This window comes from Sulfuriferula multivorans, from assembly GCF_003851125.1.
Lineage (GTDB): Bacteria > Pseudomonadota > Gammaproteobacteria > Burkholderiales > Sulfuriferulaceae > Sulfuriferula > Sulfuriferula multivorans.
The window spans coordinates 57,672-105,040 of record NZ_BGOW01000036.1 but is presented as its reverse complement, the minus strand read 5'-3'; the positions used below and the strand labels follow the sequence as shown (position 1 = coordinate 105,040).

Below are 47,369 nucleotides of genomic sequence, written 5' to 3'. Positions count from 1 at the left end.
ATCCGCGTGGTGGAAACCATTCCCGGCAAAACCACCATGGCGCTGGAAATTCCCAACCCCAAACGCGAGATCGTGCGCCTGTCGGAAATCCTGTCCGCCAAGGTGTATCACGACATGGCGAGCCCGCTGGCGATGGCGATGGGCAAGGACATTGCCGGCAACCCGGTGGTCGCCGATCTGGCCAAAATGCCGCACGTACTGGTGGCCGGCACGACCGGTTCGGGCAAGTCGGTGGCGATCAACGCGATGATTCTGAGCCTGCTGTACAAGGCCGACCCCAGCCAGGTACGGCTCATCCTGGTCGACCCGAAAATGCTCGAGCTGTCGGTGTACGAGGGCATTCCGCACCTGCTCGCGCCGGTGGTCACCGACATGCGCCAGGCCGCCGCCGCGCTCAACTGGTGCGTGGCCGAGATGGAACGCCGCTACAAACTGATGTCCACACTCGGCGTACGCAACCTGGCCGGTTACAACCAGAAAGTGCGCGACGCGAAAAAATCCGGCACCCCGCTCACCCACCCGTTCAGCCTGACCCCGGATAATCCCGAGCCGCTGGAAGAGCAGCCGATGATCGTGGTGGTGATCGACGAGCTGGCCGACATGATGATGGTGGTGGGCAAGGCCGTGGAACAGCTCATTGCGCGGCTGGCGCAAAAAGCCCGTGCCGCCGGGGTACACCTGATCCTGGCGACGCAGCGCCCGTCTGTGGACGTGATTACCGGCCTGATCAAGGCCAATATTCCCACCCGCGTCGCATTCCAGGTATCCAGCAAAATCGACTCGCGCACCATCCTCGACCAGATGGGCGCAGAAGCCCTGCTCGGCCAGGGCGACATGCTCTACCTGCCGCCCGGTACCGGCTATCCGCAGCGCGTGCACGGCGCTTTTGTTGCCGACGAAGAAGTGCACAAGGTGGTGGAATACCTGAAACAGCTGGGCGAGCCGGATTACATTGAAGGCATTCTCGACACTCCTGAGGACAATGAAGGCGGTGGCGAAACTGCCGTCGGCGGCGGCGATGCAGAGAGCGACCCGCTGTATGACGAAGCCGTCGCCCTGGTGTTGAAAACCAAGCGCCCATCGATCTCTGCCGTGCAGCGCCATCTGCGTATCGGTTACAACCGTGCCGCGCGGCTGATCGAAGCCATGGAACAGGCCGGGCTGGTAACGCCGATGCAGAGTAATGGCAACCGTGAAGTGCTGGCCCAGAATCGGGAATGAAGATCATGCGATGGAACAATACTAGTCGGAGCAACGTGATGACGGGTAATCGGCACTCCCCATCAACTCATTGTCCGTCCAGACTTTTACTCCATATTAATCGTGATGCCAGCCCCCGACGTAAACCATTTACCGGAAAACCTGTCCATCCTGTTTATCCTGAACAATAGCCTTGAAATCTCAATGAAAAAACTCAGCCTCCTTATCGCACTCCTGATTTTCTCTGCCAGCGCAGCGGCTTCCAGCATCAATGCACTCAAGGCCTTCGTCGCAGATACTCAAACGGCGCGCGCCACGTTCACGCAGACCGTGCTGGACAAGAATGGCCATACGCGCCAGCAGTCATCCGGCACCATGGCTTTCGCGCGTCCCGGCAAGTTTCGCTGGGTGTATGAGAAGCCCTACGAACAGGTGATTGTGGGCGACGGCAAAAAAATCTGGCTGTACGATGCCGATCTGCAACAGGTCACCATCAAGAAGCTGGGGCAGGCATTGGGCAGCAGCCCGGCGGCACTGCTGGCGGGCAGCAAGGACATCGACAAGTTTTACACGATCAGCGATGCCGGCACCCGCGATGGCCTGGAATGGCTGGACGCGCGCCCCAAGGACAAGGAAAGCACGTTTGAAAACGTGCGCATGGGGTTCAGCAAAAACACGCTGGTAAGCATGGAAATCAAGGACAATTTCGGCGAGACCACGGTGCTGAAATTCGCCGGGCTTCAACGTAATCCGGTGCTTCCCGCCAGCGATTTCCATTTCACCCCGCCCCAGGGCGTGGACGTCATCTCCGACGGCAAGTGAGTCACGCCGACCTGTTCGATCGTCCGCTGGACGGCGCACCGCTGGCCGAACGGTTGCGGCCGCGCAATCTGGATGAAGTGATCGGCCAGGCCCATCTGCTCGGCCCCGGCAAACCGCTGCGCGTCGCGTTTGAATCCGGCAAGCCGCACTCGATGATCCTGTGGGGGCCGCCGGGCGTGGGCAAGACCACGCTGGCGCGGCTGATGAGCGATGGTTTCGACATGGAATTCATCGCATTGTCCGCCGTGCTCTCCGGGGTCAAGGAAATCCGCGATGCGGTGGCGCGCGCCGAAATGATGCAAGGCCAGGGACGGCGCACCCTGCTGTTTGTGGACGAGGTGCATCGTTTCAACAAATCCCAGCAGGACGCTTTCCTGCCGTTCGTTGAAGCCGGGCTGCTCACCTTTATCGGCGCCACTACCGAGAACCCTTCGTTCGAGGTCAACAGCGCGCTGCTGTCGCGCGCCCAGGTGTATGTGTTGAAACCCCTCGAGGAGGCCGATCTCGCTGCGCTGCTGGAACGTGCACGGTGCAATGTCTACCCGGACATTGCCATCACCGAAGCTGCGCGCGCCCAACTCACCGGTTACGCCGATGGCGATGCACGGCGTTTGTTAAATCTGCTGGAACAAGCTGCCAATGCTGCACTCGATGCCGCCCGCCATGAGATCGACGAGGAGTTCATCCACACCACGCTGGCCCGCGGCGCGCGTCGCTTCGACAAGGGCGGCGACAACTTCTACGACCAGATTTCCGCACTGCACAAGTCAGTGCGCGGCTCCAATCCCGATGCCGCGCTTTACTGGATGGTGCGCATGCTCGACGGCGGCGCCGATCCGCTGTACGTCAGCCGCCGCCTGATCCGCATGGCCAGCGAGGACATCGGCCTGGCCGACCCCCGCGCGCTGCGCCTGACCCTGGACGCGGTGGAAACCTACGAGCGCCTGGGCAGCCCGGAAGGCGAACTGGCACTGGCGCAAGCGGTGATCTACCTTGCCTGCGCGCCCAAGAGCAACGCCGTGTATGTGGCGTACAATAACGCCCGCAGCTTTATCGCGGCGGACAAATCGCGCGAAGTGCCGGTGCATCTCAGAAACGCCCCGACCAAGCTGATGAAGCAACTGGGTTACGGCCACGCCTACCGCTACGCGCACGACGAGCCGGACGCCTACGCCGCCGGGGAAGAATACTTGCCGGAAGGCGTCAACGCGCACTTTTACACCCCGACCCCGCGCGGGCTGGAAGGAAAAATAGCCGATCGGCTCGCATATTTGCGCGGGCTGGACGAGGCGGCGAAAAAAAACTGACTGCCACAGAGATCACAGAGAACTCAGAGAAAAGCGTGACAGATGAGATGACTGAATCAGTTTTAGACGCGATTAAGCTGATTCATTGATTTTGTCCACATACGCTGGATTAATGCATTGCTCGGTGGCCTCTGTGTTCTCTTTGGCTAAGCGTTTTAAGCGGTGTAAAAAACTGACTGCCATAGAGAACTCAGGGAAAAACGTGACAGACGAGCTGACTGAAGCAATTATTGGCGCGGCAATTGAGGTCCACCGTCTACTGGGGCCTGGGTTGCTGGAATCAATTTACGAACAGGCACTGTGCCATGAATTGGGCTTACGCAACCTCGGTTATGTCCGTCAAATGGCAGTCGATGTGCAATATAAGGATTTGGTCATTCATGGACAGCGTTTGGACTTGTTAGTAGAGAGCTTGGTAATCGTAGAGTTAAAATCGCTCAGAACCTTGCCAGAATCAGCACTTGCGCAGACACTTTCCTACCTCAAAGCAACCGGTCTCAGACAAGCGCTGCTTATTAATTTTGGCCACAAGCGCCTGATTGACGGCATTAAACGCATTTCTCTGTGAACTCTGTGTTCTCTGTGGCTAACGATTTTTAAAGGTAAACATGCTAGACATTCAACTACTCCGCAACGACCTCGACGGTGTCGCGCAACGCCTCGCCGCGCGCGGCTATACGCTCGACACGACCGAATTCCAGCGCCTGGAAGCCGAGCGCAAGCAGCTGCAGACCCGTACCCAGGAGCTGCAGGCCAAACGCAACGCCAGCTCCAAACAGATCGGCATGGCCAAGGCCAAGGGCGAGGATGTTTCCGCCATCATGGCCGAAGTGGCCAATCTCGGCACTGAACTTAAGTCCGCGGAATCCGCGCTGGAAGCGCTGCAGGCGCCGCTCAATACGCTGTTGATGACCATTCCCAATCTGCCGCATGAATCCGTGCCGGCCGGGAAATCCGACACCGACAATGTGGAAGTGAGCCGTTTCGGCACGCCGCGCGTGTTTGATTTTGAGGTGAAAGATCACGTGGATGTGGGTGAAACTCTCAAGTTGCTTGATTTTGCCACGGCCACCAAGATCAGCAGCGCACGGTTTTCCCTCATGAAGGGAGGATTGGCACGCCTGCACCGGGCACTAGCGCAGTTCATGCTGGATACTCACACGACGCAACATGGCTATACCGAAGTGTATGTGCCGTATCTGGTCAACGCTGACAGCATGCGTGGAACCGGACAATTTCCGAAATTTGCCGAGGACCAGTTTGGGATCGAACGCGATGGCTTATATTTGATTCCTACAGCCGAAGTGCCGCTGACCAACATGGTGCGCGACGAAATAGTGGCCCAGGATAGCCTGCCTCTGAAATTTGTCGCCCATACTCCGTGCTTCCGCCGCGAAGCCGGCTCCTACGGCCGCGACACGCGCGGCATGATCCGCCAGCACCAATTCGACAAGGTGGAGCTGGTGCAACTGGTCGAACCGGAGCAGTCTTACGCCGCGCTGGAGGCGCTCACCGGTCATGCCGAGGCCATCCTGCAGGCGCTCGGTTTGCCTTACCGGAAAATGGCGCTGTGCGGCGGCGACATGGGCTTTTCTGCCGCCAAGACCTACGATCTGGAAGTGTGGCTGCCTGCGCAAAACACTTATCGCGAGATTTCCTCGTGCAGCAATTTCGAGGCATTCCAGACGCGCCGCATGCAGGCGCGTTTCCGCGGTGAAAAAGGCAAGCCGGAACTGTTGCACAGCGTGAACGGCTCCGGGCTGGCGGTAGGACGCACCCTGGTAGCCATTCTGGAAAATTATCAGCAGGCGGATGGCTCGGTGACGATACCCGCAGTACTGTGGCCGTATATGGGCGGCGTGCAAGCGCTGTAACCCGGAGCTCTGCAGCGTACACACCATGCTGAGTTACCGTCACGCCTTCCATGCAGGCAATCACGCCGATGTGTTGAAGCACCTTGTGCTGATGCAGCTGCTGGATTATTTCAATCAAAAAGACAAACCCTACTGGGCCATCGACACCCACGCCGGTGCCGGTTTGTATGCGCTGGATACCGGCTACGCCCAGCAAAATGCCGAATATCATAGCGGCATTACGCGCCTGCTGGCACGCGACGACCTGCCCACCGCTGTGGCCGCTTATGTCAGCCTGGTACGGCAGTTGAATCCTGCGGCGGCGTTAAGTGTCTACCCCGGCTCGCCATGGATTGCGCAGCAACTGCTACGCGAGCATGATCGACTGCGACTGTTCGAGCTGCACCCCACCGATAGCCAGCTCCTTGGCGCCAATTTTGCCGAGGCGGGCAGGCGCGTCAAGGTGCAGAACATCGACGGCTTTGCCGGGCTGAAAGCGGCCTTGCCGCCTGCGCCACGGCGCGGCTTGGTGCTGATCGATCCTTCGTATGAAGAAAAACAGGACTACCAGCGCGTGCCCGCCGCGTTGAAAGATGCGCTCAAACGCTTTGCCACCGGTACTTACGCGGTGTGGTACCCGCTGTTGCAGCGCCACGAAGCGAAGAATTTTCCTGCCGCACTCAAAAACATCCCGGCAAATAGCTGGTTGAACGTGAACCTGACGGTACGCACGCCCAAAGTCGACGGCTTCGGCATGCATGGCAGCGGCATGTTCGTGATCAATCCACCGTGGACGCTGCGTGCGGGTTTGCAGGGGATCATGCCTTATCTGACGAAAGTGCTGGGACAGGATGGGAGTGCGCGCTTTGTGCTGGAAGGGAGCGAGGGGCGTTGACACTGATCATCGTGGAGAAAAATAATCTCTTCAAATCGGCGCACACTTCGTAGCCTATATGCTCTCCGTGGCTGCAACAGTTTTTCCAGGCTGAAAACTATATTCCGGCTTCGCTTTTGGACAACAACAGCGGTTTATAGGGCCGCTGGTATTTGACCAGAATATCGTAGTAGGTGCGGATGTTTTCCACAAAAACCACCGCCTCGCCGCCGCGGCAGTAACCGTGCTTCACCTGGCTGTTGTATTCGGAGCGCGCCAGCAACGGCAGCGTCTGCTTGACGTCACTCCAGGACAGCGGACTGAGCTTGTGCCGCTGCGCCAGGATCCGTGCATCCTCCAGATGACCCTGGCCCTGATTGTAGGCCGCCAGCGCCATCCAGGTCCGGTCTGGCTCTTCCACCCTGTCCGGCATCGCATCTACCAGCAACGCCAGATACTTCGCGCCGGCAATAATGCTCTGGTGCGGATCGAGGCGGTCCGTCACGCCCATCCTGTCGGCCGTATCTCCGGTCATCATCATCAGCCCGCGCACCCCGGTGGGTGACGTAGCGTAAGGGTTCCAGTGCGATTCCTGATAGCCAATGGCGGCAATCAGACGCCAGTCAATACCGGTCAACTCCTCCGCCTCGTGAAAATAAGGCAGGTACTTGGGCAGCGTATCTTTCATGCGCGCCAGTATGCCCGCTACGTCCGCGTTTTCCAGGCGATCGGCGTGGCCATAGTAGCGTTCCGTCAAACGCTTGAGCGTGCCGTCTTTCTGGATACGCTTGAAAAACGCCTGCACCTGAGCGTACAAAGCCGGATCGACGTTCTTGGGAAAAGCCCACGCCAGTTGATCCGGGTGTTTAACCTCGAATGCGACATCCAGATTGGCGTACAGATTTTGGGCGATATCAAACTGGTTGGAATTCACGATAACGGCATCCAGTTCCCCTTTGGACAAACGGTCAAGCAACTCATCCCCCCCTCCGGTCCCGACCTCGGTCCAATGCAGGCCGGGGATGCGCTGACGCATGTCCAGCATGGTTTCAGCCCCGCTGCTGCCGGCGACCACCGCCACGCGCGCGTCTACCAGGTCGGCAAAATCGCGCGGCTTGACGGCATCGGTATTGTAGATCACCTGCTGCGTCACCTTGAAATAAGGCGGTCCAAACCGCATGCGTTTGTTGAGTGCATCGGTTTGCGTGATACCGGCAGCCGCAAAGTGCGCCTGATGTTGCGCCAGCTTTTGAAACAAGCTGTCCATATTATCTTCAACCAGGAATTTCACCCGATAGCCCGCTTCCCTGGCAAACAACGTGACCAGGTCGTACTCAAACCCGGTGGGTTCACCATTCGGGCTTTCATAATAAGTAGTGGGGCCATTGTGGGTCAGCACGACCAGTTCCCCAGTCTTGGAAACCGGGGCTACGGGCTGTGGAGGTTTGGGCAATGTCACATCACAGGACACCAACAACAGGCTGAAACTCAACGCCAGCAATTTACGCATGGGGCAAGTCTCGCTGAGAATCTCTGGCTTGTCTACCCAGAGGCATTAGCCAGGCCTTCCGTTTCGCGGCTTCTATTTAACGGAGCTTGCGGGTACAATTGCGCCTCTCTTGGAGAGGTGGCAGAGTGGTCGAATGCGCCGGACTCGAAATCCGGTATGGCGGTTTCCGTCATCGTGGGTTCAAATCCCACCCTCTCCGCCATATATAACACAACATATTGATAATAAATAATTATTTGTTTTGATGTAGTGTCAGTTCCTACCGCTATTTTTACCCAGTGACAGCGCTCGATCTGGTTTTAGCGCCAGCCTTCCACCATGCTGGCATCATGCAAACCCAGCGGTTAAACTCCTTATGCCGCCACTTGCAGCGGTGAAACCTCCTTGTCGATCCGCTCCCCCAGTTCCAGTTCCGCGGTTTCCAGATCGTACTGAGCCTGGAGATTCATCCAGGTTTGCGCATCCATGCCAAACAGTTTTGCCAGCCGTAAGGCAGTATCTGCCGTGATTGCGCGGTTACCGGCACAAATCTCGTCGACGCGCCGCTGCTGCACATTGATCAGCTTGGCAACCTTGTAACGGGTGATGCCCATGGGCTCAATAAAATCATTCATCAGCACATCTCCAGGATGTACCGGCGCGAGCCGCTTTCCGGTAGCCACGGCGCGAAAGTCCATTTTGTCTAAATCTTTGCGATCAATACTCATTTTGTTACCTCGTCAGTGATAATCGACAATCTCGGCGTCGAACGCATGACCATCGCGCCATGTGAAACAGATACACCACTGGTCATTGATGCGAATGCTCCATTGTCCTGTACGGTTACCCTTGAGTTGTTCCAGACGGTTCCCGGGTGGCATGCGCAGGCTTTCCAGCATTGCCGCCGAGTCAATCAGTTTCAACTTTCTCCGGGCTGTAGCCTGGATGGTCTTGGGCAGCTTCCGCACCTCAAGGCCATGGAAGATTGCGGCAGTCTGCTTGTCAGCAAAAGTCTGAATCATGGTTTATAATATTGCACAGCGTTAGTATTGTAAAGCGTTATTATTGGTTGAGCTATTGTTTCCGCATCAAGCAGCGCTTACCAGTCTTACCACGTTACCAGCGCCAGCACACGCGTCCGCATGTGGCCATAAGCTCGGTGCCATCAGATACTGACCGGCACATCTGCTCGGTCTTATCGCGTACCTCCGCCAACGTGTGGGTATGTGTCGCGCTCATGCCGATCTCGCGTACCTTGTCTGCCTGCTTGTATCGGAAAACCCACGATCTGACGTCGCCCTTCGCTTTCAAGTAAAGATTGCCGCCGTCTGCTTGAGTGTCAACCTGACGCGCAGATAAAAGATGCCATGTCGACGATGCTCCCAGCAAACCCGGCTCACCAACGATTGGCGCCGATCTACGATCAGAAGCTGTAACCCAGTCCCATCAATATCACGTCCGTATCACGATTGTAGGTGCTGGCAATGCGATTCCAGGATGTGCGCAGATAGGCGTGCGGACTCAAGCGTATGGCTGCTGTGGCTGTCACAATGGCGGAAACCGTAATATTGCTTGCTTCGCCCGGCTGCGGCGCGCGATAGCGGTCAATACTGAAGTACGGTCCCAGACCTGCACCCAGCGTAAATCGATTATCAAAGAATCCATGCACCAGCCACGCCTGCGCGATTACACCATCGCGTCGAATCAGGCGCGCATCGCCTTCGTTCAACCAACTGGCGGACCATTCGAAATGGGGCGATACGCCGTGTCTAAACTCAATGGCTCGCGCTGTGTCATGTTGGGATGCGAAACTGTTGACGATAGTCTGGCCTAGAAAAAACGTAACCTGATTCGTGGTCGGCTTCTCGGTCTGAGGTGGGGTACTTGCGGAAGATTCCGTACCCAATGGAGGCTCCAGTTGATAGCCAATGCCAAACAACATGGAGGTGGTATTGATGCTGGTGCTGGCAATCACACGGTTAGCCCGCGCCTCGTAAATCCATCCGCTTTTCGTGTAATAGGTGGCGGCCAGACTGGATATGGTTCCCCAACCGTGCTTATCCATATATCCCGCGCCAGCACCGGTCGTATCGTAATAAAAATATGGCCCCACACCTGCGGCAAGCGATAAATGCCGATCCAGCAGATTAGTGCGTGCCCAGATTTGGGCACTCTGACCATCGCGGTGATGATGGAGAACATGGCCTTCATTTAGCCAGGAGAGGGTAAATGCCAGGTTTTCGTTCAGTCCCTGACGGTAATCCAGTTCCCAGGCGTATGAAGTATCGGGGATACCGGAAGCTCGCATCCCCCCCGCCAGCAGGCTTAAATCCTGCGCCCCGCAAGATGAGTAAACAAACATCAACAAACCGGAGACAGCCATTTTCCGTATCAGCATTTTTCCTCCTTCCAGCGTTATTGATTGTGGATCAACGGGAAGCTATTTTCGGCTAACACTAGCCATCTCCCGCCATGCCCGATCAAGTTCAAGCCCGAGTTTCTCCGAACCTCCTGGATCGGGAAACAGTCAATATGTTACAGACCCATTTCCAAACTGATTGTTCGCTACCGTACACATATCTGGATTACCTTCCCTATTGCTACCCCTGCAAGTTAGGGCGCTATTTTCTTCGATACGCCCCAGTTCGGTCCGGCATTTCAAATGCCTATTAAAACCCGGAGTGCATCGAATACCCATATCCTTGCCGTCACGAAATCTTCACAAATATCGCGACGCCATCATGCTAGATTGCCGCCTCATTGTTTTTTCCAGAGGTTTCCCACAATGCATTTCAAATCTGTTGCCAGCGTCGTGATTCTGGCTGCGGCCGTCATCGGTTTTTTCGTGACCCAGTCTCCTCAGGCCAACGCGGGCGAGATCACTGTCTACACATCCTTGGAGGAACCTGAGATTGCTGACTACCTGGCCGCTGCCAGGAAGGACATGCCCGACCTCAAGGTCAATGTGCTGCGCATGTCCACCGGCGATCTGGGCGCGCGTATTCTGAGCGAAGCCAGCCACCCACGTTATGACGTCATTTGGGGTTGGGCCTTGACCAACATGATGGACCCGCGCATCCAGGCACTGCTGGTGCCTTATCAGCCTAAAGGGCTACAGCGTATGCCGGCCCAGTTCAGGGACGCGGGCGGCAAATGGTTTGCTCCCACCGGTTACATGGCCGCTCTATGCGTCAATACGGATCGCCTGAAACGCAAAGGCCTGCCCATGCCTACCGGCTGGTCGGACCTGTTGAACCCAGCCTACAAGGGTGAAGTAGTCATGCCCAATCCGGCCTCCTCCGGCACCGGCTATCTCCAGGTAGTGTCGATCCTTCAGGGCATGGGCGGTGAAAAGGGTTGGGATTTTCTCAAACATCTGAACGTCAACGTGGCGCAGTATGCCAAGTCCGGTTCGCGTCCCTGCAACATGGCCAGTACGGGCGAGTATGCCGTCGGCGCTTCGTCGGCCATTGTGGCGATGGAGGCTGTCAAGCAAGGCTATCCGGTGAAAATGGTGATTCCCAAAGAAGGCGCCGGCTATGAGCTGGAGGCCAACGCCCTGGTGGCGGCCTCCACCCACAAGCACGACGCGGAGCGTTTTTTGGATTGGACCATCTCCGATTCCGCCGTGAAGCTGTATGGCAAGTACAAGGAGATCGTGGGCATCGCAGGCGTGCGGCACAGCGCGGACGAGACCGCCGTCGGCCTGCCTGCGGATGTGAAGAAGGTGCTTTTCCCCATGAATTTCAAGCAGTCCATGGAGACACGTTCCCAGACCCTGGCCCGCTGGCAGCGGGAGATTGAGCACCACTGACCGCCGGGGCGTCTTGCCCCTCCTTTGTTGAACTCCATCGATTTTTGGCTTCATGACAACTACAGACAATGCCGGTTTACTGAGCCTTTCCGGCATCAGTAAATCCTTCAATGGTTATACCGCCGTACGGGATGCCAGCCTCACCATCAACGCAGGTGAATTGGTGTGTTTCCTCGGCCCCTCTGGCTGCGGCAAGACCACCCTGCTGCGATTGATTTCCGGTTTGGAAACACCCGACTCCGGCCACATCACCCTGGGCGGCCAAGACATCACCCACGCACCACCCCAGTTCCGTAATTTCGGCATGGTGTTCCAGTCCTACTCACTATTTCCCCATCTGACGGTAGGCAAAAACGTGGCTTATGGACTGCGCTGCCGCAAGTGGGGCCGGGTGGACACCCGCAGCCGGGTGCAGGAGATGCTGGAGCTGGTGCAACTCGCCGAGCATATCGACAAGCTGCCCCATCAACTCTCCGGCGGTCAACAGCAGCGCGTGGCTATTGCCCGTGCCTTGGCAGGCCGGCCCCATGTGCTGCTGCTGGACGAACCTTTTTCGGCCCTGGATGCCAAGGTACGCGCCCAGCTGCGCGGGGACATGCGGGATCTGCAGAGCCGGCTCGGCATCACCACCATCCTGGTCACCCATGACCAGGAAGAAGCCATGACAGTGGCAGATCGCATTGTGGTCATGAAGGACGGCCGAATCGAGCAGATCGGCAGCGGGCCGGAAGTGTACCACCACCCCAGGACTGCCTTCGTGGCTGGCTTCGTAGGCGATATCAATGTATTACGGGTGCAACGAGCAGCGAGCGGTGCGTTAATGCTGGCGGGACTTCCCCTGACGATACACGGCCCTGTGGACAACGACTGCGTTCGGGTGGGTATTCGACCCGAAGCGGTGACACTTGCTGTGGGTAATGAAACGGAAAACTGTTTCCCGGCAACCGTGGTGAAATCCCAATTCATGGGAAAACAGACCCGTCTGGAAATCGTTCTGGCCGATCAGTTCCTCAGTCTTGAGGTATATGGACGCGTGAACATTGAGATACCGCCCGGCGATCAATTGGCGGTATTTCTCCCTCCTCACGAGATCAGGCAGATGAATGAGCACTGAACGCCTGCCCTTGATCGCGTCTCTCCAGACCCGCTGGCAACTCGGCAAGAAACAGACTGAGTTTCTGGTGGCAGTGGTGGCGATCCTGCCTCTTGCACTGTTCGTGCTCTATCCCCTGTGGACAATCTTGCGGGAAAGTGTGTTGCGCCCGGACGGGCGCTGGAGCCTGGACTACTATGCCCGCTATATGCAGGACTCCCACTTCCGGGAGACCTTGTTCAACACCCTGAACGTATCGATTTGGGCGACCCTGGCCACCACCGCCATCGCCTTCGGATATGCCTACGCGCTACGCCGGACCAAGGTGCCGGGCAAGATGCTGTGGCACAGCGTGATGCTGCTTCCCCTGTTCGCGCCATCCCTGATCCAGGCGTTAGGGGTGCAGTTCATCCTCGGTCGTAATGGTATCGTCAACCGTTACCTGGGCACGGATATCGACATCTACGGCTTCTGGGGAATCCTGCTGGCCAACGTGTTGTATGGGCTGCCTCATGCCTATCTGGTGCTGTCGGTGTCCCTCGGGGCCGCGGATGCACGGCTGTACGAGGCTGCCAAACTACTCGGGGCCGGCGGTTTCAAGCGCTTTCTCAGCGTCACCTTGCCGACCGCCCGTTACGGCGTTCTGTCGGCCATATTTCTGGGCTTCGCAATCAACATCAGCGAATTTGGCAACCCGATGGTATTGGGAGGCGACTACAACGTGCTGGCCACCGAGATTTACAATCAGGTAGCGGGCCAGGCCAACTTTCATTTGGGAGCGGTGATCGGCGTGCTGCTGCTGTTTCCGGTTTTGCTGTCTGTGGCCGCGGAAAAATGGATTGGCCGCCGCCAGGCCACAATTTCGTCGCAGGCCACCCCCTATCGGCCGGTACGCAACTGGCGCATAGACGGCCCGATGCTCCTTTTTCTGGGGACGGTCGCGCTGGCTATTGTCGCCGTGGTGGGGGTGGTAGTGGTTGCCAGCTTCACTAAACTATGGCCCTACAATCTGGGCTTCACCCTCAAGCACTACGCCCTGGATGTACCCGGCGGTTACGGCGCTCTGTGGGTGAGCCTGAAAATGTCCCTGGCGACAGCGGTCATCGGCATGGTGGTGGCCACCTTCGCTGCCATGGTGGTGCACAAGCTGTCCAGCCGCTTGCGTCAGGTTCTGTATCTGCTATCGGTAGTGCCCGCCGCCGTTCCAGGCATGGTGTTGGGCCTGGGCTATGTGCTGGCCTTCAACAATCCGTCGCTTCCCGTCTATTGGCTCTACGGGACGGTTGCGCTGCTGTCCCTGTGCACGGTCTATCATTACCATGCGCAGGCTTTCCTGATCGCCACTACCGGACTGAAGCAGGTCGACAGTCGACTTCAGGAGGCCTCCCATACCCTGGGGGGCGGCGCCCTGCACACTGCCCGCCATGTAACACTACCCCTTATTCGTCCGGCCATGGCGAGCATCGGCATGTTCTATTTCATGCACAGCATGGTAACTATTTCAGCGCTGATTTTCCTGGTTTCCCCGGAGGTCACACCGGCGGCAGTATCCATCCTGCTCCTGAACGATGCGGGAAACTGGCCTCAGGCCGCCGCCTTCGCCACCATCATCATGTTCACTATTGCAGCCGTGGTGCTGGGGATCAAAGCCCTGGCCCATGGTGCAGCGCTCCTGCATAAGCGGCAAAACCATTCCTGAACTCTCTGCCGGTTTTTGAATTCATATCATGATATGTAAATTCATATTACGGTAACAAACGTCCTCTATAGTGGCCGGATTGTCGGCAGTCCGAAGCGAGCCTTTGCGTTGCGCATGAGCGCCACCGCGCAGTTGAAGGGCCATATCCTGGAAAACAAAATTTTTGCGCCTGATTTGGGTGCAGGGATCGCTTTTGCCTGAAATCCGACTGACCGAACATTTTAGGAGGCATTCGATGCTTATTTGGCAAGACCAACCGCGCCGCAAGGCCCGTATTGAAATCATTCCGATGATCGATGTGATGATGTTTCTGCTGGTGTTCTTCGTGCTGATTAGCATGAATGTGATCCCGGCCACGGGAATCAAGACCCAGCTGCCGGGATCAGCTCAGCCGGATCATCTGGACCGGGCCTACCACGCGGTCATCACAATCGGCGAGCATGGGCGCCTGCAGCTGGAGGGCAAGGACTACGACCTGGGCTCGCTGGAGCAAGGCCTGCAGAATCTGAAGCGCACCCACAAGGACATCGACTTGGTGATCGATGGCGACAAGGGCAGCGAACTGCAGAACCTGGTGGACGTGATGGATGTGGTGAAGTCCACGGGCATCACCGCGGTTTCCATCGCCGCCAAAAAGAAATAACGAGTACCGAGCCGGTTCCATGTCTTACAGCAGCCTATTTTTTTCTCAGCGGGAGTGGGTGGCGCGCGGTATGGCTGTGGCCATTCTGTCTCTAATGGTGATTTCCCAGCAGGTACTTCACCTGGAATCACCCCTGCCCAAGGCCGTCGCCGCGCCCATCCGCATCACCCTGGCGGAACCTCCCGCGCCGGAACCTGTTCCGGTGGAACCTCAGGTGCCGGTAAAGCCGGAGCCTACACCACCCAAACCAGTGCCCAAACCCAAGCCGGCTCCCAAGCCGACACCGAAACCAGCACCGGTTTCACCGACACCCGCCCCGGTACCGACCCCGGTACCCGCGCCCCAGCCGCAGACGCCTCCGGCTCCGCCCGTGCCACCGCCAGTAGTGGCGCCGCCAACACCAACGCCTGCGCCCCCGCCGGCCCCGGTAAGCAACCTGAGCCATGAGGGCGCCTACGTGCAGAAGGTGCGACAGCAGATCGAGCAGCACAAAGTCTATCCGGCGCTGGCCCGCAAGCTGGATATGAGCGGCACCGTCGAAGTTTTCTACGTTATCAACCGGCAGGGCAAGTTGATCGACGCGGGAATAGCAGCAACGTCAGGCAGCGAGATTCTGGATAAAGCGGCTCTGCAGGCAGTACGTGCTGCCGTGTTTCCGCCGATACCGGATGACGCCTGGCGAGGAGAAGCGCAGAAGCAGTTCAAGACAAAACTCGTCTATTCATTAACCGATGATTAACAAGGGGAAAAGCAATGCAATCCAGATTCAATCCGACGCCAATATTTTTGGCTGTGATGGGCGCCTTGGCGGTGATGCCAGCCTATGCTGATACAGCGACAGACGCAACGGTAGATACCGGCGCGGTGTCTGTGATGGGCGAAGGCCAGGTACGTGCCAGCAATGCGGTGGACCGCAAGCAATTTCAGGAGCAGACGCCCGGCAAAAACCCGGTAATGGCACTGGAACGTGTACCCGGCGTCAGCGTGACCACCGCCGATCCATACGGTATCTATGAATACGGCACCGATATCGAGATGCGCGGTTTCAACTCCGACCAGATCGGCATGACCGTAGACGGCGTACCCATGACCAACAATGCGGTTGCCGGCGGCAACCCGGCGAGCCGCTTCATGGATAGCGAGAACCTGGAGTCGGCTACGGTGGCTCAAGGTTCCGGCGACCTGTCCACGCCATCCTACAATTCTCTGGGTGGCTCCATTAACTACAAGACCATCGATCCGCGCAACCAGTTCGGCGTGCAAGGCGAGCTTTCCGGCGGCAGTTACAATTCCCACCGCGAATTCGTCCGTCTGGATACCGGAAAATCCGACAACGGCACCAAGGCCTTTATCAGCGGCTCCCGCACTGACACGGAGAAATGGCGTGGCGCCGGCAAGAACTGGGTCGACCATTTCGAAACCAAGGTGCAGAACATATTCGGCGAAAACAAGGTAGGCCTGTCTTTCATCTACAACAAGCGTTTCGACCACGACTATCTGGACATGAGCCTGGCGGACTACCAGAAATATGGCCGTTCCTATGATCTGAATACCACCTGGACCGGCAATCCATTGCAGGATCAGAACAACTACACCGGCTGGACCAACGGCCGTACCGATAAGTTGTTGAGCCTCCCGGCGGACCTCAAATTAACCGACAAGATGCGCCTGACCCTGGTGCCCTATTACCAGAAGGAAGATGGCTTCGGCACCTACAATCCAGGCCACAACCCCAATACCGGCGCGGTGCAGCTGATGTACCGGCAGTCCAGTTACTTTACCGACCGTTATGGCATGACCAGCAAGCTGACTTACGATCTGGGTCAGCACCAACTGGCGGCCGGCCTGTGGGTGGAACGCTACAAGTTCGATAACGACCGCAAGTGGTACGACACCTTGAACCCGGCAGTGAACGGCGATCCGAACTGGAACGCTCTGGTCAAGACCGACTTCGATCGCAGCTTCGTGACGAATTCCACCACCTTCTACGTCCAGGACACCATCTCCATGCTAAACAACCGCATGAAGCTGGATCTGGGCGCCAAGGCGATTTCCGTGTCCCGCGACTACGTGGACAATCTGAACAACGCCAACAACCGGAATGCGAAGTACTCCAAGTCCTTCCTGCCCCAGATCGGCGCCACGTATCAGTTGACCGCAACGGAACAGGTATTCGGCAACTATGCACAGAACTTCAGCGCCCCCTCGAACAGTGTGCTGACCGTCGGAACTTACAACCCGGATCTCAAGCCCGAGACTTCTACCAACATAGATCTGGGCATCCGCACCAAGCGTGAGCATTTCGATGCATCCCTGGCTCTGTACCAGGTCAAGTACGATAACCGCATCCTGCAGATCAAGGACTCCACCAACCGCTATCTGCTGAACGCCGACATCTACTCCAATGTGGGCAGCATCACCAGCAAAGGCGTGGAACTGGCATCCACCTGGCACCCCACCGACCGTTTCAATCTGTACACATCATTAACCCTGAACGATTCCAAGTTTGACCAGAATTATCAGGCCTCCTCCACGACAGTGGTGTATAGCGGCGGCAAAATCGTACCGGATTCGCCCCAGGTCATGTTCTTCGCGGACGCCAGCTACCATCTGGGTGACTACTTTGCCGGCGTGAACGGCAAGTATGTGGGCAAGCGCTACTCCACGGTGGACAACACGGAAAGCGCTCCCGGGTATGAAGTCTTCGGGCTGCGTGCCGGCTATCAGACCAAGAGCTTCCACGGCATGAAGGACTTCAAAGTCCAGTTCAACGTCGAGAACCTGTTCGACAAGAGCTACCTGTCATCCATAAACACAGGCACGACCGCCGGCAACCCGACCTACTTCACCGGGACGCCGCGTTCGTACTACCTGAGCATTGGCGCATCGATCTAAGCGCACAAGGCGGGGCACGTCGCCCCGCCGTCTTTTCGATTCAAGAATTGAGGTAAGCAAGCAATGTCCTACAACCTGCTCCATGATGTGATCATGTACGCCATGCTGGGCATGGCCCTGATCGCGACCTATGTCATCGTCGAACGCATGATATTTTTCAGTTACGCCATGAAGGAAGGCAAAGGCCTCGCCGCCCTCGTCAACAGCCATCTCCATGACTCCAACCTGCACAAGGCGCTGCGCGACCAGTTCTGCGACAGCCGGGGCCCACAGGGCCAGGCCATGTGCGAGATCGTGGATGCCGCCCCCATGTCCCATGCCGCCACGGAATTTTTCGTCCAGTCGGTGTATGTGGCGAAACAGCCCCTCATCACCAAACGCCTGTGGCTGCTGGATACCATCGTTACCCTGTCGCCCCTGATGGGGCTGCTGGGAACCATCATGGGCATTATCGACGCGTTCCACAGTCTGGCAGCCAACGGTACGTCCGATCCTACCGCCGTCAGCCGCGGCATCGGCACAGCATTGTTCGCCACCGGCCTGGGCATCGCCATCGCCTTGTACAGCATGGCCTTTTTCAATTTCTTTGGGGAAAAAGTGGAACAGGTGAACAACCAGATGAAGCTGATCTCCCTGAAGTTTCTCGCCACCAAATAAGATCTTTTCCGGGCCTGCCCCTCTGCGGTTCGGCCCAATCCGGAGCACAACCATGACGCACCGCTACCTCGCCTTTCTCCGCCCGCAGCCGGGCTTCACGCTGCCTGCACTGGCTGCTGCGCTGTTTACTCTGGGCGGAGGAGGCGTCAGCGTGGTGTCGGCGGCCCCGGTCGCGGCCATCCAGACCGATGGCACCCAGTTGCCCACGGGGGCAAGGATAACTCCCCGGGCCGCCCGTGGTGCCCGCTTTGAACGAATGAACCCAGGCCTGCCTACCCTGCCCGATTTTCAAGCCGGGCAGGCGGTTTCCACCGCCTTGAGTCCGGACGGCAACACCCTGCTGGTACTCACCAGCGGCTATAACCGCAACTGGAACCCGAAAGGCAAGATCAATCACGACACCTCCAACGAATACATATTCGTCTATGACGTAAAGGCAGCTACCCCAATCAAGCGCCAAGTGCTGGAGGTGCCGGACACCTTCTCCGGTATCGCCTGGCAGCCAGACGGACAGCGCTTCTACGTGGCCGGCGGCGTGGACGACAATGTGCACAGGTACGCCATGACAGAGGGCAAATGGGCGGAGATCGAGCCGGCCATCGCCCTCGGTCATGTCAAGGGCCTCGGGGTGGATATCCGCCCCATGGCCGCAGGCGTGGCGGTCAGCCCGGATGGCAACCGGCTGCTGGTGGCCAATTTCGAGAACGACAGCGTCTCCGAGATCGATCTTGCCAAAGCTGCGGTGCTGCATGAACAGGACCTGCGGCCGGGCAAAATCAATCCGGCGCAAGCCGGGGTGCCGGGCGGGGAGTTTCCCTTCTGGGTGGCCTATAGCGGCAACCACACGGCCTACATAACCAGCATGCGAGACCGGGAGGTAGTGGTGCTGCGCACCGGCGGCATGGCTTTGTCGGTGAAGACAAGAATCCCGGTAGGCGGCCAGCCCACCCGCATGGTGCTGAATCGCGCCCGCACCCGCCTCTATGTGGCCAATGCCAACAGCGATACCGTGTCCGTCATCGATGCCGGGCGAGATTTGGTCCTGGAGACCCTGAACACCACAGCGCCGGCGGCTACCTATGCCAACGCCAGTCAGCTGAAGGGCAGCAACCCTAACAGCCTGGCCTTGTCTCCTGATGAGAAAACACTATATGTGACCAACGGCGGCACCAATTCCGTCGCCGTCATTCATCTGGACCAGGTGGGCAGGAAAGCCGGCGTGCGCGGCCTGATCCCCACCGGCTGGTATCCCAACTCGGTGAGCGTGAGCAGGAATGGCAAGACGCTTTATGTAGTCAACGGCAAAAGCATGGCCGGTCCGAACCTCGGCAACTGCCGCAACTCCTTGTCCACCGACCCGGCAGCCACGGCCAGCTGCCGGGCCAACAACCAGTATGTCTGGCAACTGACCAAGGCCGGATTCCTGACCCTGCCGGTGCCGAGCCCTAGTGAGTTGGCAACCCTTACCCGCCAGGTCGCATACAACAATAACTGGGCCGATTTCCGTGGCAAGGCCGAGGCCGAGCGCGTGATGGCCTTCGTCCGCTCCCGGATCAAGCATGTGATCTACGTGGTGAAGGAAAACCGAACCTACGACCAGGTGCTGGGGGATCTGCGGCCCGGCAACGGGGATGCCAATCTGGTACTGCTGCCGGAACCCATCAGCCCAAATCATCATGCCCTGGCACGGCAGTTCGTGACTCTGGATAATTTCCTGGTCAGCGGCGCAGCCAGCAACGACGGCTGGATCTGGAGCACTGCGGCGCGTTCCAGCGAGTACACCGAAAAAAACATCGCCATCAACTACGCAGACCGTGGCCTCAGCTATGACAACGAGGGCCAGAACCGCAACGTCAACCTGGGGCTGGCCAGTCCGGCTGCGCGGCGCGTCGAAAACCCCCATGTACCGGATGATGCCGATCTGATGCCAGGGGTGGCCGACGTCGCCGCTCCTGATGGTCCGGGTGAAGAGAATGGCGCTGGTTACCTGTGGGATGCCGCCCTGCGGGCGGGCATCTCCATCCGCAACTATGGTTTTTACCAGGATGAGGATCGCTACGCCCTCCCCCCAACAGACCCTGCCTATGTTCCGCCTTCCAAGCAGCCGTTCAAGGATCGGATGATCCAGGCCTACCCGAACAAGTCCGCACTGCGTCCAATCAGCGACCGCTACTATCGCGGTTTCGACATGAAATATGCGGATTTCTGGCGTTACCAGGAATGGGAACGCGAGTTCAACCAGTATGTGAAAGACGGCAATCTGCCCGCACTTGAACTGGTACGGCTACCGCATGACCATTTTGGCGATTTCGCCAGCGCCGATGACGGCGTGAACACGGTAGAAACACAAATGGCGGATAACGACTATGCCTTGGGAATGCTGGTTGAGAAAATCGCTCACAGCCCCTACCGGAACAATACCCTGATCGTGGTGGTGGAAGACGATGCGCAGGATGGTGGAGACCACGTGGATGCCCATCGCAGTCTGGCCTATATGATCGGCCCCTATGTGAAGCGCAACACGGTAGTATCGACCCGCTACACCACGGTGAATCTGCTACGCACGATTGAGGATGTATTGGGCCTATCCCCCATGGGACTGACGGACGGTAACGCCCTGCCTATGGCCGCGGTTTTTGAGCGCCATTTGGCGCCCCAGGACTATACCGCCATCGTGCCGGAAGTTTTGCGCACCACCCAACTGCCACTGCCGCCGCGCACGGCCCGAAACACCCTGGCCTCAACGCCGGAAACAGCCCGTTACGCCAAACCGCGACGCACCGCAGCTTATTGGGCGCGGGTAATGCAGGGGCAAAACTTTGCATCGGAAGACCATCTGGATACGCCGCGATTCAATCAGGCTCTGTGGCAGGGCCTGAAGGGCGAAGATTAATCTGCCAGCGCATCGGGCCGTATCCGACCCTATCGCAAAAGGAAAATTCGGCTGTATATTTCTGGTTGCAGGCAACTTCGCCTTCAACTGCTCTCCGGCTCACACATAATTCAAGCGAATGAAATTTTTCTTCGCTTCCTGATCAGGCCAGCCACTTCCAGCCTAAACTGGTTTGCAAGTGCTTGCGCTGTCCGTTAATCTCTAAGACATCTCATGTAGTGAATGAACCATGCATCGAAGTGCCGGTGTGATGTGAATCACTCAATACTTCGATAAAGCATCGTCCACATTGCACCGCATCCACTGATGAACAACCTTACAGTTAAACGCTATCTGCCCTGGGTCGTTGCCACGGCCCTGTTCATGGAGCAGCTCGACTCCACTATCGTCAATACCGCGGTTCCGGCCATGGCGGCGAGCCTGCATGTGACGCCGCTTAGCCTGAAGGCAGTTGTGACCAGTTACATCCTGAGCCTCGCCGTATGTATTCCGGTGAGCGGCTGGATGGCCGACCGATTCGGTACGCGACGTGTATTTGGCATAGCAGTAGCCGTCTTCATTTTGTCTTCGATACTGTGCGGTTTGGCCGTCAATGTCCCGATGCTGGTAGCAGCGCGTATTTTGCAGGGCATAGGCGGAGCGATGATGATGCCGGTGGGCAGGCTCGCGATCATTCGCACCTTTCCCAAGGCGGAACTGCTGACGGCGATGAATTTCGTCATCATCCCGGCGCTGATCGGTCCGCTGCTCGGGCCCACTGTAGGTGGCCTCATCGTGCACTGGCTGTCGTGGCGGGAAATCTTCTTCGTCAACGTGCCAGTGGGTCTGGTGGCGCTGCTGCTCATCCATCGCCATATGCCGGATTATCGGGGTGAGGCGCCCCGGCCGCTGGATTTGATTGGTCTGGTCCTGTTCGGCTCGGGTACGGCACTGCTTTCGTGGCTGCTGGAAGTGTTCGGCGAACATCACCTGGACGTGACTTCGGCAGCGATTCTGCTGCTGCTTTCCCTCAGTCTGCTGGCCGCCTACGTCCTGCACGCCCGTCAGGCATCTTTTCCACTGCTGCGCCTGGCACTGTTTCGGGTGCGCACGTTCCGCATCTCGGTGATTGGCGGCTTCATTACTCGGCTGGGTATTGGCGGCCTTCCATTTCTGCTGCCGCTGCTCTACCAGCTCGGACTGGGCCTGCCAGCCTGGGAATCAGGCCTGTTGATGATGCCTGCCGCTGTCGCTGCCATGGGAATGAAGTTCATCGCTGCTCGGGTACTGCGGCGCTATGGATACCGGCGAGTGCTCATAGTCAATACGCTCATGATCGGGGTCACCATCGGCCTCTTCTCTATGGTGGTTCCAGCCACACCGATAGTGTTGATCGTGCTGCTGGGGCTGGCGCAGGGCTTTTTCAACTCGCTGCAATTTTCCAGCATGAATTCGATGGCCTATGCCGACATCGAAACGCCCGATTCAAGCATGGCCAGTACCATCGCCAGCACGCTACAGCAGATATCGATGAGTTTCGGACTGGCCTGCGGATCACTGATCGCTGCCTGGTACCTGGGGGGGTTGCCACAAACCGACCGCATAGCGGTGACGTATGCATTGCACCATGCGTTTCTGACCTTGGCCGGTTTGACCATTCTGTCTTCACTTTCATTCTGGGCATTACGCCCCCGGGATGGTGAAAGTGTGAGCAAGGGCAAGCTTCCCCCGTCAGTATGAAATGAGCAAGAAATCTTGTTGACCCGGCAATATCCGGATTTGGTATCGGCCATACTTGATATCAATTCAGATGTCGCAATTTAGCAAATAAACCAACTATTAATATCCATAATGTGTATCGAACTTATCAATCGGATATAATTAAACCATTATGCATTTTAATATTCTGATTTTTGATAGGATAATCTTTAAATTTTAAAAATATCCAGCATAATTGGTTTTGGTATTTTTATTTCAATTTATTTAGCTCAACCATAAGGAGCACATAGTCATGACGACCTATAAAGAGATTAAAAATAAAATTGCCCAACTTGAAAAAGAGGCAGAAGCTTTGCGTAAGGCAGAATTGCTGGCCGTTATTACCGAAATCAAGGCAAAGATGGCAGAATACGGTATCTCCAGCAAGGATCTTGGAGTTATTAAAAACAAAACCAGGAAACAACCCGGCACGCCCAGTCCAGCTCGTTACAGAAACAAGGAAGGCCAAACCTGGAGTGGAAGAGGACGTAAACCGAAGTGGGTGATTGAAGCCCTGGCCGCCGGGAAAACGCTGGAAGACATGGGCTATTTTATTGGCTGAACTGAACGCAGGTTGAGTTGCTTTCCAGATTGGCCCGGATTTGCCACTGCTTGGTTTTCAAGCGCCCGATAGGGAACTATTTCCTAAACTTCGATCAAACGAACGGATCGTTCCTGTGCAGCAAAGCCATGTCGAAAAACACAACCTCCCTCAATGTAAAAATAAAGGTATGGGATTTTCCTGTACGCTTCTTTCATTGGGGTTTGGCCATCTGTTTTGTCGCCTCCTGGGCGAGCGCCGAGCTTTTCGACAACGCCATGCAATACCATCTGTATGCGGGCTATGCCACGCTGGTGCTCATCCTCTTCAGGGTGCTGTGGGGATTCATGGGCAGCACTACGGCACGTTTTAGCAGCTTCATTCGTAGTTTTGCCACCACACTGAAATATGCCGGCACCCTACACAAGCCGCACCCTGGCCAACAAATTGGGCACAATCCCCTGGGTGGATGGATGGTCGTAGTGATGCTGGGAATGTTGTTTGCCCAGGCAGGAACCGGTCTGTTTTCAAGTGATGATGTAGCCACTCAAGGACCGCTGGCATTCTGGGTGGGTGACACGCTCAGCGACACCCTCAGCGGCATTCATCAACAACTGTTTAACTTCCTGCTTGCGCTGATCGGCCTGCATATCAGCGCAGTGCTGTTTTACCGATTTTTCAAGCACGACAATCTGATCTCCCCGATGATTACGGGATACAAGGATTTGCCGGGCGGCACTTCAGCCCCCCCATTGCATTTTGTCAGCAACGGGCGGGCGTTTCTGTTATTCGGATTGGTGATGATTGGCGTATTGGTGCCTATCTCCATTGTCTGAAAAAGCACCGCGGCTCTATCAACGCGGACCACCCCGGAAATCACGATGGCAGGCCTTGCAACTGTCTGCCACTTTCCCGTAATCCGCACGAATCACATCCATATTGCCAGTCTTTGCCCCCTCGGCCAGCTGCGCAGAAGCTGCTATGAAAGCCTGCTGCGCCTGTTTGAATTCGGCCGGTTTTTGCCAAACTTCGGGCTTGGCTCTGGTGGGAGCGTAATTACTGTCCGGTGTGAAATATTTCCAGGGCTGAGTACTCAGCGTTTGCAATTCCACAGCGTATTGCAGGAAACGATCCTTTTCATACGGTCTGCGCCCGCGCACGATTAATCCCATGGGCTCGAAATTACGCAGTATTTGTTTGAATACCAGTTTGCGTTTGGTTACTGGTTGTCCGGCATGGGTATCTTTCTCGGCATGTCCGCATGACGCCAATGCAAAACAGGCCAACAATATGAGCGGCAAGCGCACTGACAGCGTGGTGTACTGGCTATTAGCCGTCTTGTCCTTGCGTTCGAACCAAATCTTGAAACTGGGCATATCCACATTCCTTTTGAAATATTCTAGCGATCGACTTATCAAGATATCTTGTCACAGCTAGCCTTACACTTTCCTTACCGGCCTGGAACGAACCGGGCTGAAGGAATGTCGACAGCGTTGATGATGAATGATTCCTTCCGACCTCACACCCTGCAACAGCCAATACTGGAGCGGCCTGGGATGAACCCTCCTCGATGTAAAGTTTTGAAGGATTTGGTGCCGGGAAACCTGAAGACGGCGATGTCCAGCGACATATAACGCGCGAATATCATCCGAAACCGGCACGTGTATTAAATGTTCATTGCGTACGCTAACGTACGGAACCCTGATCCTGTCCGTACTATCTTAAGGCTACTTACTGTCGTCACGGAGTAAGGAATTAATGCTTTTTTGCTTAATTCCATCCGCGATAAACAGCAAGTGACGAGCTTTACAGATGATTCATTACTGTTGAATGGGTTTTAATTTTCCTGGAGGATTTAAATCATGAACAAGGATCAGATCAAAGGTACTGCGAAAGACATCGCTGGAAAAACTCAGCAAGGCGCAGGCAAGCTGGTGGGTAGCAAAGAGCAGCAAGCCAAAGGGCTTAAAAAACAGGTGGCTGGCAAACTGCAAAAAAATGTCGGCGACGTCAAAGAAGCCATTAAGGATACGAACAAACATAAGCACTGAATTGCGTTTTTTTCATGTGCGCAGCGCTCGCGGCTTGATTGCATTGCATTCCATCATGTATGCAATCAAACCGGCGCTCTGTCTCCTTTCAACACTTTGGATACATTTCACTCCCGTGTATTCAAAAGAAAGAATCTATCCGCCATGGCACAAAGAATTCAAACACAGCTTGCCAAGTCTGCATTCATGGCGTTGGTCCTGACCATTTCTTTCGCCACCATGGCCGCCACGACAAGCGCGGCAAGTTACCCCAAGGATGGCAGCAAAGAGACCTTGGCAAAGCAAAATATAGTACCTGAGATAAGCGGCGGAGAGGCCGTTTCACCGTACTCTACAAAAAACCGTGTATTCGAAAAAAAGAGATCCATGCAGCAAAACAAGCCGCGCTGGACTTAAGTGGGTGAGGAGGAAAACACCCATTCTGGCAATGTTTTTCACTTCCTTCCGATACTTCAATTCATTTCGCCTTGGGCATACCGAATGCGCCACGCCTCCATTATTTCGGCTGCTCGTCTGCCTGCTAATGCTGAAACAGCATGCAATCTTTCCAGATTCCGTATGATTTTTTACCCGTCGCCAGCAACGCAGCATTTGATCAAACAAGCATTTCAAGGAGATCTTCTCATGAATCAAAAACATTTCATCAGCCGGCGCGATGCGCTGCGTAGCACATTATTGGGTCTAGGCATCGTCAGCCTGAGTCTGGGTGTGGCACGCGCCGCAGGGCCGCACGGCCAAGCCGCGAACCTGCTGGCGCCGGGCGCCAAGACCTTGCAGGCGTTGAGCCAGCGCCTGGCAGTATTGCCGCGGCGACGCGATTTCAAGACGGTGCCGATGATACTGACTGCACCGGATCAATGGGACAACGAGGCGCTCGATGAAGTGCTGCAATACGCCGGAGGTCCCAAGCAGGTTTGGGACAATACCGACCTGGCAGGTCCGTGGCTGAATCTGATGCGTAACGCGATGAATGTACAGATATGGTCGTTCAAGCACCCGGACTTTCTGGCCGTTTCGGCTACCCACGGCAACGCACATCTGGCGCTGTATGACGAAATGATCTGGGACAAATACGGTTTCGCCAAACTCACCAAGGACAAGTTCAAGACCAACACATTTCTGATTTCCCCGCCCGCATCGAAGGCTAATCCCACCGATTTCGAAAATACCAAGGGGGTATTCTCTCCGTATGACAACAGCATCACCGTGCTGCAAAAGCGCGGTGTGTTGTTCCTGGCTTGCCACAACGAAATCTGGGAGCTGACGATGGCTCTGCACAACAAGGGCGTGAACCCCGATCACCTGAGCCACGAGCAGATGGCTGCCGAATTCACCAACCATTTGATTCCGGGTGTAATTCTCACCCCGGGCATGGTCGGCACGCTGGTGGAATTGCAAAATGTCGGCTATCGTTACGCTTCCTAAAAAGTCAACCCGGAGGAGCCAAAAATGAAATCAGCCGCGAAATATACCCTCTCTGCTGCGCTGGGCGCAGCCCTGCTCTTTGCGCTACCCACCTACGCGACGACTACTGGCTGGGGCGGCAAGGTGCAACCGCCCCAGTATAAAGGTGAGATTTTCCCGCCCTGGCAGCATGGCGCCAATGCGCCGGCGACCGTCAAGGGGCTGGAATTCACCGTGCCCGAGGTCAACGTCCTAGCGGATTTCCACGGCAATCTGAATAATCCCAAGCTGGTAATTTTCGTCGCCGGCAACTACTACTTCGCGATGGCGCCGCTGGTAGCTGCGTTCGAGCAGGAGCACCCGCAATACAAGGGGCGCATCTATTTCGAAACCCTGCCGCCGGGCATTCTGCTCAAGCAGATGGCCGCTGGAGGCACGATTACCGTGGGCAACATGACCTGGACGGTCAAGCCCGATGTGTATGCGGCCGGGTTGAAAAAGATCAAGACCGCAATCGCCGACGGTATCCTGACCGCCCCGGCTGTACCCTATGTGACCAACGACCTGGCCATCATGATTCCGAAGGACAACCCGGCGCACATTACCGGCCTGGCCGATCTGGGCAAACCTGGCGTACGCCTGTCCATGCCCAATCCGGAGTGGGAAGGGGTAGCGCGGCAAATCAAGGACTCGCTGGTCAAGGTAGGCGGGACTACACTGGAAAAAAGCGTGTATGAAGACAAGGTCAAGAACGGCCAGACCATCCTGACCCATATCCATCACCGCCAGACACCGCTGTTCATGATGCAGGGTCTGGTCGATGCCGGCGTGACCTGGAAATCGGAAGCGATTTTCCAGGAGCAGGTTGGCCACCCGATCAGCAATATAGCGATCCCGGCTGACCAGAACACGACTGCAATTTACGCGTCAGCGGTAGTCAAGGGCGCGGCGCATCCCAAGGCCGGCAAGGAATGGGTAGAGTTCTTGCATTCGCCCACGGCATTGGCTATTTTCGAGCGTTACGGGTTCAAAGCCTATAACGCAGCCAAGTAAGTGCAGCGCAGCAGCCGTAGCTTGCCAGGCTAATGCCTATGCGTTTCAGTCCCGGATTCATCAAGGCCTAATGTGCCCTGCGCCGCAAGCGTTCCGGCAGGGGTCGGCTTTCCCTTGAGCATCCATTCGAAGGCGACTGCGATCAGCGCGCCCAGGATCGGCCCGGCTACATAAATCCAGGTGGTGCCGAAGTCGCCACGCACCAGATCCGGCGCCAGAGAGCGCACCGGGTTCATCGAGGCTCCGCTGATTGGCGCCGCCCAAAGCCCGGCCAGGGCAATGTAGCCGCCCACCGCGATGGCTCCGTTGGTGCCGATATTGCGTGCTCCAGAGGCTGTGCCCAGTATCGTGTTCACCAGTCCGGCACTCAGCACCACTTCCATTGCCAATGCCTGCAAGCTGCTTATTCCGTTACCGGGTAGCGTTGCCCCCAACGCGCCGATCGTACCGAACATGGCGCGCAGGAACAGCGCCGCCGCGATACCCCCAGCCAACTGTGCCAGGATATAGCCTGGCACCCGCCGCCACGGGAAATTGCGCCGCACTGCAAACGCCAGGGTGACAGCCGGATTCAGATGGGCGCCACTTACCGTGCCCATGAAATAGATGATCGCCATCACCATGAGACCGGGTGCAACCACCTGCATGCCCAGGGTGACCGCTCCATGACTCTGGGCCGCGACTACCCCGCCACCGGCGGCCACCATGACTAGCAGGAACGTGCCCCAAACCTCGGCAAACAGACGCCGCCATTCGAGTGCAGGGTCGAGGAAGTCGGGCGCGGATGCGCGCCCGACCATGCGCTGTTTCTGCGCTGTATCGAGCCGTTTTTTGCGAAATGCTGTCATGCATACCTCCGCTCGTTTCGGTTACATGGATGTGACCGGATTTATCCTGGAAAAAGTTGAAGCTACAGAGAGTGGTGCAGGGTTTTGAGGAGAATCGTTTTTCTCCTGACAGGTGAGTCTGGAAAAGCCACCCATATTGGGTTCCCTTTGCGTACTCTGTGGCTAGCCGATTTCAGGTTTATCCGGGTAACCGGGGGGGTTCACGCCTTGTCACGCATCAAGCACAGCGTCACTTCCTCACGGTCATGGTATAGCTGCTTGATCTGCAAGGTATAGTTGATGTCTTCCCGCTCCAGCCGTTTGGCGATGATTTCTTCGCAGCGGCGCACTTCTTCCAGGCGTTTTTTCATCGGCAGCTTAAGGTTGAAAATAGCGTGTCGGGCATGGCCGCGAGCGATCCATTCCGCCACCAGTTGGGCGACACGCGACGGGCTTTCCACCATGTCGCATACCAGCCAGTTCACTGGATGGTGCGGCCGATAGGTGAAGCCGTCGCCGCGCACGTGCTCGACCATTTCGGTGGCCATTGCCGCTGCGGCCATCGGCCCGTTGTCGACGGCCGTCACACGGATACCACGCTGTGCCAGCACCCACGCCCAGCCGCCGGGTGAAGCACCCAGGTCGACCGCGCGCATCCCGGCCTTGAGTTCATGCGCATTGCTGTCGTCGAGAAACACCATCAGCGCTTCCGCCAGCTTGCCGGCGGAACGGCTCGGAGCGTCGCGCCCCACGCGCACGCGCGGGATACCCATGAACCACGGCGCGGAATTGGCTGGATCGGAGATGCCCGCATATGCTGCATCGTCGGCCACAAAACACACATGCAGGCGCGGCGCGCTCCCGCCGGGAACAAACTGGCGGGTTTTTTCCAGCGCCGCGGTAAGCGGGCGGGTAAAACGGCCACAAAAACCCAGGCGTGTTTTGGCTGCATCGGTGTCAGGCGTTTCCACCCATACTTCGGAGTAGCGCGGCGCGAGCTGGGTCACGACCGCCTTGACTGCGGTGAGGCGGTCGCCCTCGGGCATGCCCTGGATCAGCGGCGCGACTTGCACCCACTGGCGTGCAAAAATGAGTCGTGCGAAAGACAATTCACTGGTAATCAGCGCGATTTCATCCTGCGTTTCAGCCTGGAACAAGACCCAGCCGGTTTGCTCGGCGGCTTTGACGTAGCCATGCACGCCCAACTCGGTCGCCCCAGCCATGATTTCGCCGGCGCATTCTTTTTCGAACCCGGCGCGACAGTAGAGTAGCAGTGCGTTCATGCTGCCCATGGAAATTCCTTTATTCGATTAACGGAGTGTCTTGTCTGGCAACGGGGTGAGCCGTCGCTGAGATGGGTTGCGCTGTTCGCCATACGGCCAATTCCACAGCGCGCTATATCCGCCAGTATAACCGGCTGCATGGCTCGCCGGGTGAGGGGACGGTTGCCATGACACTCTTGACGCCGTTTTATCGTAACAAATTTTTCACAAATCACCCCCAGACTAGGATGGTTGTTAAAAATTTGCGCATCAGCCAAGGTGAATGAATATGCAGCCAATGGATAACGCTACCGGCGAAATCAAAAACCTGGCACATCGCCTGCAGGTATTGCGCGACGCCACCCTGGCAACCCAGCAGCAATTGATGGAACGCTGGCATCCGCATTTGCACCATCGACATTACCTGCCCAGCGCCGCAAATCTGGCCGCATATATCGGCCTGAGACGGCATGATTTGCGTGAACTGCAAGCCGCCCTTGCCGCTGTGGGGCTTTCATCGCTGGGGCGCTGCGAAGGCCATGTAATGGCTACGCTGGATGCAGTGAGTTATGCGCTGGCGATGATGAATGGCGCGCAATCGCTGCCCTGCCCGGTGCATGAAACCGGCCACGCCATGCAGCATGACCGGCAGCTGTTGCGCCACAACACCGACCTCCTGTTCGGAAAACATCAAGGCAAGCGCAGCACGCGGATCATGGTGACACTGCCGAGCGAAGCGGCGGACGATCACCCTGTCGTGCGCGAGATGCTCACGCTGGGCATGGATTGTGCGCGCATCAATTGCGCCCACGATACCCCTGCAAGCTGGGAAAAAATGGTCGCCAACATTCGCCAGGCAGAGCACGAAACCGGGCGCCCATGCCGCATCATGTTCGACCTGTCCGGCCCAAAACTGCGCACCGGCGAAATCGCAGCCGGCCCCGAGGTTTTGCATGTCAGGATCAAGCGCGACGACCTGGGGGATCGGCTTTACCCCACCCGGATCATCCTCGATGGCACAGGCAGCCCAGGGCAGCCAGCCACCACCGACAAGCTGGGAAAGGCGTCGCCTGCGCGCCTGAGTGTGCCTGCCAAGTGGCTGCACAAACTCAAGCCCGGCGACAAAATCAGGTTCCATGACATGCGCAAGCGAAAACGTGAATTCGTCGTGGAACAGCGCCTGTCAGACACGGAAGTCCAGGTAAGTTGCGAGGACGGTGCCTATATCGCACCCGGCACCATCCTCGAACGGATTGCTGAAAAAAAACAGCGCGCCCAGGCAGGCAAAACCGCCAGCGGGGATTTTCTGGCACCACCGATGCGCATCCATTTGCGCAAGAACGACGCGCTGTTGCTCGCCCGCGATCCCTCACCGGGCCAGGCCGAGCGGCGCGACAAAGCCGGACGCATCCTCTCTCCCGCACGCATTTCATGTAGCGAGCCCGAGGTTTTTGCCTTTCTGGAGGCAGGCCATGCGGTATGGATAGACGACGGCCGCATCGGCTGCGTGATCGAGCGGGTCGATGCGGAGGGCGCGTGGCTGCGGGTCACGCAGGTGCGCCCGGAAGGAGAACATGTCGGTGCGCAGAAAGGGCTCAACTTCCCCGACAGCCATCTGCAACTACCCGCACTGAGCGAAAAAGACCTGCGCGACCTGGATTTTGCCGTGCAGCATGCCGACATCATCGGCCTGTCGTTCGTGCAGAGTGCGGATGACCTGGACCGGCTTGCTGAAGCTTTGAAAAAACGCAATGCCAGCGCCCTCGGCATCATCGCTAAAATCGAGACGCGCCAGGCGGTAAAGAACCTGCCGGAAATCATCGTGCGCGGCGCGGGGCATGGCCCGTTCGGCGTGATGATCGCGCGCGGCGATCTGGCCGTGGAGATAGGCTACGAACGCATGGCGGAGATTCAGGAAGAAATGCTGTGGCTATGCGAGGCTGCCCATATCCCGGTGACCTGGGCCACCCAGGTGCTGGAAAGCCTGGTCAAACTGGGTCTGCCGTCACGCGCCGAAATCAGCGACGCTGCGATGTCCGGACGCGCCGAATGTGTGATGCTCAACAAAGGTCCCTATATCCTGCACGCGCTGTCGGTACTGGACGACATCGTTACCCGCATGCAGGCGCACCTGGACAAAAAGACCTCGCAATACCGGGCATTGCACTGGTAAAACACGCGTTATACTGAAGCTCGCTCAAATGTGTGCTCTGGAGTCCAAGATGGCGGAAAACATGATTGAGTCCGGCAAGTTGCCGGCGGATGGCCTGGTGACGATCACCCATGTGATTTATGGTCTGCATGCATTCACCGTGATCACCGGACTGTTGAGTCCGATGCTGATCGTGACGGCATTCCTCACCGGCTGGCCGTCGATCCTGGCAGTGGTGCTCAACTATATCAAGCGCAGCGAAGCGCGCGGCACCTATCTGGAATCGCACTTCCGCTGGCAGATCCGCACTTTCTGGTTTGCCTTGCTGTGGGTGGTGGTGGCATGGCTGCTGGTGTTTACGCTGATCGGCATTCCGCTGGCGATTGTGGTCGTCTCCATCGCCGGGCTATGGGTGCTGTACCGCGTGGCGCGCGGCTGGCTAAGGCTTAACGACAAGCTGGCGATGCCGGTATAGCTCTACGAATTATGGCTGGCGTTAACGCGCCAGGAACTTATCCAGCTGATTGGCAAACGCCTGGCGGTCACTATTTGAAAAGACCGCCGGGCCGCCTGTCTGAACACCGCTGCCGCGCAATTCGTCCATGAAGTTGCGCATGGTGAGTAAAGCCCGGATCGTTTCCTTGCTGTAAAACTCGCCTCTGGGGTTGAGCGCGTGCCCGCTTTTTTCGATGACGTCCGCCGCCAGTGGAATATCGGCGGTAATCACCAGGTCACCCGCTTGCAGCCGCTGCACAATCTCGTTATCTGCCACATCGAAACCCCTGGGTACCTGCAGCGCGCGGATATACGGCGAAGGCGGCGTGCGCAGCAACTGGTTGGCAACCAGGGTCATGGAAATCTGCGCCCGCTCGGCGGCGCGAAACAGGATATCCTTGATGACGCCCGGACAGGCGTCGGCATCTACCCAGATGTGCATGACTGAACCCCGGCAATCAATGGCGTACTCTCAGGCCGGTGCCTGCAGCACGACGAATTCCACCGCTACCGTTTCGGCGTCGCCGGACAGCCAGATTGCGCCGTCTTCTATCGTACAACTGAGCTGCATGTTGCGCTGCGCCAGTTTGCCAAGCGCCTGGGTGACTGGCAATGGCAAATTAATTACGGTCAGGTTTTTCAGCCGCGCAAGCTTGGAGCTGATGGCAGCCCACCACAGGTTGGCGCCATGGCCGCCATACGTGTAAATCACTACCTGATTCGCGCGGCCGCTGGCTTTGAGGATGCGTTTTTCATCGGGCAGGCCCACGTCTATCCAGAGATCAATCGCACCGGTCAAATCCTTTTGCCATACATCCGGCTCATCCGCCTCGGAAATGCCTTTGGCGAACGTCAGATATTCGTGAGCGTGACGGGCGAAAGCCAATACACGCACCATCATGCGCTCGTCGGTCTCCGACGGATGGCGCGCAAGGGTCAGCGCATGGCTGGCATAATAGTGCCGGTCCATATCGGCGATTTGCAGGTCGGCTTTGAAGATGGTTGCTTTGAGTGCCATGGGCCAGGAGTTTTTAGCGACGTGGAAGCGCGACAGTTTAGCTGATTCACGCGCGTGCGCGCAGAGCCGGGTAAAATTCGTCCAACACAAGGAATGCAGATGGATATTATCGAACTCGCCGGTTACGGCCCGTTGAAAAAGCTTCTAGAAGCAGCACAGGGTGGCGACGTGACCGCACAATACAACCTCGGCGTGATGTATTTCGAAGGCAAGGATGCGCCGCAGGACTATCTCGAGGCCGCCAAATGGTACGGCGCGGCTGCCGATGAGGGCGACCGCCAGGCGCAGTTCAACCTGGGATTGATGTTTTATCGGGGCGTGGGTGTGCCGAAAAACCTGGTGCATGCCTACGAATTATTCAGTCTGGCCGCCGCGCAAGGCGATGAACGCGCCAAACAGGGCATGGCGGCAATCCTGCGCGAAGCCGCGCCGGAACAGTTTGCGGAAATCCACGCGCTTGGCACTGGTTCACGCAAGCACTGAAATATTGCGGTTTCAAGTTGCGACGTCCAGGTGCCCTACCTTGACCAGGATGGTACAGCCCGGCTCGCTGAACGGCTGATGCATGCTCAAATGCGGGCTGCGCAGCCACATGCCGGGACCGTAATCGCCGAACTCATCCTGAAACACACCCTCCAGCACCAGAATTTCCTCGCCGCCGTAATGCCGGTGCGGCTGAAAGCGCGTGCCGGGCTGCCAGCGCACCAGCGCGGTATGCTCGCCGCCGGATTCGGACAGCGGCAGCACTTGCAATCCCTCCACCAGCCCCGGCAGCCAGTGCGATTCATGGGTGTGGATGACCACGCGCTGCGTGTCGCCCGGCTGCATGTAGCGCAGTTTCACAAACAAGGTACAGCCGCTGCGGCTGAACGGACGGTGCGCCGAGCCGGGCGGATTTTTCAGATAAGTGCCTGCCGGATAGACGCCGTATTCATCCTCGAAAATACCTTCCAGCACCAGGATTTCCTCGCCCTGCGGATGCGTGTGCGCGTCAAACCCGGCTCCCGGCTGATAGCGCACTATCGAAGTGGCGCGCGCCGCTTCAGCGCCGTTGCGTTCCAGCATGCGGCGCGCCACGCCGGGCAGCGGCGAATCCATCCAGGACAGTTGGGCGGGGTCAACCAGTGCACGCTGGCTGTGGTCTGCATTGATGATCATGAGCAATGAGTGAATCCGGATTTGAAACAGTTTCGATTTGGCAAACGCCCATTAAAAACGAATATAGGCATAACCACGCTGCTGCAAGTCAATCAGGCGGGTATAGGCATCGTGGACGATCACCACACCGGGCAACAGATCTTCCTGTGTGAATCCCTTGGCGCGCATGGTGACGTTACAGATTTCCACACTCACGCCATGCTGTATCAGTTCGGCCACCACCTGGCTGTTCGGGTTGTAGGCAAATGGGTCTTTTTTGTCACGCTGGTAAGCCGGGTCATTGAGCAGCCAGTACGCCGTAGGGCCGTGCAGTACGATGCTGATATGCAACTGATCCTGCGGGATACCCAAGGATTTATATGCCTCCAGCAGGCCGCGCAGATAATACAGCCCCTTGCCGATCCCGGCCTCCCACACATCATCCTTGTCGTCGTATACAACCTTGATGTCGGTGCGTTTTTGCACGCCGATTATGTCTGCTTGCTGCGCTGCTGCAACAGCCGTAACAGGTGCGAATCCAGACAGACAGCCGATCAACAGGCAAAAAATCAGGCCGGTTTGACGCATCATCGTTATTCTCCTCTTGTTTAAACGCGTTAAACATAACTTGATTCGCCCGCCTGTGCCAGTCGTAATTTCCAGCAAAATTTCCTATGTCAATGCGTCCAAACTGATTTGCTACGGGAAATTTGCCGCACGGTTTCCGCGGCGCGCGCGGTTATAATTCCCAGACTGGAGGAATCATGCTGGAAATCGTCATTGCCCTGGTGGCGCTCATTATCGTTGCTGTGCTGCTATGGCTCGGGTTCAAAATCAACGCACTGACGCAGGCACAGGCTGGCCTGCCAGGCATGCTTCAGGAGGGTCTGGAAGCACGCCATCGAACCATGCTCACCGATTTACACAACGGCCTGGCGAATCAGTCCGATCGCACCCAGAGTGCATTGACCGAGGTATCCGAGCGTCTGCGCCACACCGTAGCAGGTGAACTGACTGCCACGCGCGAAGCGGTACTGGCGCTACAGCACGCGCAGACCCGCGAGCTCGCGGACAGCCGCACCGCGCAAAATGCGCAGCTGGCGGATTTTTCCGCCAAAATTCAGGCCGTGCAGGCCGAGACCCTCGCCCAGACTTTGCAAACATTGGCCAAACAGGGCCGCGAAGAACAGGCGCTGATCCAGACCACCATGCAAAATGCCACTACCCAGCTATCGGCCTCGGTAGAGGCATTGGCAAAGAGCGTGGATGCGCGTCTCGCGGAAATTTCCGGCAAGGTCAGCGAACGCCTCGATGAAGGCTTCAAGAAAACCAACGAGACTTTTGCCAATGTGATGGCGCGTCTGGCCACCATCGACGAGGCGCAAAAGAAAATCGACGGACTGTCCAGCAACGTGCTCACCCTGCAGGAACTGCTTGGCGACAAGCGCTCGCGCGGCGCATTCGGCGAGGTGCAACTGGAAGGGCTGGTACGCAATATCATGCCGCCGGATGGGTACAGTTTCCAGACCACATTATCCAACGGCAGCCGGGTGGACTGTCTGCTGATGCTACCGGAACCGACCGGGCGCGTGGCTGTGGATTCGAAATTCCCGCTGGAAAACTATAACCGCATGTTTGCCCGCGACGCCGCCGAAGCCGATCGTACCCTGGCCACGCGTGCATTCAAGGCCGACGTGAAAAAGCACGTGGATGACATTGCCGCCAAATACATCATCGCAGGCGAAACTTCGGACGGCGCGGTGATGTTCGTGCCGGCCGAAGCGGTGTTCGCCGAAATCCACGCCTACCATTCGGACCTGGTCGAATACGCCATGAGCCGGCGCGTGTGGATCGTCTCGCCAACTACACTGATGGCGGTACTCAACACCGCGCGCGCGGTGATCAAGGACGTGGAAACACGGCGTCAGGTACACATCATCAAGGACGAACTGTCCAAGCTGGGCAAGGATTTTTCGCGTTTCGACGTGCGCATGAAAAAACTCGCCGACCATATCCGTCTGGCCAATGAAGACGCCACGGAAGTCCACATCAGCAGCCAGAAAATCAGCAAGCGCTTCAGCCAGATTGAATCGGTGGACCTGGAGCATTTGCAGCCCGCAGCGCCATTACTGCCCGACGCCGAAGCATGAATACATCGCACCCGCGCATTGCCGCACGCATGGCAGACATCGCACCATTTCATGTGATGGACATCCTGGCACGCGCGCGCCAGATGGAGGCACAAGGGCGTTCGATCATCCATCTGGAAATCGGTGAGCCGGACTTTCCCACTCCGCATCCGATTGTCGAGGCAGGCATCGCAGCACTGGAGCAGGGCAACCTGTATTACTCGCCCCCACTCGGTCTGCCGCAGTTGCGCAGCGCCATTGCCGATTTTTACGCACAACACTATGGCGTGCAGCTCAGTCCGCAGCGCGTGGTCGTCACTCCCGGCGCATCCGGTGCGCTGCTGCTTGCACTGGGCGTGCTCGCCGATCCTGGCGATAGCGTATTGCTGGCCGATCCAGGCTACCCATGCAATCGCCATTTTGCGCGCTTCATCGAAGCGCGCACGTTGGCCGTACCGGTAGATGCGGATACCGGCTACCAACTCACACCCAAACTGGTTGAGCGTTACTGGACACCCGAGGTCAAGGTCGTGCTGCTGGCTTCGCCGTCCAACCCCACCGGCACCGTCGTGCCGGATGCCGACGTACGTGCCATTGCTGCTATCTGCGCGGCGCGCGGCGCCACCCTGATTGTGGATGAGATTTACCACGGACTGATTTACGAAGGCGGCTATCACACGGCGCTGGCGCACTCGGACCAGGTGTTCGTGGTGAACAGTTTTTCCAAGTACTTTCAGATGACAGGCTGGCGGCTGGGCTGGCTGGTAGCGCCGGAGTGGGCAATGGAAGCACTGGATCGGCTGGTGCAAAACCTGTACCTCGCCGCCTCCACGCCGGCGCAATACGCAGCCCTTGCGGCTTTTACGCCTGCCACACTTACCATTCTGGAAGCACGCAAGACCGAGCTGAAAATACGCCGCGATTATCTCGCCAGCGCATTGCGCGACCTTGGCTTTGATTTACCCGATCTACCGCAAGGTGCATTCTATCTGTACGCTGGTTGCGGGCGATTTAGCCAGGACAGCTTCGCTTTTGCAGCGCAGATTCTGGAACAAACCGGTGTTGCCATCACCCCGGGTGTGGATTTTGGCACATACCAAGCACAGCGCTTCGTGCGATTTGCCTACACAACTTCATTACCCAATTTGCAGGAAGCAGTGCGACGGCTGCGCGAATATCTCCCGTCCTGAAGTCGAAAATGACCAAATTCTTCGCAAGGCAACAAGTATTCAGGACGAAAAAAAACCGACCCTAAGGCCGGTTTTTAACAGCAGGTAAGCTTGCTGGGTTTATTACTTGGCTGCAGGAGCAGATGCATCCGGAGCAGCAGGAGCAGCTGCGTCAGGAGCTGGAGCAGGAGCGGCTGCATCAGGAGCTGGAGCAGGAGCGGCTGCATCAGGAGCCGGTGCAGCAGGAGCAGCTGCATCAGGAGCCGGTGCAGCAGGAGCAGCTGCATCAGGAGCCGGTGCAGGAGCAGCGGCTTCTTCTTTTTTACCACAGGCAGACAGAGAAACGGCTAAAAGAGCGGCGAGCAGGATGGAATGTTTCATTTATGTTCCCTCGTTAAAAATAATGACAAGCAACCACATTAAGATCGGCCCAAAGTCATTTATGATGACCGACGGGCAAAATTCTAGCAAAATCCAAGAAATATACTAGGGGTATATGGTATTTCGTAAGGTTTTATTTTACACCCGGATTACGAAAAAATCTCTCGTTTTTCATTAATTCTATATGTCGCGACAATCCTTAGCCATGTTTAGCACCTGACAACAGAAAACCATCGAGATAGCATTCATATAGCAATGGCAACAAATCTGCTTCCACTTCTGCAGATAGCAACTGGCGTCTATCAGCCAATATCTGCAACGCGGTACGGTTGCCCGCCTTCTTTATGCCAATATACTCTCCATTCAGAAAAAAATTACCGTTCCGAAACAGCATCTGTGACTGAGGTGCCAGGCGCACGCCGATTTTCTGGGCCTGCCGGTTAAAACTTGCTTTACTTAATGGATTGCCAGGTGGCTCGAAAAATAGATGCGGTTTGGGTTCGGTGAGATAGCATCCAAGAAAATCCACTACCTCTTTTTGAGTCCAATGAATACGCTCCAGCATCGTTTCGACCTGCTCCAGCATTGCATCACTGATTTGAGCAGGGTGTTTTTGCAAACTCAGCTCTGGATCCTGATACATACCGGTTAATTCGATTCTATCCTGCAAATACACCAGAAATTGAGTAGCGATTTCCTGCACGCTGGGGGAACGGAATCCGATTGAATAAGTCATGCATTCACCTACAGCGACGCCATTGTGTGCGTAGCGCGGAGGTAAATACAGCATATCCCCTGGATTCAGCAACCACTCCTGCTCCGCCTTGAAATGACGCAGGATTTTTAATGGCGCGCCAGGCACCAGGTCAAGCTTGTCTTGCGCGCTGATTTGCCAGAGACGCTGCCCCTTGCCCTGCAACAAGAACACATCATAAGAGTCGAAATGGGGACCTACGCCACCGCCATCAACCGCATAGCTCACCATCAAATCATCAAGCCGCGCATGCGGGATGAAATTGAAACGCGTCAGCAAGGTTTCAGCAGCATCCAGATGGTGATTGAGCTCCTGCACCAGCAGCGTCCAGGGCTGTTTTCCAATGCGTTTGAAATCCGTCCCGGCAAAGGGCCCGTGCTGCAATTGCCAGTCCTGTTTTTTTTGGCGTATCAACCGGGCTTGAACATCGTCCTCACACGATAAAGCGATGAGCGCATCAGGGTTAATCAGACCTGCGAATCCGGGCACTGCATTGCGGACCAGCAAGGGCTTTTTTTGCCAGTATTCACGCAAAAATCGGGTGGGGCTAATACCACCAAGCAAGTGTTTGTCCATGCGCAGATTATAACGCCACAGCTAACCAGATTACCCACAGTCAAATTTTGAAATGGGTTAAAATCCGCCCATTGCGGAGCAATCGCACATCGAGGTCAGCATGTTGCAGCCAGGTCAAATCGCGCCAAATTTTAGCTGTGTCGATGCCGACATGGAACTCATCAAGCTGGCAGATTACAAAGGCCTTGCAAATGTGGTGTTGTATTTTTACAAACGCGACAGCGCGCCCAGTTGCCTGCAGGAAAACATCGAATTCAGTGATCTGGCAGCTGACTTCGCCGCCTTAGATACTGTGCTTTTTGGGGTGTCGCGGGATGATTGCCTCAGTCATGCAGCGTTTCGCGACCAGCACGGCATCAACATACGCCTGCTGGCAGACAAGGATGCAGTGGTATGCCATAAATACTGTATTTTGCATGATAGAATAATAGATGGTGTAAGCCGTAAAAGCGCCCTGCGTTCTACCTTCATCATTGATAAGCAAGGCATAGTACGTCATGCCTTGTACGACGTGGCAAGCAAAGGGCACGCTCAGCAAGTGCTGGCATTAGTCAAACAACTCTGATTCAGAGCGTGGCATTCAGGTCATGCCATACCACTTTCATCAATCATCCACCGGCCTACCGAGGACATTATGCAAATTGCCAAAGACACCATCGTCACCATTTCCTACCAGTTAACCAATCTTGCAGGCGATATTCTGGAAAAAAGCAGTGAACCTGTAAGCTACCTGCACGGCGGTTACGACGGTATTTTCCCGACTGTAGAAGAAGCGCTGCAAGGCAAGCAGGAAGGTGACGACATCGAAGTCACTCTGGAGCCGGAATATGCCTTTGGCGAATACGAAGCAGAATTGGTGCGCGCCGAACCGCGTCACCTGTTTCCGGCGGAAATAGCAGTGGGGATGCAGTTTGAAGGTGCGGCCGAAGGCACAGAGGAATTCATGCTCTACACCGTCACCGAACTGACCGAAGATACCGTGATGGTGGATGGCAATCATCCGCTCGCTGGGCAAACACTGAAATTCTCCTGCCATGTGGATAACGTACGCGCAGCCAGCGCCGATGAAATTACCCACGGTCACGCCCACGGCGAACACGGCCATCATCATTAATACAACGACTACCTGCGGGCGGCATTGTCTACGGTGCGATTCTGTCTGGCACCTGAATCAGCTACAATGCCGCTTTTTTCACGGCCCTGACTGCCTATGAAAACCACTTTTCTGGATTTCGAGCAGCCGATCGCCGAGCTGGAAGCCAAGATCGAAGAACTGCGCTATGTGCAGGACGATTCTGCGCTGGACATCTCGGAAGAAATCGGCCGCCTGCAAAAAAAGAGTGAAAAACTCACCAAAGATATTTATGCCAAGCTCACCCCATGGCAGATTTCCCAGGTAGCACGCCACCCGCAACGTCCATACACGCTCGATTACGTGGGTGCGCTGTTCAGCGATTTTGAAGAGCTGCATGGCGACCGTACGTTCGGCGACGACCCTGCAATTGTAGGTGGGCTGGCGCGATTCAATGGTCAGAGCGTGATGCTCATTGGCCACCAGAAAGGCCGCGACACCAAGGAAAAAATCTACCGCAATTTCGGGATGCCGCGCCCCGAAGGTTATCGCAAGGCGTTGCGCCTGATGCGCCTGGCTGAGAAATTCGGCGTACCGGTAATGACCTTCATTGATACTCCAGGCGCCTACCCCGGCATCGGTGCCGAGGAACGCGGCCAGTCCGAAGCCATCGCCCGCAACCTGTTTGTCATGGCGGAGCTAAAAACACCCATACTCTGTACCATCATTGGCGAAGGCGGCTCCGGCGGCGCATTGGCGATAGGCGTGGGCGACCAGACCATGATGCTGCAATATTCGACTTATTCGGTGATTTCGCCGGAAGGTTGTGCCTCTATTTTATGGAAAAGCGCAGACAAAGCGTCCGTCGCGGCCGAGACACTGGGCATTACCGCACCACGCCTGAAATCCTTCGATCTGATTGATCGTATTGTGAACGAACCTCTGGGTGGCGCGCATCGTGATCCGGCGCTGATGATGCAATCCATGAAAACAGCGTTACAGGACGCGTTGGACAGCCTCACCAGCCAACCTCTCGACGCCCTGCTCAAGACCCGCTACGAGCGCCTGATGAGCTATGGCCGATTCAAGGACACGCCCGCCAAATAATTTACTGGAAACAGTACGAGCGCAATTGGCTCGATACGTCAAACCTGGTGCACGCATCACTCTGGGTTTGAGCGGCGGTGTGGATTCGGTTGTATTGCTCGACCTGCTGGCGCGCCTGGCAGCCGATCTTTCCTTCCATCTCAGTGCCATCCACGTCAACCATCAGATCAGCCCCCACGCAAAAGACTGGGCAGATATCTGCCAAACGCTCTGCACAAGCCGTCATATTCCACTACGGATGCATACCATCGATATTGAAGACGCCGCGAAACTTGGTCTGGAAGCGGCTGCACGGCGTGCGCGCTATGCCGAATACGCGCAACTGGATACGGACTTCATTGCGCTGGCTCAGCATCGCGACGACCAGGCCGAAACACTCCTGCTGCAGTTGCTGCGCGGTGCCGGGGTCAAAGGGCTGGCGGCGATGCCTGTGTTACGTGAAGCGACCAATCATCCCGCCTATATACGCCCGCTGCTGGATATCGATCGCAGCGAGATTGAGGCTTGGGCGAGACAACATGCACTGCAATGGGTTGAAGACGAAAGCAACCAGGATACCCATTTCAATCGCAATTTTTTACGCCATTGCGTGCTGCCGCAATTGGGTGAGCGATTCCCGGCATGGCGCGCCACGCTTGCCAGGAGCGCGCAAAACCTTGCCGAAGCTGCCGACCTGCTCGATCAGCTCGCCGCGCTCGACGCTACAGACAGTATCCGCAACCAGCGCCTGAGTTGCGCTCAACTGGCTGCCCTGCCCCCGGCTCGTGCGCGTAATCTGCTGCGCTATTTTCTCGCGCGCAATGATATTCCCATGCCCAGTCAGGCGCGACTCGCCACCATGCTGGAACAACTCACCCACGCCAGTGCGGATAGCCGACCATGCATTCTGCACGCCAGTTGGGAGTTGCACCGCTACCAGGGCTGGGTACATCTCACAAGCGGGTTACCCTCCCTCGTTGCGAATCTGCGTTGGCCCTGGCAACGCGAAACGCAGCTGCTCCTCAAAGAACTCGATGGCGTCCTGAAATTAACTCCTGCTATCGGCCAGGGACTGGACCGCAACAAACTTGACCAGGCATCGGTCACCATCCGTTTACGTCAGGGTGGTGAACACTTCCGTCCCGACTGCCAGCGTCCGCGCCGTAGCCTGAAAAATTTGCTGCAGGAATACGCCATCCCGCCCTGGCTACGCGATCGTCTGCCATTGCTATATTGCGGCGAAACGCTGGTGTGGGTTGCCGGAATCGGTGTGGATTGTGCGTGGCAGGCCCCTGCCGATACAGCAGGCATCCAGCCCGAATGGAATAACAATACCCGCTAAGCCTTTATTTTATCGGCATTTCGTGGTACTTTAATCAGGTTTTTCAACCCCAAAAACCTCTTAAAATTCACGGAGTACCGCAATGGCAGTCGAACGCACCCTTTCCATCATCAAACCCGATGCAGTGGCCAAAAATGTAATCGGGAAAATTTATCAGCGCTTTGAAGATGCCGGGCTGAAAATTATCGCCGCACGCATGATGCATTTGTCCCGCAATGAAGCCGAAGGCTTTTATGCCGTTCACCGCGAACGTCCTTTCTTCAAGGATCTGGTCGATTTCATGATTTCCGGCCCGGTGATGGTCCAGGCACTGGAAGGCGAAGGGGCGATCCTTAAAAACCGCGACCTGATGGGCGCAACCGACCCGAAAAAAGCGGCTCCTGGTACCATCCGCGCCGATTTTGCTGCCAGCATCGATGCCAACGCGGTGCATGGCTCCGACGCCGCAGAAACCGCCGCAGTGGAAATCGCCTACTTTTTCCCCGCGCTGAACGTTTATTCGCGTTAAACAGTCCTAATCGGCTTACAACTCCACCATCGGCCAGCCATGCTTGTTAACCTTCTCGACTACGACCTGCCAGGACTTGCTGCTTATTTCGCCGAACTCGGCGAAAAGCCGTTTCGCGCCAAACAGGTAATGCGCTGGATGCATCATTTCGGCGCAGCGGATTTCGCTGAAATGAGCGATCTGGCCAAGTCGTTACGCGAGAAACTGGGGCAACTGGCGACAGTGACGCCGCCCAGCATGATGGCGGAACAGGCGTCCGCTGACGGCACGCGCAAGTGGCTGCTGGACGTAGGCAGCATGAACGGAGTGGAAACCGTATTCATCCCGGATGGCACGCGCGGCACACTGTGCGTGTCATCGCAAGTCGGCTGTGCACTGGAGTGCACGTTCTGCTCTACCGGTCGCCAGGGTTTCAACCGCAACCTGTCGGTGGCAGAAATCATCGGCCAGTTGTGGTGGGCGAACCACGCGATGGGACGCGATCCGAAAGGCGAGCGCATCATCACCAACGTCGTGATGATGGGCATGGGGGAGCCGTTGGCAAACTATACCAACGTGGTCACCGCGCTCAATATCATGCTCGACGACAACGCTTACGGCCTGTCGCGACGCCGCGTGACGGTCAGCACCTCCGGTCTGGTACCGGCCATGGATCGGCTGCGCGAGGATTGCCCGGTGGCCCTGGCAGTTTCCTTGCATGCCCCCAACGACAAGCTGCGCGACGTACTTGTGCCGATCAACCGGAAATACCCGCTGGCCGAACTGATGGCGGCTTGTCTGCGTTATCTGGAAAAAGCCCCGCGCGATTTTGTCACGTTCGAGTATGTAATGCTGGACGGCATCAACGACCAGCCCGAGCACGCACGCCAGTTGATCGAATTGGTACGCGACGTGCCGTGCAAATTCAACCTGATCCCGTTCAACCCGTTCCCGGATTCCGGTTACCGCTGTTCGCGCGGCGATGCGATGCGGCGTTTTCGCGATATGCTGATGCAGGCGGGCCATATCGTGACCATCCGTAAAACCCGTGGCGACGACATCGATGCCGCCTGTGGTCAACTGGCCGGACAAGTACAGGATAAAACCCGGCGGGTTATGCGCCGTATGGAGGTATCACATTGAACAAGTTTGCTGTTCTGCTCATTACCCTGCTGCTGGGCGCCTGCGCGCAACCGCCGGGTGCCGACACGCTCAATTCGCAGCAGACTTCCACCGGAAATGTGAGCGAAGCACAAAATCGCGCGCGCATACATACCGAGCTTGCTGCCGACTACTTCACCCGCGTCCAGTATGCAATTGCGCTGGAAGAATTACGTGATGCGATCAGTGCCGATAGCAACTATGCGCCGGCTTACAATATGTTTGGCCTGGTCTACATGGAATTGCATGAAGACAAAACTGCAGAAAGCAACTTTCGCCGCGCTCTCGAACTGGCGCCGAACGAATCCGAAACCCATAATAATTACGGCTGGTTCCTGTGCACGCGCAATCGTTTCGAGCCTGCCATAGCACAATTCAATGAGGCGCTGCGCAATCCGCTCTATCCTTCGCCCGAACGCGCACTCACCAATGCAGGAGTGTGTTCGCTGAAAGCAGGTAACCAGACTGCCGCCGAAGCCTATTTCCAACGCGCACTCAAGTACCAGCCCAATCAGCCACAGGCGCTGTCGCAACTCGCTGATATTTATTTTCGCCAAGGCCGTTATACGGAATCTCGTACGCTGCTTACCCGCTATTTCGATGTCAGCCAGCCCAGTCCGGCAGCACTCTGGCTGGGCGTGCGTCTAATGCGGAAAATGGATGATCGCAATGCCGAAGCAAGTTACGGCTTGCAATTGCGCAAGCGTTTTCCCGATGCACCGGAAACTCATTTGCTGTTGAACGGGAAATACGAATGAGCGCAGACGAACAGTCAAGCCAGAGCACCATTCAATCAGTCGGGGCGGAACTCGCTGCCATACGCCAGGCACAGAACATGAGCGTGAACGATGTCGCCTATCGCCTCAAGCTCACCCCCAGACAGATCACGGCAATTGAACAGGACGATTTCGCCAGTCTGGGGCCGATATTCAGCCGCGGTTTTGTACGTAACTACGCACGATTGCTGCAACTGGATCCGCAACCGTTTCTGGATGCCATGCAGGCCGCCCCTGTCAACCCTGTCGAAGCGCTTGCCATCCATGACGAACAAATTGCGCTGACCGGCAGCCTGTCACGCCACTGGTTGAAACTCAGCCTTCTGGCGCTGCTCATCGTGATTGCACTGCCGCTGGCAGTGTATCAATGGCTACGCGCCGACGACGCACCCAAGGCAGCATCTCCAGCTCATAACGCAGCGCCGCTGGCGTCTCCACCCGCTCCAAAAATCGCACCAGCACCTGCCGCACCTGCTGTCGAACCACCCACGCCCGCGCAGCCCGCACCACCTGTTTCCGTAGCCGTACCACCAACCGCACCACCTGTTTCCATAGCCGTACCACCAACCGCCCCGGCTACCCAAGCTGAAGGAAGCGGTCACATCCAGATCAACTTTAAACAGGATGCATGGGTACAGATTACCGACGCCAGCAAGCGGCGCCTCACCTCGCGCATCTATCGTGCCGGAGAAACCGCACAACTCACCGGTGAGGCGCCTTTTAGAGCAATCATCGGCAACGCCGCCAACGTCAGCATGACCTATAACGGCAAACCGGTTACCCTCACGCCGCGTCCCGGAACAACAGTCGCGCACCTGACTATCGAGTAAAGAATGTTTGATTTTCACATTTCGCGCCATGTCACGCGCAAAGTATGGATTGGCAATATTGCTGTCGGCGGCGATGCGCCGATTGTGGTGCAGTCGATGACCAACACCGATACGGCCGATGCGGCAGCGACCGCCGAGCAGGTCTATGCATTGTGGCGCGCCGGCTCCGAACTGGTGCGCATCACCGTGAATACCCAGGAGGCCGCCGAGACGGTGCCGCGTATTCGCGACCTGTTGAGCCGGCGCGGCTGCGACGTGCCGCTGATCGGTGATTTCCATTTCAACGGCCACAAGCTGCTCACCAGTGTGCCCGCCTGCGCCGAGGCATTGGCCAAATACCGCATCAACCCGGGCAATGTGGGCAAAGGCAGCAAACGCGACGAACAGTTCGCAGCCATGATAGAAACCGCCTGCCGGTATGACAAACCAGTTCGCATTGGCGTCAACTGGGGCAGCCTGGACCAGGCGCTACTGGCACGCATGATGGACGACAACGCCGGTCTTGCCGAACCGCGCGAAGCAGAATGGGTGATGCGCGAGGCGCTTATTGTCTCGGCCCTGGATTCCGCGCGTAAGGCCGAGGAACTCGGCCTGCCCGGCGACCGCATTATTCTGTCTTGCAAGCTGTCCGGCGTGCAGGATCTGATCAGCACCTACCGCGAACTGTCCACGCGCAGCGATTACCCGCTG

The 47,369-nt window shown here is 56.9% G+C and carries 49 protein-coding genes and 1 tRNA gene (1 of these 50 only partly in view); 37 read left to right on the top strand and 13 right to left on the bottom strand.

Features of this window, described 5'->3' with window-relative positions; translation table 11 throughout:
- The 6 genes from EI185_RS18245 to EI185_RS15055 form a co-directional block, all read left to right on the top strand.
- Positions 1-1,221: DNA translocase FtsK (locus EI185_RS18245; protein ID WP_262982404.1), on the top strand; the 1,221-nt coding region annotated here is incomplete at its 5' end.
- Positions 1,222-1,404: 183 nt separating this feature from the next.
- Positions 1,405-2,022, top strand: a complete 618-nt coding sequence (lolA, locus tag EI185_RS15075; RefSeq protein WP_124705970.1) for an outer membrane lipoprotein chaperone LolA — start codon at positions 1,405-1,407, stop codon at positions 2,020-2,022.
- Complete coding sequence (locus EI185_RS15070) at positions 2,019-3,329, top strand: replication-associated recombination protein A (RefSeq protein ID WP_223247876.1); 1,311 nt, start codon at positions 2,019-2,021, stop codon at positions 3,327-3,329. The genes lolA and EI185_RS15070 overlap by 4 nt, the downstream gene beginning before the upstream one ends.
- Positions 3,330-3,531: 202 nt before the next feature.
- Complete coding sequence (locus tag EI185_RS15065; RefSeq protein ID WP_223247875.1) at positions 3,532-3,897, top strand: GxxExxY protein; 366 nt, start codon at positions 3,532-3,534, stop codon at positions 3,895-3,897.
- Positions 3,898-3,937: 40 nt separating this feature from the next.
- Complete coding sequence (gene serS / locus EI185_RS15060) at positions 3,938-5,203, top strand: serine--tRNA ligase (RefSeq protein WP_124705969.1); 1,266 nt, start codon at positions 3,938-3,940, stop codon at positions 5,201-5,203.
- A 25-nt stretch (positions 5,204-5,228) separates the two neighbouring features.
- On the top strand, positions 5,229-6,077 hold the full coding sequence (locus EI185_RS15055; protein WP_124705968.1) for a 23S rRNA (adenine(2030)-N(6))-methyltransferase RlmJ: 849 nt from the start codon (positions 5,229-5,231) through the stop codon (positions 6,075-6,077).
- Between the two features lie 97 nt (positions 6,078-6,174).
- Here EI185_RS15055 and mltF read toward each other — a convergent pair whose 3' ends face one another.
- On the bottom strand, positions 6,175-7,566 hold the full coding sequence (mltF, locus tag EI185_RS15050; RefSeq protein WP_124705967.1) for a membrane-bound lytic murein transglycosylase MltF: 1,392 nt from the start codon (positions 7,564-7,566) through the stop codon (positions 6,175-6,177).
- Positions 7,567-7,677: 111 nt separating this feature from the next.
- Here mltF and EI185_RS15045 point away from each other — a divergent pair.
- Positions 7,678-7,768, top strand: a tRNA-Ser gene (locus EI185_RS15045).
- Positions 7,769-7,919: 151 nt separating this feature from the next.
- On the opposite strand, the gene EI185_RS15040 is transcribed toward EI185_RS15045, so the two are convergent.
- The 4 genes from EI185_RS15040 to EI185_RS15030 form a co-directional block, all read right to left on the bottom strand.
- Positions 7,920-8,273: a HigA family addiction module antitoxin gene (locus tag EI185_RS15040; RefSeq protein WP_189836425.1), complete on the bottom strand. Its 354-nt coding sequence runs from the start codon at positions 8,271-8,273 to the stop codon at positions 7,920-7,922.
- 12 nt (positions 8,274-8,285) lie between these two features.
- Positions 8,286-8,567 carry a type II toxin-antitoxin system RelE/ParE family toxin gene (locus tag EI185_RS15035; RefSeq protein ID WP_124705966.1) on the bottom strand — a complete coding sequence of 94 codons (282 nt, stop codon included), beginning with the start codon at positions 8,565-8,567 and terminating at the stop codon, positions 8,286-8,288.
- Between the two features lie 94 nt (positions 8,568-8,661).
- The gene (locus EI185_RS18465) at positions 8,662-8,934 is read right to left on the bottom strand and encodes an Arm DNA-binding domain-containing protein (RefSeq protein ID WP_370685778.1); all 273 of its coding nucleotides are present in this window, start codon (positions 8,932-8,934) and stop codon (positions 8,662-8,664) included.
- Positions 8,935-8,968: 34 nt separating this feature from the next.
- Entirely contained in the window at positions 8,969-9,943 is a 975-nt protein-coding gene (locus EI185_RS15030; RefSeq protein ID WP_124705965.1) for a hypothetical protein, read from the bottom strand.
- Positions 9,944-10,330: 387 nt separating this feature from the next.
- On the opposite strand from EI185_RS15030, the gene EI185_RS15025 reads away from it, so the two are divergent.
- From EI185_RS15025 to EI185_RS14975, 11 genes are all read left to right on the top strand, one after another.
- Positions 10,331-11,359 carry an ABC transporter substrate-binding protein gene (locus tag EI185_RS15025; protein ID WP_124705964.1) on the top strand — a complete coding sequence of 343 codons (1,029 nt, stop codon included), beginning with the start codon at positions 10,331-10,333 and terminating at the stop codon, positions 11,357-11,359.
- 52 nt (positions 11,360-11,411) lie between these two features.
- Positions 11,412-12,473, top strand: a complete 1,062-nt coding sequence (locus EI185_RS15020; RefSeq protein WP_124705963.1) for an ABC transporter ATP-binding protein — start codon at positions 11,412-11,414, stop codon at positions 12,471-12,473.
- Positions 12,463-14,151 (top strand): ABC transporter permease subunit, encoded by a 1,689-nt coding sequence (locus EI185_RS15015; protein ID WP_124705962.1) that lies wholly within the window; start codon positions 12,463-12,465, stop codon positions 14,149-14,151. The genes EI185_RS15020 and EI185_RS15015 overlap by 11 nt, the downstream gene beginning before the upstream one ends.
- Positions 14,152-14,386: 235 nt before the next feature.
- On the top strand, positions 14,387-14,794 hold the full coding sequence (locus tag EI185_RS15010) for an ExbD/TolR family protein (protein ID WP_124705961.1): 408 nt from the start codon (positions 14,387-14,389) through the stop codon (positions 14,792-14,794).
- Between the two features lie 19 nt (positions 14,795-14,813).
- A complete protein-coding gene (locus tag EI185_RS15005; RefSeq protein WP_124705960.1) occupies positions 14,814-15,533 on the top strand; it encodes an energy transducer TonB in 720 nt (239 codons plus the stop codon).
- Positions 15,534-15,547: 14 nt separating this feature from the next.
- Positions 15,548-17,689, top strand: coding sequence for a TonB-dependent receptor family protein (locus EI185_RS15000; protein WP_124705959.1), 2,142 nt, complete (start codon positions 15,548-15,550; stop codon positions 17,687-17,689).
- Positions 17,690-17,752: 63 nt separating this feature from the next.
- On the top strand, positions 17,753-18,346 hold the full coding sequence (locus EI185_RS14995; RefSeq protein ID WP_124705958.1) for a MotA/TolQ/ExbB proton channel family protein: 594 nt from the start codon (positions 17,753-17,755) through the stop codon (positions 18,344-18,346).
- Positions 18,347-18,398: 52 nt separating this feature from the next.
- A complete protein-coding gene (locus EI185_RS14990) occupies positions 18,399-21,239 on the top strand; it encodes a beta-propeller fold lactonase family protein (RefSeq protein WP_124705957.1) in 2,841 nt (946 codons plus the stop codon).
- Between the two features lie 306 nt (positions 21,240-21,545).
- Positions 21,546-22,958 (top strand): DHA2 family efflux MFS transporter permease subunit, encoded by a 1,413-nt coding sequence (locus EI185_RS14985; protein ID WP_124705956.1) that lies wholly within the window; start codon positions 21,546-21,548, stop codon positions 22,956-22,958.
- 271 nt (positions 22,959-23,229) lie between these two features.
- On the top strand, positions 23,230-23,538 hold the full coding sequence (locus EI185_RS14980; RefSeq protein ID WP_124705955.1) for an H-NS histone family protein: 309 nt from the start codon (positions 23,230-23,232) through the stop codon (positions 23,536-23,538).
- A 128-nt stretch (positions 23,539-23,666) separates the two neighbouring features.
- Positions 23,667-24,353, top strand: coding sequence for a cytochrome b/b6 domain-containing protein (locus EI185_RS14975; protein WP_124705954.1), 687 nt, complete (start codon positions 23,667-23,669; stop codon positions 24,351-24,353).
- 18 nt (positions 24,354-24,371) lie between these two features.
- Here EI185_RS14975 and EI185_RS14970 read toward each other — a convergent pair whose 3' ends face one another.
- Positions 24,372-24,893, bottom strand: coding sequence for a c-type cytochrome (locus EI185_RS14970; RefSeq protein ID WP_124705953.1), 522 nt, complete (start codon positions 24,891-24,893; stop codon positions 24,372-24,374).
- Between the two features lie 486 nt (positions 24,894-25,379).
- Between EI185_RS14970 and EI185_RS14965 the strand changes: the two genes are divergently transcribed.
- The 4 genes from EI185_RS14965 to EI185_RS14950 all read left to right on the top strand — a co-directional run bounded on the left by EI185_RS14965 (position 25,380) and on the right by EI185_RS14950 (position 28,025).
- On the top strand, positions 25,380-25,568 hold the full coding sequence (locus tag EI185_RS14965) for a CsbD family protein (RefSeq protein WP_124705952.1): 189 nt from the start codon (positions 25,380-25,382) through the stop codon (positions 25,566-25,568).
- A 144-nt stretch (positions 25,569-25,712) separates the two neighbouring features.
- Entirely contained in the window at positions 25,713-25,964 is a 252-nt protein-coding gene (locus EI185_RS14960; protein WP_124705951.1) for a hypothetical protein, read from the top strand.
- A 228-nt stretch (positions 25,965-26,192) separates the two neighbouring features.
- Positions 26,193-26,993, top strand: a complete 801-nt coding sequence (tetH, locus tag EI185_RS14955; RefSeq protein WP_124705950.1) for a thiosulfate dehydrogenase — start codon at positions 26,193-26,195, stop codon at positions 26,991-26,993.
- A 24-nt stretch (positions 26,994-27,017) separates the two neighbouring features.
- Positions 27,018-28,025, top strand: a complete 1,008-nt coding sequence (locus EI185_RS14950; RefSeq protein WP_124705949.1) for a substrate-binding domain-containing protein — start codon at positions 27,018-27,020, stop codon at positions 28,023-28,025.
- 29 nt (positions 28,026-28,054) lie between these two features.
- Here EI185_RS14950 and EI185_RS14945 read toward each other — a convergent pair whose 3' ends face one another.
- Both EI185_RS14945 and rlmM read right to left on the bottom strand, forming a co-directional pair.
- Positions 28,055-28,873 (bottom strand): MIP/aquaporin family protein, encoded by an 819-nt coding sequence (locus tag EI185_RS14945; protein WP_124705948.1) that lies wholly within the window; start codon positions 28,871-28,873, stop codon positions 28,055-28,057.
- Between the two features lie 200 nt (positions 28,874-29,073).
- Positions 29,074-30,135 (bottom strand): 23S rRNA (cytidine(2498)-2'-O)-methyltransferase RlmM, encoded by a 1,062-nt coding sequence (gene rlmM / locus EI185_RS14940; RefSeq protein ID WP_124705947.1) that lies wholly within the window; start codon positions 30,133-30,135, stop codon positions 29,074-29,076.
- A 262-nt stretch (positions 30,136-30,397) separates the two neighbouring features.
- Here rlmM and EI185_RS14935 point away from each other — a divergent pair, with 262 nt between their 5' ends.
- Together EI185_RS14935 and EI185_RS14930 are read left to right on the top strand one after the other, a co-directional pair.
- Positions 30,398-32,287: a pyruvate kinase gene (locus EI185_RS14935; RefSeq protein ID WP_124705946.1), complete on the top strand. Its 1,890-nt coding sequence runs from the start codon at positions 30,398-30,400 to the stop codon at positions 32,285-32,287.
- A 49-nt stretch (positions 32,288-32,336) separates the two neighbouring features.
- Positions 32,337-32,741 (top strand): DUF4870 family protein, encoded by a 405-nt coding sequence (locus EI185_RS14930; RefSeq protein WP_124705945.1) that lies wholly within the window; start codon positions 32,337-32,339, stop codon positions 32,739-32,741.
- 21 nt (positions 32,742-32,762) lie between these two features.
- On the opposite strand, the gene EI185_RS14925 is transcribed toward EI185_RS14930, so the two are convergent.
- A complete protein-coding gene (locus EI185_RS14925) occupies positions 32,763-33,203 on the bottom strand; it encodes a YaiI/YqxD family protein (protein WP_124705944.1) in 441 nt (146 codons plus the stop codon).
- A gap of 30 nt (positions 33,204-33,233) precedes the next feature.
- Complete coding sequence (locus EI185_RS14920; protein WP_124705943.1) at positions 33,234-33,779, bottom strand: YaeQ family protein; 546 nt, start codon at positions 33,777-33,779, stop codon at positions 33,234-33,236.
- A gap of 99 nt (positions 33,780-33,878) precedes the next feature.
- Here EI185_RS14920 and EI185_RS14915 point away from each other — a divergent pair, with 99 nt between their 5' ends.
- The gene (locus EI185_RS14915; RefSeq protein ID WP_223247874.1) at positions 33,879-34,262 is read left to right on the top strand and encodes a tetratricopeptide repeat protein; all 384 of its coding nucleotides are present in this window, start codon (positions 33,879-33,881) and stop codon (positions 34,260-34,262) included.
- 12 nt (positions 34,263-34,274) lie between these two features.
- Here EI185_RS14915 and EI185_RS14910 read toward each other — a convergent pair whose 3' ends face one another.
- Both EI185_RS14910 and EI185_RS14905 read right to left on the bottom strand, forming a co-directional pair.
- Positions 34,275-34,937 (bottom strand): cupin domain-containing protein, encoded by a 663-nt coding sequence (locus tag EI185_RS14910; protein ID WP_124705941.1) that lies wholly within the window; start codon positions 34,935-34,937, stop codon positions 34,275-34,277.
- 51 nt (positions 34,938-34,988) lie between these two features.
- A complete protein-coding gene (locus EI185_RS14905) occupies positions 34,989-35,507 on the bottom strand; it encodes a DsrE family protein (RefSeq protein ID WP_124705940.1) in 519 nt (172 codons plus the stop codon).
- A 173-nt stretch (positions 35,508-35,680) separates the two neighbouring features.
- Between EI185_RS14905 and EI185_RS14900 the strand changes: the two genes are divergently transcribed.
- From EI185_RS14900 to EI185_RS18070, 3 genes are all read left to right on the top strand, one after another.
- Positions 35,681-37,066, top strand: coding sequence for a DNA recombination protein RmuC (locus tag EI185_RS14900; protein WP_124705939.1), 1,386 nt, complete (start codon positions 35,681-35,683; stop codon positions 37,064-37,066).
- Complete coding sequence (locus EI185_RS14895) at positions 37,063-38,235, top strand: pyridoxal phosphate-dependent aminotransferase (protein ID WP_223247873.1); 1,173 nt, start codon at positions 37,063-37,065, stop codon at positions 38,233-38,235. The genes EI185_RS14900 and EI185_RS14895 overlap by 4 nt, the downstream gene beginning before the upstream one ends.
- Before the next feature lie 122 nt (positions 38,236-38,357).
- Positions 38,358-38,612 carry a hypothetical protein gene (locus EI185_RS18070; RefSeq protein WP_189836424.1) on the top strand — a complete coding sequence of 85 codons (255 nt, stop codon included), beginning with the start codon at positions 38,358-38,360 and terminating at the stop codon, positions 38,610-38,612.
- Positions 38,613-38,794: 182 nt separating this feature from the next.
- On the opposite strand, the gene EI185_RS14885 is transcribed toward EI185_RS18070, so the two are convergent.
- Positions 38,795-39,925, bottom strand: coding sequence for a cupin domain-containing protein (locus tag EI185_RS14885; protein WP_124705937.1), 1,131 nt, complete (start codon positions 39,923-39,925; stop codon positions 38,795-38,797).
- A gap of 100 nt (positions 39,926-40,025) precedes the next feature.
- Here EI185_RS14885 and EI185_RS14880 point away from each other — a divergent pair, with 100 nt between their 5' ends.
- The 9 genes from EI185_RS14880 to ispG form a co-directional block, all read left to right on the top strand.
- Positions 40,026-40,490, top strand: coding sequence for a peroxiredoxin (locus EI185_RS14880; RefSeq protein ID WP_124705936.1), 465 nt, complete (start codon positions 40,026-40,028; stop codon positions 40,488-40,490).
- Positions 40,491-40,559: 69 nt separating this feature from the next.
- Positions 40,560-41,039, top strand: coding sequence for an FKBP-type peptidyl-prolyl cis-trans isomerase (locus EI185_RS14875; RefSeq protein WP_124705935.1), 480 nt, complete (start codon positions 40,560-40,562; stop codon positions 41,037-41,039).
- A 96-nt stretch (positions 41,040-41,135) separates the two neighbouring features.
- Entirely contained in the window at positions 41,136-42,104 is a 969-nt protein-coding gene (locus EI185_RS14870) for an acetyl-CoA carboxylase carboxyltransferase subunit alpha (protein WP_124705934.1), read from the top strand.
- Between the two features lie 25 nt (positions 42,105-42,129).
- The gene (tilS, locus tag EI185_RS14865) at positions 42,130-43,425 is read left to right on the top strand and encodes a tRNA lysidine(34) synthetase TilS (RefSeq protein WP_223247872.1); all 1,296 of its coding nucleotides are present in this window, start codon (positions 42,130-42,132) and stop codon (positions 43,423-43,425) included.
- Positions 43,426-43,507: 82 nt separating this feature from the next.
- A complete protein-coding gene (gene ndk / locus EI185_RS14860; protein ID WP_124705932.1) occupies positions 43,508-43,933 on the top strand; it encodes a nucleoside-diphosphate kinase in 426 nt (141 codons plus the stop codon).
- 39 nt (positions 43,934-43,972) lie between these two features.
- Positions 43,973-45,055 carry a dual-specificity RNA methyltransferase RlmN gene (gene rlmN / locus EI185_RS14855; RefSeq protein WP_124705931.1) on the top strand — a complete coding sequence of 361 codons (1,083 nt, stop codon included), beginning with the start codon at positions 43,973-43,975 and terminating at the stop codon, positions 45,053-45,055.
- A complete protein-coding gene (pilW, locus tag EI185_RS14850) occupies positions 45,052-45,831 on the top strand; it encodes a type IV pilus biogenesis/stability protein PilW (protein WP_124705930.1) in 780 nt (259 codons plus the stop codon). The genes rlmN and pilW overlap by 4 nt, the downstream gene beginning before the upstream one ends.
- The gene (locus tag EI185_RS14845) at positions 45,828-46,679 is read left to right on the top strand and encodes a RodZ domain-containing protein (RefSeq protein WP_124705929.1); all 852 of its coding nucleotides are present in this window, start codon (positions 45,828-45,830) and stop codon (positions 46,677-46,679) included. The genes pilW and EI185_RS14845 overlap by 4 nt, the downstream gene beginning before the upstream one ends.
- A gap of 3 nt (positions 46,680-46,682) precedes the next feature.
- Positions 46,683-47,369, top strand: the 5' portion of a protein-coding gene (ispG, locus tag EI185_RS14840; RefSeq protein WP_124705928.1) for a flavodoxin-dependent (E)-4-hydroxy-3-methylbut-2-enyl-diphosphate synthase. Its footprint extends 582 nt past the window's final position; the window shows 687 of its 1,269 coding nt (coding positions 1-687); its start codon is at positions 46,683-46,685; its stop codon lies beyond the right edge, outside the window.

Bases quoted from the DNA above. Each gene is read 5' to 3' on its own strand.
- lolA (WP_124705970.1), top strand. From the start codon at position 1,405: ATGAAAAAACTCAGCCTCCTTATCGCACTCCTGATTTTCTCTGCCAGC.
- serS (WP_124705969.1), top strand. From the start codon at position 3,938: ATGCTAGACATTCAACTACTCCGCAACGACCTCGACGGTGTCGCGCAA.
- EI185_RS15055 (WP_124705968.1), top strand. From the start codon at position 5,229: ATGCTGAGTTACCGTCACGCCTTCCATGCAGGCAATCACGCCGATGTG.
- mltF (WP_124705967.1), bottom strand. From the start codon at position 7,566: ATGCGTAAATTGCTGGCGTTGAGTTTCAGCCTGTTGTTGGTGTCCTGT.
- EI185_RS15040 (WP_189836425.1), bottom strand. From the start codon at position 8,273: ATGAGTATTGATCGCAAAGATTTAGACAAAATGGACTTTCGCGCCGTG.
- EI185_RS15035 (WP_124705966.1), bottom strand. From the start codon at position 8,567: ATGATTCAGACTTTTGCTGACAAGCAGACTGCCGCAATCTTCCATGGC.
- EI185_RS15030 (WP_124705965.1), bottom strand. From the start codon at position 9,943: ATGCTGATACGGAAAATGGCTGTCTCCGGTTTGTTGATGTTTGTTTAC.
- EI185_RS15025 (WP_124705964.1), top strand. From the start codon at position 10,331: ATGCATTTCAAATCTGTTGCCAGCGTCGTGATTCTGGCTGCGGCCGTC.
- EI185_RS15020 (WP_124705963.1), top strand. From the start codon at position 11,412: ATGACAACTACAGACAATGCCGGTTTACTGAGCCTTTCCGGCATCAGT.
- EI185_RS15015 (WP_124705962.1), top strand. From the start codon at position 12,463: ATGAGCACTGAACGCCTGCCCTTGATCGCGTCTCTCCAGACCCGCTGG.
- EI185_RS15010 (WP_124705961.1), top strand. From the start codon at position 14,387: ATGCTTATTTGGCAAGACCAACCGCGCCGCAAGGCCCGTATTGAAATC.
- EI185_RS15005 (WP_124705960.1), top strand. From the start codon at position 14,814: ATGTCTTACAGCAGCCTATTTTTTTCTCAGCGGGAGTGGGTGGCGCGC.
- EI185_RS15000 (WP_124705959.1), top strand. From the start codon at position 15,548: ATGCAATCCAGATTCAATCCGACGCCAATATTTTTGGCTGTGATGGGC.
- EI185_RS14995 (WP_124705958.1), top strand. From the start codon at position 17,753: ATGTCCTACAACCTGCTCCATGATGTGATCATGTACGCCATGCTGGGC.
- EI185_RS14990 (WP_124705957.1), top strand. From the start codon at position 18,399: ATGACGCACCGCTACCTCGCCTTTCTCCGCCCGCAGCCGGGCTTCACG.
- EI185_RS14985 (WP_124705956.1), top strand. From the start codon at position 21,546: ATGAACAACCTTACAGTTAAACGCTATCTGCCCTGGGTCGTTGCCACG.
- EI185_RS14980 (WP_124705955.1), top strand. From the start codon at position 23,230: ATGACGACCTATAAAGAGATTAAAAATAAAATTGCCCAACTTGAAAAA.
- EI185_RS14975 (WP_124705954.1), top strand. From the start codon at position 23,667: ATGTCGAAAAACACAACCTCCCTCAATGTAAAAATAAAGGTATGGGAT.
- EI185_RS14970 (WP_124705953.1), bottom strand. From the start codon at position 24,893: ATGCCCAGTTTCAAGATTTGGTTCGAACGCAAGGACAAGACGGCTAAT.
- EI185_RS14965 (WP_124705952.1), top strand. From the start codon at position 25,380: ATGAACAAGGATCAGATCAAAGGTACTGCGAAAGACATCGCTGGAAAA.
- EI185_RS14960 (WP_124705951.1), top strand. From the start codon at position 25,713: ATGGCACAAAGAATTCAAACACAGCTTGCCAAGTCTGCATTCATGGCG.
- tetH (WP_124705950.1), top strand. From the start codon at position 26,193: ATGAATCAAAAACATTTCATCAGCCGGCGCGATGCGCTGCGTAGCACA.
- EI185_RS14950 (WP_124705949.1), top strand. From the start codon at position 27,018: ATGAAATCAGCCGCGAAATATACCCTCTCTGCTGCGCTGGGCGCAGCC.
- EI185_RS14945 (WP_124705948.1), bottom strand. From the start codon at position 28,873: ATGACAGCATTTCGCAAAAAACGGCTCGATACAGCGCAGAAACAGCGC.
- rlmM (WP_124705947.1), bottom strand. From the start codon at position 30,135: ATGAACGCACTGCTACTCTACTGTCGCGCCGGGTTCGAAAAAGAATGC.
- EI185_RS14935 (WP_124705946.1), top strand. From the start codon at position 30,398: ATGAATATGCAGCCAATGGATAACGCTACCGGCGAAATCAAAAACCTG.
- EI185_RS14930 (WP_124705945.1), top strand. From the start codon at position 32,337: ATGGCGGAAAACATGATTGAGTCCGGCAAGTTGCCGGCGGATGGCCTG.
- EI185_RS14925 (WP_124705944.1), bottom strand. From the start codon at position 33,203: ATGCACATCTGGGTAGATGCCGACGCCTGTCCGGGCGTCATCAAGGAT.
- EI185_RS14920 (WP_124705943.1), bottom strand. From the start codon at position 33,779: ATGGCACTCAAAGCAACCATCTTCAAAGCCGACCTGCAAATCGCCGAT.
- EI185_RS14915 (WP_223247874.1), top strand. From the start codon at position 33,879: ATGGATATTATCGAACTCGCCGGTTACGGCCCGTTGAAAAAGCTTCTA.
- EI185_RS14910 (WP_124705941.1), bottom strand. From the start codon at position 34,937: ATGATCATCAATGCAGACCACAGCCAGCGTGCACTGGTTGACCCCGCC.
- EI185_RS14905 (WP_124705940.1), bottom strand. From the start codon at position 35,507: ATGATGCGTCAAACCGGCCTGATTTTTTGCCTGTTGATCGGCTGTCTG.
- EI185_RS14900 (WP_124705939.1), top strand. From the start codon at position 35,681: ATGCTGGAAATCGTCATTGCCCTGGTGGCGCTCATTATCGTTGCTGTG.
- EI185_RS14895 (WP_223247873.1), top strand. From the start codon at position 37,063: ATGAATACATCGCACCCGCGCATTGCCGCACGCATGGCAGACATCGCA.
- EI185_RS18070 (WP_189836424.1), top strand. From the start codon at position 38,358: ATGCATCCGGAGCAGCAGGAGCAGCTGCGTCAGGAGCTGGAGCAGGAG.
- EI185_RS14885 (WP_124705937.1), bottom strand. From the start codon at position 39,925: ATGGACAAACACTTGCTTGGTGGTATTAGCCCCACCCGATTTTTGCGT.
- EI185_RS14880 (WP_124705936.1), top strand. From the start codon at position 40,026: ATGTTGCAGCCAGGTCAAATCGCGCCAAATTTTAGCTGTGTCGATGCC.
- EI185_RS14875 (WP_124705935.1), top strand. From the start codon at position 40,560: ATGCAAATTGCCAAAGACACCATCGTCACCATTTCCTACCAGTTAACC.
- EI185_RS14870 (WP_124705934.1), top strand. From the start codon at position 41,136: ATGAAAACCACTTTTCTGGATTTCGAGCAGCCGATCGCCGAGCTGGAA.
- ndk (WP_124705932.1), top strand. From the start codon at position 43,508: ATGGCAGTCGAACGCACCCTTTCCATCATCAAACCCGATGCAGTGGCC.
- rlmN (WP_124705931.1), top strand. From the start codon at position 43,973: ATGCTTGTTAACCTTCTCGACTACGACCTGCCAGGACTTGCTGCTTAT.
- EI185_RS14845 (WP_124705929.1), top strand. From the start codon at position 45,828: ATGAGCGCAGACGAACAGTCAAGCCAGAGCACCATTCAATCAGTCGGG.